45 protein-coding genes and 1 tRNA gene (2 of these 46 running past the window's edge) are annotated in these 57,671 nt (G+C 72.8%); 31 read left to right on the top strand and 15 right to left on the bottom strand.

The annotated features are described in order from the left end of the window. Positions 1-937, bottom strand: partial view of an EamA family transporter gene (locus ACIRQY_RS28225; protein WP_403930513.1) — the 5' portion only. The gene continues 83 nt to the left of window position 1, outside the view; 937 of the gene's 1,020 nt are visible here — the first part of the coding sequence; the start codon lies at positions 935-937; its stop codon lies off the left edge, out of view. 107 nt (positions 938-1,044) lie between these two features. On the opposite strand from ACIRQY_RS28225, the gene ACIRQY_RS28220 reads away from it, so the two are divergent. After that, entirely contained in the window at positions 1,045-1,974 is a 930-nt protein-coding gene (locus tag ACIRQY_RS28220) for a LysR substrate-binding domain-containing protein (RefSeq protein WP_403930511.1), read from the top strand. Positions 1,975-2,073: 99 nt separating this feature from the next. Continuing rightward, positions 2,074-3,921, top strand: a complete 1,848-nt coding sequence (locus tag ACIRQY_RS28215; protein ID WP_403930509.1) for a glycoside hydrolase family 3 protein — start codon at positions 2,074-2,076, stop codon at positions 3,919-3,921. A 294-nt stretch (positions 3,922-4,215) separates the two neighbouring features. On the opposite strand, the gene ACIRQY_RS28210 is transcribed toward ACIRQY_RS28215, so the two are convergent. From ACIRQY_RS28210 to ACIRQY_RS28200, 3 genes are all read right to left on the bottom strand, one after another. Beyond that, on the bottom strand, positions 4,216-5,661 hold the full coding sequence (locus tag ACIRQY_RS28210; RefSeq protein ID WP_403930507.1) for an aminopeptidase: 1,446 nt from the start codon (positions 5,659-5,661) through the stop codon (positions 4,216-4,218). A 99-nt stretch (positions 5,662-5,760) separates the two neighbouring features. Next, positions 5,761-6,105, bottom strand: a complete 345-nt coding sequence (locus ACIRQY_RS28205) for a hypothetical protein (RefSeq protein WP_403930558.1) — start codon at positions 6,103-6,105, stop codon at positions 5,761-5,763. A gap of 225 nt (positions 6,106-6,330) precedes the next feature. Next, a complete protein-coding gene (locus tag ACIRQY_RS28200; protein WP_403930505.1) occupies positions 6,331-10,107 on the bottom strand; it encodes an ABC transporter ATP-binding protein in 3,777 nt (1,258 codons plus the stop codon). A 271-nt stretch (positions 10,108-10,378) separates the two neighbouring features. On the opposite strand from ACIRQY_RS28200, the gene ACIRQY_RS28195 reads away from it, so the two are divergent. Next, positions 10,379-10,753, top strand: coding sequence for a hypothetical protein (locus tag ACIRQY_RS28195; protein ID WP_403930503.1), 375 nt, complete (start codon positions 10,379-10,381; stop codon positions 10,751-10,753). 199 nt (positions 10,754-10,952) lie between these two features. On the opposite strand, the gene ACIRQY_RS28190 is transcribed toward ACIRQY_RS28195, so the two are convergent. The 3 genes from ACIRQY_RS28190 to ACIRQY_RS28180 all read right to left on the bottom strand — a co-directional run bounded on the left by ACIRQY_RS28190 (position 10,953) and on the right by ACIRQY_RS28180 (position 15,297). Next, on the bottom strand, positions 10,953-12,635 hold the full coding sequence (locus tag ACIRQY_RS28190; protein WP_403930502.1) for a thiamine pyrophosphate-binding protein: 1,683 nt from the start codon (positions 12,633-12,635) through the stop codon (positions 10,953-10,955). 142 nt (positions 12,636-12,777) lie between these two features. After that, positions 12,778-13,749, bottom strand: a complete 972-nt coding sequence (gene speB, locus ACIRQY_RS28185) for an agmatinase (RefSeq protein WP_351782455.1) — start codon at positions 13,747-13,749, stop codon at positions 12,778-12,780. A 69-nt stretch (positions 13,750-13,818) separates the two neighbouring features. Then, positions 13,819-15,297: a sodium:solute symporter gene (locus ACIRQY_RS28180; protein WP_403930500.1), complete on the bottom strand. Its 1,479-nt coding sequence runs from the start codon at positions 15,295-15,297 to the stop codon at positions 13,819-13,821. 204 nt (positions 15,298-15,501) lie between these two features. On the opposite strand from ACIRQY_RS28180, the gene ACIRQY_RS28175 reads away from it, so the two are divergent. Further along, positions 15,502-17,274 carry a PucR family transcriptional regulator ligand-binding domain-containing protein gene (locus ACIRQY_RS28175; protein ID WP_403930498.1) on the top strand — a complete coding sequence of 591 codons (1,773 nt, stop codon included), beginning with the start codon at positions 15,502-15,504 and terminating at the stop codon, positions 17,272-17,274. Between the two features lie 15 nt (positions 17,275-17,289). Here ACIRQY_RS28175 and ACIRQY_RS28170 read toward each other — a convergent pair whose 3' ends face one another. Continuing rightward, positions 17,290-17,973 (bottom strand): hypothetical protein, encoded by a 684-nt coding sequence (locus ACIRQY_RS28170; protein WP_403930497.1) that lies wholly within the window; start codon positions 17,971-17,973, stop codon positions 17,290-17,292. Between the two features lie 144 nt (positions 17,974-18,117). Between ACIRQY_RS28170 and ACIRQY_RS28165 the strand changes: the two genes are divergently transcribed. From ACIRQY_RS28165 to ACIRQY_RS28150, 4 genes are all read left to right on the top strand, one after another. Next, positions 18,118-19,710: a helix-turn-helix domain-containing protein gene (locus ACIRQY_RS28165; RefSeq protein WP_403930496.1), complete on the top strand. Its 1,593-nt coding sequence runs from the start codon at positions 18,118-18,120 to the stop codon at positions 19,708-19,710. Positions 19,711-19,799: 89 nt separating this feature from the next. Then, positions 19,800-20,957 (top strand): acyl-CoA dehydrogenase family protein, encoded by a 1,158-nt coding sequence (locus ACIRQY_RS28160; RefSeq protein WP_351782470.1) that lies wholly within the window; start codon positions 19,800-19,802, stop codon positions 20,955-20,957. After that, positions 20,958-21,830, top strand: a complete 873-nt coding sequence (locus ACIRQY_RS28155) for an acyl-CoA thioesterase II (RefSeq protein WP_351782473.1) — start codon at positions 20,958-20,960, stop codon at positions 21,828-21,830. Positions 21,831-21,850: 20 nt separating this feature from the next. After that, the gene (locus ACIRQY_RS28150) at positions 21,851-22,798 is read left to right on the top strand and encodes a cation diffusion facilitator family transporter (protein WP_403930495.1); all 948 of its coding nucleotides are present in this window, start codon (positions 21,851-21,853) and stop codon (positions 22,796-22,798) included. A 91-nt stretch (positions 22,799-22,889) separates the two neighbouring features. Here the strand turns inward: ACIRQY_RS28150 and ACIRQY_RS28145 are convergent, their stop codons facing one another. Then, positions 22,890-23,663 carry a phosphatase gene (locus tag ACIRQY_RS28145; protein WP_403930494.1) on the bottom strand — a complete coding sequence of 258 codons (774 nt, stop codon included), beginning with the start codon at positions 23,661-23,663 and terminating at the stop codon, positions 22,890-22,892. Between the two features lie 268 nt (positions 23,664-23,931). On the opposite strand from ACIRQY_RS28145, the gene ACIRQY_RS28140 reads away from it, so the two are divergent. Beyond that, a complete protein-coding gene (locus tag ACIRQY_RS28140) occupies positions 23,932-24,339 on the top strand; it encodes a hypothetical protein (protein WP_403930492.1) in 408 nt (135 codons plus the stop codon). 113 nt (positions 24,340-24,452) lie between these two features. On the opposite strand, the gene ACIRQY_RS28135 is transcribed toward ACIRQY_RS28140, so the two are convergent. Beyond that, complete coding sequence (locus tag ACIRQY_RS28135; RefSeq protein WP_351782485.1) at positions 24,453-25,037, bottom strand: TetR/AcrR family transcriptional regulator; 585 nt, start codon at positions 25,035-25,037, stop codon at positions 24,453-24,455. An 87-nt stretch (positions 25,038-25,124) separates the two neighbouring features. On the opposite strand from ACIRQY_RS28135, the gene ACIRQY_RS28130 reads away from it, so the two are divergent. The 9 genes from ACIRQY_RS28130 to ACIRQY_RS28090 all read left to right on the top strand — a co-directional run bounded on the left by ACIRQY_RS28130 (position 25,125) and on the right by ACIRQY_RS28090 (position 37,206). Continuing rightward, positions 25,125-26,732 carry a carboxyl transferase domain-containing protein gene (locus ACIRQY_RS28130; RefSeq protein WP_403930490.1) on the top strand — a complete coding sequence of 536 codons (1,608 nt, stop codon included), beginning with the start codon at positions 25,125-25,127 and terminating at the stop codon, positions 26,730-26,732. Between the two features lie 14 nt (positions 26,733-26,746). Then, complete coding sequence (locus tag ACIRQY_RS28125; RefSeq protein ID WP_403930488.1) at positions 26,747-28,681, top strand: biotin carboxylase N-terminal domain-containing protein; 1,935 nt, start codon at positions 26,747-26,749, stop codon at positions 28,679-28,681. A gap of 14 nt (positions 28,682-28,695) precedes the next feature. Then, on the top strand, positions 28,696-29,613 hold the full coding sequence (locus ACIRQY_RS28120) for a hydroxymethylglutaryl-CoA lyase (protein WP_403930557.1): 918 nt from the start codon (positions 28,696-28,698) through the stop codon (positions 29,611-29,613). A gap of 8 nt (positions 29,614-29,621) precedes the next feature. Then, positions 29,622-30,782 (top strand): acyl-CoA dehydrogenase family protein, encoded by a 1,161-nt coding sequence (locus ACIRQY_RS28115; protein ID WP_351782494.1) that lies wholly within the window; start codon positions 29,622-29,624, stop codon positions 30,780-30,782. A 281-nt stretch (positions 30,783-31,063) separates the two neighbouring features. Beyond that, the gene (locus ACIRQY_RS28110) at positions 31,064-31,993 is read left to right on the top strand and encodes a siderophore-interacting protein (protein ID WP_403930487.1); all 930 of its coding nucleotides are present in this window, start codon (positions 31,064-31,066) and stop codon (positions 31,991-31,993) included. A 192-nt stretch (positions 31,994-32,185) separates the two neighbouring features. Next, positions 32,186-33,625 carry a pyridoxal phosphate-dependent decarboxylase family protein gene (locus tag ACIRQY_RS28105; protein WP_403930485.1) on the top strand — a complete coding sequence of 480 codons (1,440 nt, stop codon included), beginning with the start codon at positions 32,186-32,188 and terminating at the stop codon, positions 33,623-33,625. Further along, the gene (locus tag ACIRQY_RS28100) at positions 33,612-34,895 is read left to right on the top strand and encodes a lysine N(6)-hydroxylase/L-ornithine N(5)-oxygenase family protein (RefSeq protein WP_403930483.1); all 1,284 of its coding nucleotides are present in this window, start codon (positions 33,612-33,614) and stop codon (positions 34,893-34,895) included. The genes ACIRQY_RS28105 and ACIRQY_RS28100 overlap by 14 nt, the downstream gene beginning before the upstream one ends. Next, on the top strand, positions 34,892-35,422 hold the full coding sequence (locus ACIRQY_RS28095; RefSeq protein WP_403930481.1) for a GNAT family N-acetyltransferase: 531 nt from the start codon (positions 34,892-34,894) through the stop codon (positions 35,420-35,422). The genes ACIRQY_RS28100 and ACIRQY_RS28095 overlap by 4 nt, the downstream gene beginning before the upstream one ends. Further along, complete coding sequence (locus ACIRQY_RS28090) at positions 35,419-37,206, top strand: IucA/IucC family protein (protein ID WP_403930480.1); 1,788 nt, start codon at positions 35,419-35,421, stop codon at positions 37,204-37,206. Before ACIRQY_RS28095 ends, ACIRQY_RS28090 begins: the two co-directional genes overlap by 4 nt. 160 nt (positions 37,207-37,366) lie before the next feature. On the opposite strand, the gene ACIRQY_RS28085 is transcribed toward ACIRQY_RS28090, so the two are convergent. Further along, positions 37,367-39,007 carry a beta-N-acetylhexosaminidase gene (locus ACIRQY_RS28085; protein ID WP_351782512.1) on the bottom strand — a complete coding sequence of 547 codons (1,641 nt, stop codon included), beginning with the start codon at positions 39,005-39,007 and terminating at the stop codon, positions 37,367-37,369. Between the two features lie 193 nt (positions 39,008-39,200). Here ACIRQY_RS28085 and ACIRQY_RS28080 point away from each other — a divergent pair, with 193 nt between their 5' ends. Both ACIRQY_RS28080 and glmS read left to right on the top strand, forming a co-directional pair. Further along, a complete protein-coding gene (locus tag ACIRQY_RS28080; protein ID WP_351782515.1) occupies positions 39,201-39,476 on the top strand; it encodes a hypothetical protein in 276 nt (91 codons plus the stop codon). A 33-nt stretch (positions 39,477-39,509) separates the two neighbouring features. Beyond that, positions 39,510-41,327, top strand: coding sequence for a glutamine--fructose-6-phosphate transaminase (isomerizing) (gene glmS / locus ACIRQY_RS28075; protein WP_351782518.1), 1,818 nt, complete (start codon positions 39,510-39,512; stop codon positions 41,325-41,327). Positions 41,328-41,445: 118 nt separating this feature from the next. Here the strand turns inward: glmS and ACIRQY_RS28070 are convergent, their stop codons facing one another. Next, complete coding sequence (locus tag ACIRQY_RS28070) at positions 41,446-42,012, bottom strand: GPR1/FUN34/YaaH family transporter (protein ID WP_403930477.1); 567 nt, start codon at positions 42,010-42,012, stop codon at positions 41,446-41,448. A 178-nt stretch (positions 42,013-42,190) separates the two neighbouring features. Then, a complete protein-coding gene (locus ACIRQY_RS28065; protein ID WP_351782522.1) occupies positions 42,191-42,712 on the bottom strand; it encodes a universal stress protein in 522 nt (173 codons plus the stop codon). A 341-nt stretch (positions 42,713-43,053) separates the two neighbouring features. Between ACIRQY_RS28065 and ACIRQY_RS28060 the strand changes: the two genes are divergently transcribed. The 11 genes from ACIRQY_RS28060 (at position 43,054) to ACIRQY_RS28010 (ending at position 55,432) form a co-directional block, all read left to right on the top strand. Then, positions 43,054-43,530 carry a hypothetical protein gene (locus ACIRQY_RS28060; RefSeq protein WP_403930475.1) on the top strand — a complete coding sequence of 159 codons (477 nt, stop codon included), beginning with the start codon at positions 43,054-43,056 and terminating at the stop codon, positions 43,528-43,530. Positions 43,531-43,981: 451 nt separating this feature from the next. Continuing rightward, positions 43,982-45,145 (top strand): helix-turn-helix domain-containing protein, encoded by a 1,164-nt coding sequence (locus ACIRQY_RS28055; RefSeq protein WP_351782527.1) that lies wholly within the window; start codon positions 43,982-43,984, stop codon positions 45,143-45,145. A 116-nt stretch (positions 45,146-45,261) separates the two neighbouring features. Next, positions 45,262-45,864 (top strand): oligoribonuclease, encoded by a 603-nt coding sequence (gene orn, locus ACIRQY_RS28050; protein ID WP_403930474.1) that lies wholly within the window; start codon positions 45,262-45,264, stop codon positions 45,862-45,864. A 129-nt stretch (positions 45,865-45,993) separates the two neighbouring features. Continuing rightward, positions 45,994-46,066 (top strand) — tRNA-His (locus ACIRQY_RS28045). Positions 46,067-46,177: 111 nt separating this feature from the next. Further along, positions 46,178-46,618, top strand: a complete 441-nt coding sequence (locus ACIRQY_RS28040) for a hypothetical protein (RefSeq protein ID WP_403930472.1) — start codon at positions 46,178-46,180, stop codon at positions 46,616-46,618. Between the two features lie 102 nt (positions 46,619-46,720). Then, positions 46,721-48,058 (top strand): ABC transporter substrate-binding protein, encoded by a 1,338-nt coding sequence (locus tag ACIRQY_RS28035; protein WP_403930471.1) that lies wholly within the window; start codon positions 46,721-46,723, stop codon positions 48,056-48,058. A 236-nt stretch (positions 48,059-48,294) separates the two neighbouring features. Next, entirely contained in the window at positions 48,295-49,272 is a 978-nt protein-coding gene (locus ACIRQY_RS28030) for a carbohydrate ABC transporter permease (protein ID WP_403930556.1), read from the top strand. Continuing rightward, the gene (locus tag ACIRQY_RS28025) at positions 49,272-50,096 is read left to right on the top strand and encodes a carbohydrate ABC transporter permease (protein WP_403930469.1); all 825 of its coding nucleotides are present in this window, start codon (positions 49,272-49,274) and stop codon (positions 50,094-50,096) included. The genes ACIRQY_RS28030 and ACIRQY_RS28025 overlap by 1 nt, the downstream gene beginning before the upstream one ends. Positions 50,097-50,274: 178 nt before the next feature. After that, entirely contained in the window at positions 50,275-51,957 is a 1,683-nt protein-coding gene (gene aspT / locus ACIRQY_RS28020; RefSeq protein ID WP_403930468.1) for an aspartate-alanine antiporter, read from the top strand. A 7-nt stretch (positions 51,958-51,964) separates the two neighbouring features. Then, positions 51,965-53,668: an aspartate-alanine antiporter gene (gene aspT / locus ACIRQY_RS28015; protein WP_403930466.1), complete on the top strand. Its 1,704-nt coding sequence runs from the start codon at positions 51,965-51,967 to the stop codon at positions 53,666-53,668. 114 nt (positions 53,669-53,782) lie between these two features. After that, positions 53,783-55,432 (top strand): bifunctional aspartate transaminase/aspartate 4-decarboxylase, encoded by a 1,650-nt coding sequence (locus tag ACIRQY_RS28010; protein WP_351782548.1) that lies wholly within the window; start codon positions 53,783-53,785, stop codon positions 55,430-55,432. A 315-nt stretch (positions 55,433-55,747) separates the two neighbouring features. Here the strand turns inward: ACIRQY_RS28010 and ACIRQY_RS28005 are convergent, their stop codons facing one another. Next, positions 55,748-57,151: an ATP-binding protein gene (locus ACIRQY_RS28005; protein ID WP_403930464.1), complete on the bottom strand. Its 1,404-nt coding sequence runs from the start codon at positions 57,149-57,151 to the stop codon at positions 55,748-55,750. Continuing rightward, positions 57,148-57,671, bottom strand: the 3' portion of a protein-coding gene (locus ACIRQY_RS28000) for a response regulator transcription factor (protein WP_351782554.1). The gene runs 178 nt beyond the window's last position; only the last 524 of its 702 coding nucleotides appear in the window; its start codon lies off the right edge, out of view; the stop codon is at positions 57,148-57,150. The genes ACIRQY_RS28005 and ACIRQY_RS28000 overlap by 4 nt, the downstream gene beginning before the upstream one ends.

Below are 57,671 nucleotides of genomic sequence, written 5' to 3'. Positions count from 1 at the left end.
GCCGCCGCTTCCGGCCGGGGGCGGGGAACTTGCGGCCAGGAGCGGAGGACTTCCGGCCCGGGGCGGGCGCCTTCCGGCCGGGGGTGAAGGAGGTGAGGGCGACCCCGCCGACGAGCAGCGCCGCCGCGCACCAGCGGGCCGGGCCCACCCCCTCGCCGAGGAAGAACGCCGCCGAGGACATGCCGAAGACGGGCACGAGGAGGGAGAAGGGGGCGACGGAGGAGGCGGGGTACCGGCGCAGCAGCCAGCCCCAGGCGCCGAAGCCGAAGACGGTGGTGATCCAGGCGACGTAGACGATGACCCCGGCACCGGCCGGGTCGAGCGCGCGCAGCGCGGCGAGGTCCCGCTCGGGCCCTTCGAGGAGGAGGGAGAGGGCGAGCAGCGGCAGCACGGGCACGGTGCTGACCCAGACCATGAAGTTGAGCGCGTCGGGCGGGGCCGCCTTGCGGGTCAGGACGTTGGAGACGCCCCAGCAGGCCGCCGCCGCGATCACCAGGCCGAAGCCGAGGAACGATCCGGCGGCGCCCCCTCCGGCCTCGGAGGCGGCGGCGACGCCGATGCCCGCGAGGGCGACGCCCATGCCCGCCAGCTGGCGGGGGCGGGGCCGCTCGCCGAGGGCGGCGAAGGCGAAGAGGGCGGTGAAGACGGCCTGGACCTGGAGGACGAGGGAGGACAGTCCGGCGGGCGCGCCGAGGTCCATGCCGGTGAAGAGCAGCCCGAACTTGGCGACGCCCAGCGCGAGTCCGACGCCCACGATCCACTTCCAGGCCACGGTGGGGCGGCCCACGAAGAAGACGGCGGGGAGGGCGGCGGCGAGGAAGCGGAGGGCGGAGAAGAGCAGCGGCGGGAAGTGGTCGAGGCCGATCTCGATGACGACGAAGTTCACTCCCCAGACGGCGGCGACGAGAGCGGCGAGGGCGAGGTGGGCGGGGCGCATGGCGTCGAGCATGGCCGCCGCCGACCGTGTAGCACCAGCACGGGTTCCTTCATGGTGGGATGTAGCAGTACTACATCCATGGAGGACCGCACCCCCAGGAGGGTTCCGTGCTGGATCTCGGCCGTCTCCGCGCCCTGCACGCCGTCGCCGTCCACGGCGGTGTCGGCGCCGCCGCCGCCGCGCTCGGCTACACGCCGTCGGCGGTCTCCCAGCAGATCGGGAAGCTGGAGCGGGAGACGCGTACGACCCTGCTCGAACGCAGCGGGCGGGGCATCCGGCTCACCGACGAGGCGTACCAGCTGGCGGGCACGGCGGAGCGGTTGCTCGCGCTCGTGGAGGAGGCGGAGGTGCGGCTGGAGGAGCGGCGCGGGCTGCCTTCGGGGCGGCTCTCGATCGCCTGTTTCGCGAGTGCGGCGCGCGGTCTGATGCCCCGGGCGCTCGCGGAGCTGACCCGGCTCCACCCGGACCTGGACGCGCGCCTGTCGGAGGTGGACCCGCACCTCTCGGTCGATCTGGTGGCGCGGGGCGTGGTGGACCTGGCGGTGGCGCACGACTGGGACATCGCGCCGCTGCCCGCGCCGCCGGGGGTCGAGCAGGCGGTGATCGGGGACGACCGGTGCGACCTGCTGGTGCACCGGGAGCATCCGCTGGCGGGGCGGGCGGCGGTGCGGCGGGAGGAGCTGGCGGCGGAGCGGTGGATCTCGCAGCCGCCGGGGACGGTCTGCCACGACTGGCTGACGCGGACGCTGCGGACGACGGGGTTCGAGCCGCTGATCGTCCATCAGGCGGAGGAGAACCACACGCAGGTGGCGCTGGTGGCGGCCGGTCTGGGGATCGCCCTGGTGCCCCGGCTGGGGCGCGGGGCGCTGCCGCCGGAGGTGGTGGCGGTGCGGCTCGACCCGATGCCGACGCGTCGGCTGCACGCCATGTGGCGGACCGGGGCGGCGCGGCGCCCGGCGATCCGGGAGACGGTCCGTACGCTCCAGGAACTCTGGCCCGGGATCGCCGCCGTGGGTGATTCCCGCACGGGTCCTTGACCTGGCAGTTACTTTCGGGTTATCCGTGACTCCGTGGAAGTTTCCTTCACCGGACGCCTCCGCACGAGTCCTCCCCCCGCACGGCCGGAAGGAGCATCAGTGCACCACCGCGCCCCCGTCTCCCTCTCCACTCCCACTCCCTCCAGACGCACCCTCCTCACGGTGACCGCCGCCGCCGTCGCGGCGGCCGCCACCGGGGCGGGCACCGCCACCGCCCACACCGCGCGCGAACGGCCCGACGACCGGAGGCTCCGGCGGATCATCGACCGGATGTCCCTGGCCGAGAAGGTCGGCCAGCTCTTCGTGATGCGGGTGTACGGCCACTCCGCGACCGCCCCCGACCAGGCGGACGTGGACGCCAACCTCAAGGAGATCGGCGTACGGACCGCCGCCGAGCTGATCGAGCGCTACCACGTGGGCGGGATCATCTACTTCACGTGGGCCCACAACACCCGGGACCCGTTCCAGATCGCCGAGCTGTCCAACGGCATCCAGCAGGCGGCGCTCGGCCGGGGCTCCCGGGTCCCGGTGCTGATCTCGACCGACCAGGAGCACGGCATCGTCTGCCGGGTGGGCGAGCCCGCCACCCTGCTGCCCGGGGCGATGGCCCTGGGCGCCGGGGGCTCGCGCGCGGACGCCCGCCGGGCGGCCGGGATCGCGGGCGCCGAACTGGCCGCGATCGGCATCCGGCAGAACTACGCCCCGGTCGCGGACGTCAACGTGAACCCGGCCAACCCGGTCATCGGGGTCCGGTCCTTCGGCTCCGACCCGGCGGCGGTCGCCGGCCTTGTCACCGCACAGGTCCAGGGCTACCGGCGGGCCGGGGTGGCGGCGACCTCGAAGCACTTCCCCGGGCACGGGGACACCGCCGTGGACAGCCACTACGGGCTGCCGACGATCACCCACACCCGGGAGGAGTGGGAGGAGCTGGACGCCCCGCCGTTCCGGGCGGCCGTCGCGGCGGGCATCGACTCCATCATGACCGCGCACATCGTGGTCCCGGCGCTGGATCCGAGCGAGGACCCGGCGACCCTGTCCCGGCCGATCCTCACCGGGGTCCTGCGCGAACGGCTCGGCTACGACGGGGTGGTGGTGACCGACGCCCTCGGCATGGAGGGGGTGCGCACCAAGTACGGGGACGAGCGCGTTCCGGTGCTCGCCCTGAAGGCGGGCGTGGACCAGCTCCTCAACCCGCCGAAGCTGGACGTGGCCTGGAACGCGGTCCTGAAGGCGGTCGAGGACGGCGAGCTGACGGAACGGCGGCTCGATGAATCGATCCTGCGCGTGCTGCGCCTGAAGGCGAGGCTGGGCCTCTTCCGCAATCCGTACGTGACGCGGGCGGGGGTCGCCCGGGTGGTCGGGAACGCCACGCACCTCGCCCAGGCCGACCGGATCGCGGAGGCCACCACGACGCTCCTGGTCAACGAGGGCGGCTTTCTGCCGCTGAGCCCGGCGCGGCACGGCTCGGTCCTGGTCGTCGGCGCCGATCCGGCGTCCCCGTCCGGGACCACGGGCCCGCCGACGGCGACCCTGACGACGGCCCTGCGCGAGCTGGGGTTCACCGCGACGGCGCTCTCCACCGGGACCGCTCCGACGGCGGCGCGGATCGAGGAGGCGGTGGCGGCCGCTGCGGGCAAGGACGTCGTCCTGGTGGGGACGTACAACGTCACCGGGGCCAGTGCGCAGCGGACGCTGGTCGCGCGGCTGGTGGCGACCGGGGTGCCGGTGGTGACGCTCGCGATCCGCAATCCGTACGACGTGGCCCGGCTGTCCGGGCAGCGGGCGACGCTCGCCACGTACGCGTGGACCGATGTCGAACTCCGGGCGGCCGTACGGGTGCTGGCGGGCCGGGCCCGGCCGGTGGGACGGCTCCCGGTCCCGGTCCAGAGCGCGGACGACCCGACGAAGGTGCTCTATCCGGTCGGGTACGGGCTGTCGTACCGCTGAGGGAGCGTCTCCAGGAGCCGGTACGGGCTGTCACGGCGCTGACGGGACCTCACCCGGGCGGCCGATAGGGGCCGTCGCGGCTCCCACGGAGCGTCTCCGGGAGCCGGTACGGGCTGTCACGGCGCCGACGGTGTCCCGCCCGGGGCGGGCGGGACACCGGACACGGCACCGGCAGGGGGCGCGCCGCCGGACGCGCTCCCCGCCGGTGACCGTGGCCGGTACGCCGGTGACCGGTGTCGGCACCGCCGGTGAGCCGGGTCGGTGCCGACCCGGCTCACCGGGGTCAGCCAGGGGTCACGGCCGCAGGCCGTGCTCCTTCGTCGCGTCCTCGTCGACCAGCTTGTCGATGCGGGCGTCGAAGCGGGCGAGGGGCTGCGCCGCCGCGACCGCGGGGGCGGGGACTCCGGCCCAGGCGAGGATGCGGGCGGTGGCCTTCTCGCGCTCGGCGTCGACCAGACCGGCGACGTTCGCCCCGTGGTTGGCGCCCGGCGCCGTGTACACGTAGCTGTCGCGCGCCTTCTTGCCGAGGTGGAACTTCTCCGAGCCCCACGGGTCGTTGCCGCCGTAGACGAAGAGCATCCGGTCCGCGTTGTTGCGGACCCAGTTGTCGACGTCCCGCATGGCGTGCGGCTGGAACTTCATCGGGATCTCGCGCGGCACGAAGTTGCGGGCGGGCTGGTAGCCGTAACGGCTGAGGCCCTTGAGGTGCGGCTGCTTGATGCTGGGCGAGCCGAGCTGGGTGGCCGCCTGGTAGTAGTACGGGGTGTACGGCTCCAGGCCCTGGTCGGTGTAGGCGGACCAGCCGGAGTAGGCGTCGATCGTGTCGTAGACGGTGTCGTCGCTCGCGGTCTTCGCGTCCGGGATCTGGTCGCAGACGTCCTGGCCGTAGTACTGCCAGAAGCCCCACACGAAGTCGAGGACGACGGCCTCGTACGCCTTGTCGAGGGTGCCGACGGTGTTGAAGGTGGCACCCTGCGCCTCGGCCCACGCCTTGTACTTGGCCTGGAGCGGGGCGCGGCGGACGAGGGCCTCGCGCTGCATGCCGTTCAGGCGGTCGCGGCACTCCTTGGTGCCGACGGTCGCGAAGAAGCGGTCGTAGGCCGAGTCCTCCTTGTCGACCACGTCGTTCGGGGCGACGTAGGCGACGACGCCGTCCATGTCACGCGGGTAGAAGCGCTCGAAGTAGGTGGCGGTCATGCCGCCCTTGGAGGCGCCGGTGGAGAGCCACTTCTGGTCGTAGATCTTCTTCAGGGCGGTGAAGATCCGGTGCTGGTCGCTGGCCGCCTGCCAGATGTCGAGCTTCGACCAGTCGGCGGGCTGCGGACGCGACGGCGTGAAGAAGCGGTACTCCATGGAGACCTGGTTGCCGTCGATGATCCGGGTCGGTTCGGACCGGCTCGGGGCGGTGCTGAGCGAGTAGCCGCTGGTGCGGAAGACCGTGGGGCGGGCCGTGTCCTTGTGGAGGACGGAGATCCGCTGGTCGAACGTGCCGGCCCAGGGGCGGCGGTGGTCGACCGGCTGCTTGTAGTTGAGGACGAAGAAGCGGTAGCCGGCGACCGGCTTCTCCTCGATCAGGCTCATCCCGGGGATCGCCAGGATGCGGTCCTTGATGTCCGTGCTCTGCGAGTCCGCGACGGCCGTGCGGCTCGTGTCGGTGTCCGCGGCGGTGGCCACACCGGTCGAGCCGACGGTGCCTATGAGCAGCGAAAGAGCCGCGGCCCATCTCAGCGACTTGCGCATTCGTCCTCCCCTTGATTCACAACGGTGCCGTGAACCTAGCGGGGGTGACGTGTGGACCGCCAGACCCAGTTGGTCCTTACCCTTGGACTTTCCTTCGCATCAGCACAGGATCCAGCCCGTGGCGGTGCCCCGTCCGGCCACCGAACCAGCCGCGCGGACACAGCGGTTGAGGGCGTGGACGGTGACGGGCCCGGCCTGCCGGTCGAACCGTCCGGACCGGACGGCGGGCCTTGCGCCACGCGGCTGGAGGGAGACGGACATCGCGCGGGGGACGCCGGGCCGTTTGGCGACGGTGACGGCGCAGGCGTAGTGGCGGGTCCGGTAGAGCCGCAGCTCGCCGGTGGCGAAGGAGACGGTCTTGGCGGGCCGCCCCTGGCAGACGCTCGCGGCGTCGGCGGCGTCCGCCCCGGAGAACGGCCCGGCACCGGGCAGGACGAGCAGCATGACGGCGGCGAGCCCGGTCACGAGGACCCGGACCGCCCACCGCCCCGGCCGGACGGCCGCCGTGTCCCTGCCCATGTGACCCCTCCCCGAGAAGATCCGCGTACGGGCGTACGACGCGCCCCGAGGCGGAACGGTTGCCTCCGGGGCTTCCGGGGGGGGCCGACCGTGGACGGCACCACCACCGTCCCCCGGGTCACCGGTCCGCAGACGTCCGCCGCTCCCCGGTCACACCCGCTCCGGCTCGCCCTCGTCCACGGTCTCCTCGCCGACGAAGGTGCTCCACAGGGCCGCGTACCGGCCGCCGAGCGCCAGGAGTTCCCGGTGGGTGCCGTCCTCCACGATCCGGCCGCCGTCCATGACGACGACCCGGTCGGCGCGGGCCGCCGTGGTCAGCCGGTGGGCCACGACCAGCGTGGTCCGGCGGCCCACGAGCCGCTCGGTGGCCTGGTTGACCTGCGCCTCGGTGGCCAGGTCCAGGGCCGCCGTGGCCTCGTCGAGGAGCAGCACGTCCGGGTCGACCAGCTCGGCGCGGGCCAGGGCGACGAGCTGGCGCTGCCCGGCGGACAGGTCGCGGCCCCGTTCGGCGACCTCGTGCAGATAGCCGCCGTCGAGGGTGGCGATCATGTCGTGGGCGCCGACCGCGCGGGCCGCCGCCTCCACCTCCGCGTCGCTCGCCCCGGGACGCCCGTACGCGATGGCGTCACGGATCGTCCCCGCGAAGAGGTACGCCTCCTGCGGGACGACGCCGAGCCGGTGCCGGTACGCCGTGAGGTCCAGGTCCCGCAGGTCGGTGCCGTCGGCGGTGACCCGGCCGCCCGTCGGGTCGTAGAACCGGGCGACCAGCTTGACCAGGGTGGACTTGCCCGCCCCCGTCTCGCCGACGAACGCGACGGTCTGGCCTGCCGGTATCCGCAGGTCTATGCCGGACAGCGCGGTCTCGTCCTTCGGGGCGCCGTCCTCGCCCCCGTACGCGAAGGAGACGTCCTCGAAGGCGATCTCGCCGCGCAGCGACGGCACGTCGAGCGGGGCGGCGGGGGCGGCGGTGGACGTCGGCTCCCGGAGGATCTCCTGCATCCGCTTCAGGGAGACGGCGGCCTGCTGGTAGCCGTCGAAGACCTGGGAGAGCTGCTGCACGGGGGCGAAGAACAGGTCGATGTAGAGGAGGTAGGCGACGAGCGCGCCGGTGGTGAGCGTGCCCCCCTCGATCCGGTTCGCGCCGACGATCATGACGGCGGCCGCCGCCGCCGAGGACAGCAGGGTCACGAACGGGAAGTAGACCGATATCAGCCACTGGCCCCGGACGCGGGCCTCGCGGTACGCGTCGCTGCGCTCGGTGAACCGGGCCGCGCCGGACCGCTCGCGGCGGAACGCCTGCACGATCCGGAGCCCCGAGACCGACTCCTGGAGGTCGGCGTTGACCACGCTGATCCGGTCGCGCGCCAGCTCGTACGCCCGCACGCTGGACCGGCGGAAGTAGTACGTGGCGACGGCGAGGACCGGGAGGGTGGCGAAGACCACCAGGGCGAGCTGGAGGTCGAGGACGAGCAGCGCCACCATGATCCCGAAGAAGGTGACCACCGAGACGAAGGCGGTGACCAGGCCCGTCTGCAGGAACGAGGACATGGCGTCCACGTCGGTGGTCATCCGGGTCATGATCCGGCCGGTCAGCTCGCGCTCGTAGTAGTCGAGGCCGAGCCGCTGGAGCTGGGCGAAGATCTTCAGCCGCAGCGCGTAGAGGACCCGCTCGCCGGTGCGGCCGGTCATCCGGGTCTCGTAGGTCTGCGCGACCCACTGCACGAGGACCATCACCAGGGCCAGCGCCGAGGCCGCCCAGACGGCGCCGATCGCGAGCCGGTTCACCCCCTCGTCGATGCCGTGCCGGATCAGGACCGGCAGCATCAGGCCCGCGCCCGCGTCCATGGCGACCAGGCCCAGGCTGATGAGGAGCGGCACCCCGAAACCGCGCAGCAGCCTGCGGAGCCCGTAGGACTCCTCGGGCGAGACGGCCCGGGTCTCGTCGACGTCCGGCGTGTCGTCGGCGGGCGGCAGGGCCGCGACGGCGGCGAGCAGTTCGGGGGTGGCTCCGGGCACCGTGCTCTCCCGGCCGTCCCGGCCGCGCTCCTCCCGTGTCCACAGGGCCGGGGTGATGCCGCGCTCCGCGTCGAACTCCGCGTCCAGTTCGGCCCGCAGGGTGTGGTCCTCGGGCGGCACGGCGGCGGTGGGGTGGCCGGGCGAGACCGCGCCCAGTTCCTCGGGGTCGGTGAGGAGGCGGCGGAAGAGCGGGGAGCGGGCCTCCAGCTCGGCGTGGGTGCCGATGTCGGCGAGCCGCCCGTCCTCCAGGACGGCGATGCGGTCGGCGAGGCCGAGGGTGGAGCGGCGGTGGGCGATGAGGAGGGTGGTCCGGCCGGCCATGACCGACCTCAGGGCCTCGTGGATCTCGTGCTCGACCTTGGCGTCGACGGCGGAGGTGGCGTCGTCGAGGAGCAGCAGCCGGGGGTCGGTGAGGATCGCTCGGGCGAGGGCGACCCGCTGGCGCTGGCCGCCGGAGAGGGTGAGGCCGTGCTCGCCGACCCTGGTGTCGTAGCCCTCGGGCAGTTCGTCGATGAACCGGTCGGCGCGGGCGGCGCGGGCGGCGGCCTCGATCTGCTCCAGGGTGGCGTCGGGGCGCCCGTAGGCGATGTTCGCGCGGACGGTGTCGGAGAAGAGGAACGAGTCCTCGGGGACGAGCCCGACGGCGGCGCGCAGCGAGTCGAGGGTGAGTTCGCGGACGTCGTGGCCGCCGACGAGGACGGCGCCGCGCGAGACGTCGTAGAAGCGGGGCAGCAGCAGGGAGACGGTGGACTTGCCGGAGCCGGAGGCGCCGACCAGGGCGACGGTCTCGCCGGGCCGGATCTCCAGGGAGAAGCCGTCGAGGACCGGGGTGCCGTCCCGGTAGGAGAAGCTCACGTCGTCGAACTCGACGCTGGCGGGGGCGTCGGCCGGGAGTTCCTTCGTGCCGTCCTGGACGAGCGGCTCGGTGTCGATGAGGTCGAGGACGCGGTCGACGCCCGCGCGGGCCTGCTGGCCGACGGTGAGGACCATGGCGAGCATCCGGACCGGGCCGACGAGGGACGCCAGGTACGCGGAGAAGGCGACGAAGGTGCCGAGGGTGATCTGGCCCCGGTAGGCGAGCCAGCCGCCGAGCGCGAGGACGGCGACCTGGCCGAGGGAGGGGACGGCCTGGAGCGCCGGGGTGTAGCGGGAGTTCAGCCGGATCGTACGGAGACGGCCCGCGTAGAGCTTCCGCCCGGCCTCGCGGATCTTGCCGGTCTCCTGGTCCTCCTGGCCGAAGCCCTTGACGACCCGGACGCCGGTCACGGCGCCGTCGACGACCCCGGCGACGGTGGCGGCCTGCTGCTGCGCGTACCAGGTGGCGGGATGGAGCCGGGTGCGGCTGCGCCGGGCGATGTACCAGAGGGCGGGCGCCACGGCGAGGGCGACGAGGGTGAGCGGCAGGGACAGCCAGGCCATGACGGCCAGGGATATGAGGAAGAGCAGGACGTTCCCGAGGGTCATCGGGAGCATGAAGAGCAGGCCCTGGATCAGCTGGAGGTCGCTGGTGGCCCGGCCGATGACCTGCCCGGTGGACAGTTCGTCCTGCCGCCGCCCGTCGAGCCGGGTGATCGTCGCGTACATGTCGGTGCGCAGATCGTGCTGGACGTCGAGCGCGAGGCGTCCGCCGTAGTAGCGGCGGACGTAGGTGAGGGCGTAGACGAGGACGGCGGCGCCGATGAGGAGCCCGGTCCAGACGCCGAGGCTCCGGGTCTTCGTCCCGATGACGTCGTCGATGATCACCTTGGTGACGAGCGGCACCATCGCGAGGACGGCCATGCCGAGCAGCGAGGAGCCGAGTGCGAGCAGTGTGTTGGTCCGGTACCGCCACGCGTATCCGGCGAGCCTGCGCGCCCAGCCCCGCGTCCGTACCCCTTGTTCTTCCCCTTGCTCTTCCCTGACCGCCGCCACGAAGGTCCTCCCGTCCGTCCCGCTGTATCGCCTGCGCCAACACCCCCGACGTGCGATTTCATCCCGCTGTAACAATTCGGCGGAACGTTTCGGGCGCACTCGGGGCGCGCCGGGGGCGCTGCGGGCGCGCCCCGGGGACGCTCCCGGCGCGTTCGTGGGACCCCTGGGCCGAACGGGGAACGGTGTGGCGAGTGTCCGCCAGGTGTGCGGGTTAGGCGTTCTCGCGGGTAGGAAGGGTGGTGACGGAGAGTGACGTGACGGAGGGAGTGCTGTGGGGCGGATCGAGGACGGGAAGCCCTACCGGTGGGGGCAGGTGTACGCGGCGCTGCTCGCCGTGAAGGGGCTGGCGGAGAGCGGCCGGGTCGAGCCGGTGCCGGAGCGGCGGCTGAGGGCCGCGGCGGGCAGGCCGCTGGGCGAGTTCGAGGCGCTGCTCCCGCACCTCGGGCTCCAGATCCTGGCCGCCCGGCAGAAGGGCGGGGCGGTCGCCGGGGCCACGGCGACGGCCGCCGGGGACGTGGCCCGGTTCATGCCGCCGGAGCGGATGTCCTGGAGCGGCCTCGGCCCCTCCGAGACCGCCGGCTTCCAGCAGGGGTACGAGGAGCGGATCGCCGCCTACCGGAGGGAGTGGGAGGCGCTGGTGCGGTGAGGGGCCCCTTGCCCGGCCCGGGGCGGGCAAGGGGCCGCCCGCCGGAGGGCCGGAGCGGCCCGGGGACCGGAGTGTGCCGGGGGCCGGAGCATGCCGGGGGCCGGAGCATGCCCAGCGGTCCGGGCCCCGGCCCCCTCGCGTCCCCTCCGGCGGGCGGGCGGCCTTCCGGGTCAGAGGTGGGTCGGGGCGGACCTCCGGGTCAGAGGTGGGTCGGGGCGAACATCCTGAGGAGGGCCGGGAGGACGACGACCGAGGGGCCCGGGGTGGCGAGGGACTTGGTGAGGTCCTCCGTCAGGGTCTCCGGGCTCGTCAGGGTGGCGGGGACCCCGAAGGACTCCGCCAGGGCGACGAAGTCCGGGCGGGCCAGCTCGGTCCCGGTGGCCTCGCCGAACGCGTCGGTCATGTACTCGCGCAGGATGCCGTAGCCGCCGTCGTCGACGATCAGCCAGGTCACGTCCAGGCCGTACTGCCGTGCCGTCGCCAGCTCCGCGATCGAGTACATCGCGCCGCCGTCGCCGGAGACCGCGAGGACCGGGCGGCTCGGGTCCGCGGCGGCGGCGCCGAGGGCGGCGGGGAAGCCGTAGCCGAGGCCGCCCGCGCCCTGGGCCGAGTGCATGGTGTTCGGGTGCCGGGCGTCGAAGGCCGACCAGGCCCAGTAGGCCAGGATCGTCATGTCCCAGAAGCTCGGGGAGCGGTCCGGGAGCGCCTCCCGGACGGCCGCGACGAGCCGCTGCTCCAGGCCGAGGTCCTGGCCCTCGATCCGCTCCCGGACCTTGGTGAGGACGGCCGCGACCCGCTCGGGGGCCGTGGGGTCCCGTCGCTCGGGGACGGTCTCCAGGAGGGCCTGGAGGGCGAGGCGGGCGTCGGCGTGGATGCCGAGCGCCGGGTGGTTGGACTCCAGCTTCCCGGCGTCGGCCTCGATCTGGATCACCCGGCCGCGCGGGGCGAAGGTGTGGTAGTTCGAGGACAGCTCGCCGAGACCGGAGCCGATGACGAGGAGGACGTCGGCGTCCTCCAGGAAGTCGGTGGTGTGCCGGTCCTCCAGCCAGGACCGGAGCGAGAGGGGGTGCTCCCAGGGGAAGGCGCCCTTGCCGCCGAAGGTGGTGACGACGGGGATGTCCAGGCGCTCCGCGAGCGCGAGGAGCTTGCCGGAGGCGTCCGAGCGGACCACGCCGCCGCCCGCGATGATCGCGGGGCGCTCGGCGCCCGCGAGGAGGTGTGCGGCGAGCGCCGTCAGCTCGGGGCGCGGGACGACGTCCTCGGGGGTGGCGTCCATGGCCGTGACGACCGGCAGGGTGGTCTCCGCGAGGAGCACGTCCTGCGGGATCTCGACCCAGACCGGCCCGTGCGGGGCGGTGAGCGCCGATTCCCAGGCCGCCGCGAGGGCGGAGGGGATCTGGGACTGCGTACGGACGGTGTGGACGGACTTGACGACGTCCCGGAAGGAGGCCCGCTGGTCGCGCAGCTCGTGCAGATAGCCGTGGCGTCCGCCGCCGAGCCCGGCGGCGGGGACCTGGCTGCCGATGGCGAGGACCGGCGCGGAGGCGGCGGCGGCCTCCTGGAGCGCGGCGAGCGACATCAGGGCGCCGGGGCCGGTGGAGAGCAGCAGCGGGGCGGCCTCGCCGGTGATCCGGCCGTAGGCGTCGGCGGCGAAGCCCGCGTTGTTCTCGACGCGGAGGCCGACGTACCGGAGGGCGGAGCGGCGGAGCGCGTCGAACATGCCGAGCGCGTGCTGCCCGGGGAGGCCGAAGACGGTGGTGGCGCCGAGGCCGGTGAGGGTCTCGACGACGAGGTCGCCGCCGGTGCGCCCGGCGGGCGGGTTCAGGGCGGCGGCGGTCTGCGCGGCGGTGGGGCGCAGGACGAGGTCGTGATCGTGGGTCATGGGTCCCTCGGGGCGTGGGGTGGGTCTGTCGGTTGCGGCCCGGCGGCCGGGTCGTGCCCCCACTGTCCCGCCCGGGGGACGGGTGGGCGCGGCCCGGGGGCGGCGCGGGGCCGGGCCGTGGTGGGCCCGGCCCCGCCGCCGCCTACCGGGCGTCGCGCGCCGCGGCGATCTGCCGGGACATGATCGTCGTCAGTTCGTACGCGGTGTGCGAGGCGGCGACGGCGGTGATCTCGGCGTGGTCGTAGGCGGGGGCGACCTCGACGACGTCGGCGGAGACCAGGTTGCAGGAGGAGAGGCCGCGGAGGATCTCCAGGAGTTCGCGGGAGGTCATGCCGCCGGCCTCGGGGGTGCCGGTACCGGGCGCGTGGGCCGGGTCGAGGCAGTCGATGTCGATGGAGATGTACAGCGGGCGGTCGCCGATGCGCTGGCGGAGCTGGTCGGCGACCTCGTCGGCGCCCCGGCGGTAGATGTCGGCGGAGGTGACGATGCCGAAGCCCATCTTCTCGTCGTCGGTGAGGTCCCGCTTGCCGTAGAGGGGGCCGCGGGTGCCGACGTGGGAGAGGGCCTCGGTGTCGAGGATGCCCTCCTCGACGGCCCGGCGGAACGGGGTGCCGTGGGTGTACTCGGCGCCGAAGTAGGTGTCCCAGGTGTCGAGGTGGGCGTCGAAGTGGAGCAGGGCGACGGGGCCGTGCTTCTTGGCGACGGAGCGGAGCAGCGGCAGGGCGATGGTGTGGTCGCCGCCGAGGGTCATCAGGCGGGCGCCGGTGGCGAGCAGGTCGTCTGCGGCGGCCTCGACGGTCTCGACGGCCTCGTTGATGTTGAACGGGTTGGCGGCGATGTCGCCGGCGTCCGCGACCTGGGCGAGGGCGAACGGGGAGGCGTCCTGCGCGGGGTTGTACGGGCGGAGCAGACGGGAGGCCTCGCGGATGGCGTTGCCGCCGAAGCGGGCGCCGGGGCGGTAGGAGACGCCGCTGTCGAAGGGGACGCCGACCACGGCGATGTCGGCGGTGCCGACCTCGTCGAGCCGCGGCAGCCGGGCGAACGTCGCGGGACCGGCGTACCGCGGGACGCGGGACGAGTCGATCGGGCCGCGCGGGGTGTTCTGGTCGCTCATGGCCGGGGTCCTCCTGGGTGGGGTGGGTGAGGGGTGTCCGGACGGGTCTCGTCCGGTGCTTCGGGTGGTTCAGCCGGTGGTCACCGGGGTGGCGGGGGCTTCGGACGGGGAGTCGTCGGGCGTCTCCCGGCCCGCGAGGCGGGCGCGCCAGTGGGCGAGCACGGCGGCGTCCGTCCGAGGCGTCGCCAGGGAAACGATCACATAGGCGACAAGCGATGCCAACAAACCACAGTAAACAGGCTCATTCGCCAGGATTCCGAAAGTCCACATCAGGCCGATGACGGAGAGGCCGCCGACGGTGACGGCGGCGAGCGCGCCCTGCGCGGTGCCTCGGCGCCACAGCAGCCCGCCGAGGATGGGCACGAGCAGCCCGCCGACCAGCAGGTTGTAGGCGACGGTGAGGGCCTGGACGACGTCGTTGAGCGCGATGGCGATGCCGATGACGGCGACGCCCATGATCAGGATGAAGAGGCGGTTGCCCCGGACCTCGTCGTGGTCGTCACCGCCGCCCGTGCCGGTGGTGCCCCGCAGCCGCGACCAGATGTCGTTGTTGGCGACGGTGGCGCAGGCGATCAGCGCGCCCGAGGAGGTGGACATCACGGCGGCGAGGGCGGCGGCCAGGACCAGGCCCCGGACGCCCATCGGCAGTTCGTCCGTGACGATGGTGGCGAAGGCGTCGTCGGCGCTCGGCAGGTTCGGGTACATCACCTTGGCGGCGGTGCCGATGACGGCTCCGGCGAGGGCGTAGGCCAGACAGTAGGTGCCCGCGACGGTGCCGCCCCACTTGGCGACCTTGTCGGTGCGCGCGGTGAAGACCCGCTGCCAGATGTCCTGGCCGATGAGCATCCCGAAGGTGTAGATCAGCACATAGGTGAAGATCGTCTCGCCGCCGATGCCGAAGGGCTCGAAGTACGCGGTGGGCAGCGCCGCCTTCATCTCGGCGAAGCCGCCGGCCTTGACCACGGCGATCGGCAGCAGCAGGAGCAGCACGCCGATGGTCTTCACCACGAACTGCACCATGTCGGTGATGGTGATCGACCACATGCCGCCGAGGGTCGAGTAGGCGACGACGATCGCGCCGCCGAGGACGATCGCGACCCACCGGGGCAGGTCGAACAGGACGTCGAAGATCGTGGCGTACGCGATGGTCGAGGTGACCGCGAGCATCAGGGTGTAGGCCCACATGACGATGCCGGAGATCATGCCCGCCCGGCCGCCGTAGCGCAGGTCCAGCATCTCGGAGACGGTGTAGACCTTCAGCCGGGCGATGCGGGCGGAGAAGAAGACGCTGAGGGCGAGCAGTCCGAGGCCGATGGCGAAGACCATCCAGGCGCCGGAGAGCCCGTACTTGTAGCCGAGGCCCACGCCGCCGATGGTGGACGCGCCGCCGAGGACGATGGCGGCCATCGTCCCGGAGTACATCCAGGGCCCGAGGCGGCGGCCGGCGACCAGGAACTCGCTCTTGGACTTGGCGCGGCGCATGCCCCACCAGCCCATCGCGAGCATGCCGGCCAAATACAGGACGATCACTGTGTAGTCGACGGCCATGGGGCCCTCCTTCGCGCACCTCGGTGGCGTGTCGTGCGGGGGAAATCCCGAAGGGCGGGGCCCGGCGGGAAGGACCCAGAGACGGATCGCGGGGACATCCGCCCGTACCCGCGGCCTCTGGATGCCATGACAGTAGGTGGCCGGAAAGCGACGCAGAAGTGTACGTTTCCTCCACTGTCCGCGCGGGTGATGTACGAAGGATCCATGCCGATGACCTCTCCGGAGCCCTCCGCGCCGCCCGGTTCCGTTCCGCCCGCCCCACCCGGCGCGCCTTCCCCGGCTCCCGCCTCTTCCCGCCCCGCCTCTTCCGGCCCCGCGCCTTCCGCACCGCCCGGCCCCGTGCCGCCCGCCCCGCCCGTCTCGCTCGCCGCGCTGCTCGCCCGCCGGGACCTGGGGCTGCGGCTGCTCGCGGGGCCCGGGGACGTCCCCCTGCACTGGGTGCACACCTCGGAGATGGCCGACCCGTACCCGTACCTCCTCGGCGGTGAGCTGCTGATGACGGCGGGCGTGCAGCTCAGCGATCCGGCCCGGTACGTGGAGCGGGTGGCGGCGGCGGGGGCGGCGGCGCTCGCCTTCGGCGTCACCCCGGTGTACGACACCGTCCCGGACGGGCTGGCCGAGGCCTGCGAACGGCACCGGCTGCCGCTGGTCGAGGTGCCGCCGAGGACCCCGTTCACGGCGGTGGCGCGGGCGGTGTGGCGGCTGATGGCCGAGGCCCGGCTGCACGAACTGCGCCGGGTCACGGAGGCCCAGCAGTCCCTGGCGGCGGCGGCCGCCCGCCCGGCGCCGGTGCCCGCCGTCCTCTTCGCGCTGGCCTCGCGCCTCGCCGGGCGGGCGGTGCTCTTCGCGGCGGACGGCACCGAGTCGGCGGCGGCGGGCCGGGACGTACCGGAGGCGGCGGCGCGGGCACTGCGCGAACTGGCCGGGGTACTGGGCCCCAGGCCCGGCGGCCCCGCGTCGGCGAGCGGCGAGGGCGGCGGACTGCGGCTCGCCGCGTACGCGCTGGGCGGCGGCGACGGGCTGACCCTCGGAGTGGCGACCGAGCGGCGCGTCCCCGGGGACCGCACGGTGGCGGGCGTGGCGGTCGTCCTGCTGTCCCTGCTGACGGCCCCGCACCGGGGCGCGGACGTGACGGTACGGGACGGGGCCCTGGTCCGGCTGCTCCTCGGCGCACCCCCGGCGGAGGTGGCCGACGCGCTGGGCCCCGGCCCGTGGACGGTGGTCCACGCCTCGGGCGGCGACGGCACCCCCTTCGCGACGGCGAGCCTGGCGGCGTCCCTGGGAACCCCCCTGGTGGACGCGGGGATTCCTGCGGGGGCGGGCCCTGGCTCGCGTACGGACGCGGGGCCGGGCCCTCGCACGGACGCGGCCACGGCGGCCGACCCGCGCACGGGACAGGGACGGGAACGGCAGCAGGGGCAGGGTGGTGGGCCGGGCCCGGATGGCGGACCGGCCCCCGTCACCGGTCCGACATCCGGTCCCGCATCCGGTCCGCCATCCGGTCCGGCCTCCCGACCGGCGCCCGATCCCGCACCCGACCCGGCCCCCGTGCGTCTCCTCCTGCCCGCCTCCTCCCCCGCGACGGCCCAGCCCGGCTGGACCCTCGGGGTCTCCGCCCCGGCCGGGGCGGCGGAGCTGGCCGCCGCCGACGCGCAGGCCTCCCGGGCGCTCCGCCGGGCGAAGGCGACCCGGGCGGCGCTCGTCCGGCACCGTCCGGGCGGCCTGGCCGCGCTCGTGGACCGCGACGAAGCCGCCGCCCACGCCCACGCCCTCCTCGCCCCGCTGGGCGAACCGCTCCGGGAGACCCTGCGCGTCTGGCTCTCGCTGCACGGCAGCTGGGACCGGACGGCGGTGGCCCTCGGCGTCCACCGCAACACCGTCCGCCAGCGGATCACCCGCTGCGCGGCGCTCCTCGGCCTGGACCCGGACGACCCGGACGTCCGGATGGAGCTGTGGTTCGCGCTGGGCGTCCGGTGACCCCCGGCGGGCCCGTCACCAGAGCTTGGCCACGGCCGTGCGGGTGGTGTCGCGGAAGGCGGTCAGCGGGGCGTCCGGCAGGTCGCCGAGCTGGCCCCACTGGACGTAGGTGACGGTCCGGCCGTCGCGGCCCACCGAGAAGAGGTGGATGTCGGTGCTGCCGACCTGCCGGTCGACGGTGTCCAGGCTGTAGACGTACGCGCCCTCCTCGACCGCGACCGTGCCGTGGGCGCGGCTGACCGCCTCCACGCCCGGCTCCTGCTGCTGGATGCGCTTCCCGCAGCCCGCGAGCGCGGTGCGCACGGCGCCGACGAGCCGGACGGCCTCCGCCTCGGTCGGGGCGACCGTGGTGACCTGGAGGCCGCCGGTGTCGAGTTCCGTACGGAACTCCCGGTGGCGGGTGCCCGCCACCGGGAGGACGCCGGGCGCGCAGAGCACGCCGTACTCCGGCAGCCCCCGGACGACCTGGCCCGCCGTCCAGGGCGTGAGCGACGGCGGCATCTGGGCGGCCGACAGGAACGCGGGCTGCGCGGCCACGGCGGTACGGGCGGGCGCCGCCGGGGCGGCGGTGGACGGGACGGCGGCCAGGGCCGTGAGGCCGAGGGCCGCGGTGGTGACGGCGAGCGCGGCCCGGAGCCGGGCGGCGGCGCGGGGCTGTGCGGTGGTGCGGGACTGCGTTGTGGTGCGGAACGGAGCCATGGCCGGCTATCCCCCGTGGTTCGGTGGTCGTGTGGTTCGTTCGGACTCCCTCAGCCTCCGGGCCGCCCCGGGGCCGGGACAACGGCCCCGGGCGCCCTTCCCGTCCCGGAACCATCCCACCCCCGTTGACGTGGGAGGACGTGGGTGGGACGGGACGTCACGGGGAACGGGGAGGGGATCGCGCTCATGGCGGAGGCGGGGGACACGGCGGCCGGGGAGTTCGCGGCGCGGGTGCGGGCGGTGAAGGAGCGCGGCGGGCGCAGTTACGAGGCGCTGGGACGGCGTCTGAACGTCGCCGCGTCCACCCTGCACCGGTACTGCACCGGCGCGACCGTGCCGGAGGACTTCGCGGTCGTCGACCGGCTGGCCCGGCTGTGCGGGGCCGACGCGGAGGAGCTCCGCGCCCTGGAGGAGTCCTGGCGCCGGGCGGACGCGTCCCGCCGCCACCGGACGACGGCCCCGCGCGCGCCCGCCCGGACCGCCCGCCCCACCCGGCCCCCGACGACGGACACCCGGCCCCCGGCCGCCCCCGCCCCGGCCACCCCTGCCCCGGCGGTGACCGCTCCGGCGGGGCCGCCGTCTCCGGCCCGCCCTCCGTCTCCGATCCGCCCGGCGTCTCCGGCCCTCCCGGCCCCGCCCGCACGGACGTCTCCGGCCCTCCCCGCCCCACCCGACCCGGTACCGGCGGCGGCTGTTCCGGCACCGGCCGGTGCGGACCGTCCGGCGGCGGGCTTCCCCACACCGGCCTCCCCCACACCGGCCTCCCCCGCACCTGCGGCCCCGTCCGACCGCACGGCCCCCGGTCCGGAAGACCGGCCCACCGCCGGACCGGTCCCGGCGGACCCCCACGACGGCGGGACCGGACCCGCGCCCGGCGGACGTGCCCGTGGCGGGGCCCGGGGCACGCGGGCCCGTGCGGGCCTGGTCCTCGGAGCCGCCCTCGGGGCCGTGACCGTCGCGCTCGGAGCCGTACTCCTGCTGGAGGATCCCGGGCCCGGTGGCCGGGGCGCCGCCACCACGGCCCCCGTCATCGCCACCGCCCCCGCCGAAAAGCCCACCGAAGGTCCCGCCGAGCGCCCCGCCGAGGCCCCCGCGCCGTTCACCTGGGCCGTCGCCTCGCACGTCTGGCAGGACGGCTGCGGGCACACCTACCTCGTCGACCGCGCCCCCTCCGCCGTCGCCGCACCGCCGCCGCCGGACCGGGCGCGCGCCTGGGCGGGGGCGCACCGGGCCGTGCACGGCGGCGAGACCCTGGTCCGGATCTCGCTCCAGGGACGGTCCTCGACCGCCGTCGTCGTCCAGGCGCTGCACGTGCGGGTCACCGGCCGGGCCGCGCCCCTCCCCTGGACGGCGTACCGGATGGACAACGGCTGCGGGGGCGCCCTCACCCCCCGCTCCTTCGCCGTGGACCTCGACCGGCCGCGCCCGCTCGCGAAGCCGGTCGCGGGGTACGACGGCACGGGCGAGGGGCGCGAGATCCCCGCCATCGCCTTCCCCTACACCGTGACCGCCGCCGAGCCGGAGGAACTCCTCGTCTCCGCCCGCACGAAGGGCTGCGACTGCCGCTGGTACCTCCTCCTGGAGTGGAGCTCCGGCGGGCGCACGGGCACCCTGAGGATCACGGACGAGGGCGGGCGCCCGTTCCGTACGAGTGGAACGGTGGGACGGCCGGTGTTCGGGTACGACCCCTTCGAGAGGCGCTGGATCACAGACGGGGACTCTGGACAGAGCGGGTGACCGCTGGGTAACTTCGGAGACGACAGGCTGAGCAAGCGCTTAGACAAGTGCTGGGGCCGGACAGGACCGGAGACGAAGGAGGACGGCTCGTGCGCCGTACCGTATTCAACGAGGACCACGAGGCGTTCCGGGAGACCATCCGGGCCTTCATCGAGGCCGAGGTCGTCCCCGTCTACGACGAGTGGTTCGCCGCGGGCCAGGCCCCGCGCGACTTCTACTACAAGCTCGGCGAGCTGGGCATCTTCGGCATCAACGTGCCCGAGGAGTTCGGCGGCGCGGGTCTCGACACCCACAAGTTCGAGGCCGTCCTGTACGAGGAGACCTCCCGCGCGGGCGTCCAGTTCGGCGGCTCCGGCGTCCACGTGCTGCTCGCCCTGCCCTACATCAAGATGCTCGCCACCGGCGACCAGAAGAAGCGCTACCTGCCGAAGTTCGTCTCCGGCGAGGAGATGTGGGCCCTCGCCATGACCGAGCCGGGCACCGGCTCCGACGTCGCGGGCATGAAGACCACCGCCAAGCTCTCCGAGGACGGCACGCACTACGTCCTCAACGGCTCCAAGACCTTCATCACCGGCGGCGTCCACGCCGACCGCGTCATCGTCTGCGCCCGCACCTCCGCCCCCAGCGCCGAGGACCGCCGCTTCGGCATCTCCCTCTTCGCCGTGGACACCACGTCCGAGGGCTACTCGATCGGCCGCAAGCTCGACAAGCTGGGCCTGCGCACCTCCGACACGGCCGAGCTGGCCTTCGTCGACGTGAAGGTGCCCGTCGAGGACCTCCTCGGCGAGGAGGGCAAGGGCTTCTCCTACCTCGGCCACAACCTGGCCTCCGAGCGCTGGGGCATCGCCTTCGGCGCCTACGCCCAGGCCAAGGCCGCCATCCGCTTCGCCCAGCAGTACGTGCAGGAGCGCACCGTCTTCGGCAAGACCGTCGCCTCCTTCCAGAACACCAAGTTCGAGCTGGCCGCCTGCCAGGCCGAGACCGACGCCGCCGAGGCCGTCGCCGACCGCGCCCTGGAGGCCCTCGACGCGGGCGAGCTGACCCCGGCCGAGGCCGCCAGCGCCAAGCTCTTCTGCACCGAGGTCGCCCACCGCGTCATCGACCGCTGCCTCCAGCTGCACGGCGGCTACGGCTACATGAACGAGTACCCGATCGCCCGCCTGTACGCGGACAACCGCGTCAACCGCATCTACGGCGGCACCAGCGAGATCATGAAGTCGATCATCGCCAAGTCGATGGGTCTGTAAGTGCCCGACGAGCGCGGTCCCCTGGACGCCCTGCTCGATCTGCTCGACCTGGAGCCGATCGAGCGGGACATCTTCCGCGGGGAGTCCAGGTCCGCGCTCGTCCCCCGCGTCTTCGGCGGCCAGGTGGCCGCCCAGGCGCTGGTGGCGGCGGGCCGGACCGTGCCCGAGGGCCGGCACGCCCACTCGCTGCACGCGTACTTCCTGCGCCCCGGCGACCCCGGCGTGCCGATCGTCTACACCGTCGACCGCATCCGCGACGGCCGCTCCTTCACCACCCGCCGGGTCGTCGCCGTCCAGCACGGCCGACCGGTCTTCCACCTGTCGGCCTCCTTCCAGACGTACGAGGAAGGTCTCGAACACCAGGCGGACATGCCCGCCGCGCCGGACCCGGAGTCGCTGCCGACGGCCGCCGAGACCCTCCCCCTGCACCTGCCCGCCGAGATCGCGGACCGGCTCGTGGAGGCCCGCGCCGCGGTCGACCTGCGCTATGCCGACACCCCGCCCTGGGGATCGGTCGGCGAGCCGCGCGAGCCGCGCTCCCAGGTCTGGTTCCGTGCCGACGGCAAACTGGCCGACGACCCGCTGCTGCACGTCTGCCTGGCGACCTACGTCTCCGACATGACGCTCCTCGACTCCGTCCTGCTCGCCCACGGGCGCGGCGGCTGGGCCGTCGGGGACGTCGTCGGCGCCTCCCTCGACCACGCGATGTGGTTCCACCGGCCGTTCCGCGCCGACGAATGGCTCCTCTACGACCAGGAGTCGCCGTCCGCGTCCGGCGGGCGGGGCCTCGGCCAGGCCAGGATCTGGACCCGGGACGGGAAGCTGGCGATCTCGGTCGTCCAGGAGGGTGTCGTTCGCGTGCCGCGCGACTGACCGGACATAACGTCCCGTCCATGGCGGACAACGGCGAGAGCACCTTCACCGTGGTCGTGGCGGCGGCGGCCAACCTCGGCATCGCCGTCGCCAAGGCCTTCGCGGGTGTGATCAGCGGATCGAGCGCGATGCTGTCGGAGGCCGCCCACTCGGTCGCCGACACCGTCACCGAGGTCATGCTGCTCACCGCGCTGAAGCGGAGCGAGAAGCCCGCCGACGAGGACCACCCGCTCGGGTACGCGGGCGAGCGGTACGTGTGGGCGATGCTCGCGGCCGTCGCCACCTTCGTCGGCGGCGCGGTCTTCTCCGTCTACGACGGGATCCACACCCTCACCCACGGCGAGGAGCCGGGCGACCCGCTCGTCTCGTACGTGGTCCTCGGCCTCGCCTTCCTCCTGGAGGGCTACTCGCTGCGGACCGGCGTCCGCCAGGTGCGGGCGGAGGCGGCCCGGCACCGGACCCCCTTCGCCCGCTATCTGCGGTTCATGCCCGACACCACCGTCAAGGCGGTGGTCATGGAGGACTCCGCCGCCCTCGCCGGACTGATGCTCGCGGCGGGCGGCCTGCTCGGCGGACAGCTCACCGGCTCCGGCGTCTGGGACGGCGTCGCCTCGGTCCTCATCGGCCTGCTGCTGGTGTACGTGGCCTGGGTGCTGGGCCGGTCCAACGCCGAGCTGCTCATCGGCCGCCCGCTGCCCCGCGCGGTGCGCGGACAGATCCGCGAGGAACTGCTCTCCGTCCCGCACGTGGTGGACGTGCTCGAACTGACCACCCTCGTCCAGGGGCCCGGGGAGGCCCTGGTCGCGGCGAAGGTCGACTTCCGGGACGTCTCCTCGGCGGCCCAGGTCGAATGGGCCTGCGAGGACGCGGAACAGCAGCTCAGGGAACGCTTCCCGGAGATCCGCCGGGTGTACCTGGACCCGACGCCGGGACTGGGACAGCGGAGGGACACCGCCGGTCCGGCGTGAGGGCGGGACCGGTCCGAGGGGAGAGCGCCCGCCATCCGAAGGGAGGCCCGTCATCCGCGGAGGAGGCCCGCCATCCGAAGGGGGAGGCCCGTCAGAGCAGACCAGCCGCGTCCAGCGTGTACGCCGTCATCGGCTCGTAGAAGCGCGGGTCGATGACGTGGTCGTCGAGCGGGATCGTGACCTGCATGGTGCCTTCGGCCTCGCCGATGAAGAGTGCGGGGTCGTTGCAGTCCGCGTAGCCGACAGAGTCGATGCCGCGCTGGCCCGCGCGCCCGGCCCAGCCGTGGTCGGCGACCACCAGGTCGGGGCGGCCCTCGTCACCGAGCGCGTCGAGGATCGCGTTCATCGGCTCCGGGGAGTGGGTGTGCCAGAGGGTGGCGCCGCGCTCGAACACGGCGACGTCCGCGAACTGCACGACGTACCCCTCGTCGGCGACGAGCCCGCCGGGGATGCGGACGATGTCGCAGCCCCGGGCGCGCAGGGCGGCGGCGATCCGGCTGTGCACGTCGATGAGGGCGCCGGGGTGACCGGTCGCGAAGAGGACGCGTTCCCGTCCGGCGGCGGCCTTGTGGAGCCGGGCGGCCATGCGGTCGAGGCCGTCGACGGTCAGCTGCGGGTCGATGGTGTCCTGCCCGGCGCGGTGGGCCGGGTCGTCGACGACGCCGCACCGCTCGGCCATCACGGCGAGCACGTCCTGCTCGTCGGTCCACCGGTCACCGAGCTCCAGCCCCAGCCAGTAGTGCCGGTCGCCGTTGGCGAGCTTGCGGTAGTGGGAGAGGTTGTTGTCGCGCGGAGTGGCGACGTCTCCCGCGATCCGGGTACGGACGAGGTGCTCGACGAGGGCGTCACGGCTGAGTATCGGCATGCCCCTCATTCTGCGCGAAGGACCGGGGTGACGTCGCGGGTGTTCGGAGTGCGGTCGGCCACGGCCGCCCCGACGAGCGGGGGCCGGGCACCGGGCCCTTCAGGGTTCCACCACGGACCGGCCGGGCCGAGGACCGCACCGGGCCTCCGGGGCGGGCCGCCCTCCAGGCACGAGCGGCCCGGGGGCTATCCTGCGGCTCGCCGCGCCCCGTCCCCGGCCGCGCGGACCGGGCCCTTCGGCGCGGTGGTTCCGACGACGGCTGGTCAGCATGAAGAAGATCGCGATCACCCTCGGCGGCCTGCTCACAGCGGGTTTCGCCGTGGCACTCACCTTCGGCTGGGGGCCTTTCGCCCCCGGAACCATCACGGCGAGCGGACTCGCGGGGGCCTGGAAAGGACCCGACGGAGAGTCTCTGGTTTTCCGCAAGGACGGGACCTTCTGTGCCGAGGACTTCCCGATCGAGAGGTTCCCGGAGCAACGGGTCGACACCTGCGGCGAGTGGAACTTCAGCGATGACCGAGGGCGCGACCAGGGCATCGATCTGGACTTCGACGAACCGTCGTACGCGATGACCGGGATGCTGCGGGTCTCGGGGCCGGAAGCCCGGGGCGGGCTCTATGTCCTCTGGGACATAGACGACGAGTCCGACCGGCTGGAGCTGCAGCGGAAGTCCTGACGGACACAACGGCGGGGGGGGGGGGGGGGGGGGGGGGGGGGGGGCCCCCCCCGCCGCCGGCCCCCCCCCCCCCCCCCCCCCCCCCCCCCCCCCCGCCGTTCGCGTACGCCCGCCTACCCCAGCGCCCCGAACGCCCCGTCCGCCAGGTTCCTGAGGAGGGTCTCCAGGGGGCCGCGGTCCATCGTGGAGAGGTGGGGGGTGGAGTTCAGGAGGCCGAAGACGGCGTGGACCGCCGTGCGGGCCTCGCTCTCCGGGGCCGCCGGGTAGAGCTCGCGGACCGCCGTCACCCAGACCTCCACGTACTGCCGCTGGAGCTGGCGGACCCGTTTGCGGTCCTCGTCCTTGAGGCGGTCCAGTTCGCGGTCGTGGAGGGTGATCAGCGGGCGGTCGTCGAGGGCGAAGTCGATGTGGCCGTCGATGAGGGAGCCGAGGAGCGCCCGGGGGTCGCCGGGGTGTTCCGCCGCGCGCAGCCGACCGCCGGACAGCAGGCGGTCGCTGATGCCGACGAGGAGTTCCGCGAGCATCGCGTCCTTGCCCGCGAAGTGGCGGTAGAGCCCGGGGCCGCTGATGCCGACCGCCGCGCCGATCTCGTCGACGCCCACCCCATGGAAGCCGCGCTCGGCGAAGAGCCGGGCGGCCTCCTTGAGGATCTGTTCGCGGCGGGTCGGCGCGTCGACGCGGGTGGAGCCAGTGGTCATGCTTTCGATTGTAGACATCTCCGTTAGCGGTCGTTAACCTGAACTCCGTACGTTAACGCTCATTAACCGAGCAAGGGAGCTCGTGGGATGCAGCAGGCACCTGTGCTGTCGAGTGCGGCGGATCCCGCCTCGCCGGCCTGGCGGGCGAACGAGGCGGCGCACCACGAGCTGGCCGCGACGCTGCGCGCCAAGCTCGCCGCCGCCGCGCTGGGCGGCGGCGAGAAGTCGCGGGCCCGGCACACCGCGCGCGGGAAACTGCTGCCGCGCGACCGGGTGGACACCCTCCTCGACCCGGGTTCGCCGTTCCTGGAGCTGGCCCCGCTCGCGGCGAACGGGATGTACGGCGACCAGGCACCGGCCGCCGGGGTCATCGCGGGCATCGGCCGGGTCTCCGGCCGCGAGTGCGTGATCGTCGCCAACGACGCAACCGTCAAGGGCGGCACGTACTACCCGATGACGGTGAAGAAGCACCTGCGGGCCCAGGAGGTGGCCCTGGAGAACCGTCTCCCCTGTCTCTACCTGGTCGACTCGGGCGGCGCGTTCCTGCCGATGCAGGACGAGGTGTTCCCGGACCGGGACCACTTCGGCCGGATCTTCTACAACCAGGCCCGGATGTCCGGCGCGGGCATCCCGCAGATCGCGGCGGTCCTCGGCTCCTGCACCGCCGGTGGCGCCTACGTGCCCGCGATGAGCGACGAGGCGGTGATCGTGCGGAACCAGGGCACGATCTTCCTCGGCGGGCCGCCGCTGGTGAAGGCCGCGACGGGTGAGGTCGTCACGGCGGAGGAGCTGGGCGGCGGCGAGGTCCACTCGCGGATCTCCGGCGTCACCGACCACCTCGCCGAGGACGACGCGCACGCCCTGCGGATCGTCCGGAACATCGTCGCCACCCTCCCCGCGCGCGGCCCGCTGCCCTGGTCGGTGGAGCCCGCCGAGGAGCCGAAGGTGGACCCGGCGGGGCTGTACGGGGCGGTGCCGGTGGACTCCCGCACCCCGTACGACGTGCGCGAGGTGATCGCGCGGGTGGTGGACGCCTCCCGTTTCCAGGAGTTCAAGGCCGAGTACGGGCAGACGCTGGTGACCGGCTTCGCCCGGATCCACGGGCACCCGGTCGGGATCGTCGCCAACAACGGCATCCTGTTCGCCGAGTCCGCCCAGAAGGGCGCCCACTTCATCGAGCTGTGCGACCAGCGGGGCATCCCGCTGGTCTTCCTGCAGAACATCACCGGCTTCATGGTCGGCAAGGCGTACGAGCACGGCGGCATCGCCAAGCACGGCGCCAAGATGGTGACGGCCGTGGCCACCACCCGGGTGCCGAAGCTGACGGTCGTCGTCGGCGGTTCGTACGGCGCGGGCAACTACTCGATGTGCGGCCGGGCGTACTCCCCCCGCTTCCTGTGGATGTGGCCCAACGCCAAGATCTCGGTGATGGGCGGCGAGCAGGCCGCGTCCGTGCTCGCCACCGTCAAGCGCGACCAGCTCGGCGACGCGTGGAGCGCCGAGGAGGAAGCGGCCTTCAAGTCCCCGATCCGCGAGCAGTACGAGACCCAGGGCAGCGCCTACTACGCGACCGCCCGGCTCTGGGACGACGGGGTCATCGACCCGGCGGAGACCCGGCAGGTCCTCGGGCTCGCCCTGACCGCCTGCGCCAACGCGCCCCTGGGAGAACCCCAGTTCGGCGTCTTCCGGATGTGAGGGGCCCCCAGGAGATGAACAGCATGTTCGACACCGTCCTCGTGGCCAACCGGGGCGAGATCGCCGTCCGGGTCATCCGCACCCTGCGGGCCATGGGCGTGCGCTCGGTGGCCGTCTTCAGCGACGCCGACGCCGACGCCCGGCACGTACGGGAGGCGGACACGGCGGTACGGATCGGCCCGCCGCCCGCGGCCGAGTCCTATCTGTCCGTGCCCGCGCTGCTCGACGCCGCCGCCCGCACCGGGGCCCGGGCCGTCCACCCCGGCTACGGCTTCCTCGCCGAGAACGCGGGCTTCGCGCGGGCCTGCGCGGACGCGGGCCTGGTCTTCATCGGCCCGCCCGCCGAGGCCATCGCCCTGATGGGCGACAAGATCCGTGCGAAGGAGACCGTGAAGGCGGCGGGCGTGCCCGTCGTGCCCGGCGCCGCCGATCCGGAACTGGCCGAGGCCGCCCGCGCGCTGGGCGCGCCGGTGCTGCTGAAGCCGAGCGCGGGCGGCGGCGGCAAGGGGATGCGGCTGGTCCGTGACCTGTCGGTCCTGGAGGAGGAGATCGCGGCGGCCCGCCGGGAGGCCCGCGCCTCCTTCGGCGACGACACGCTGCTCGTGGAGCGGTGGATCGACCGGCCCCGGCACATCGAGATCCAGGTCCTCGCGGACACCCACGGGAACGTACTGCACCTCGGTGAGCGCGAGTGCTCGCTCCAGCGGCGCCACCAGAAGGTGATCGAGGAGGCGCCGAGCGTCCTGCTCACCCCGGAGCTGCGGGCGGCGATGGGCGCGGCGGCGGTCGAGGCGGCGCGGTCCTGCGGCTATGTGGGCGCGGGCACGGTCGAGTTCATCGTGCCGGGCGGTGACCCGTCCGCGTACTGCTTCATGGAGATGAACACCCGGCTCCAGGTCGAGCATCCGGTGACGGAGCTGGTGACCGGTCTGGACCTGGTGGAGTGGCAGCTGCGGGTGGCGGCGGGCGAGCCGCTGCCGCTGGCGCAGGACGAGGTCCGGCTCGACGGCTGGGCGATCGAGGCCCGGATCTGCGCGGAGGACCCGGCGCGCGGTTTCCTCCCCTCGGGCGGCACGGTCCTGGCGCTGCGCGAGCCGGCGGGCGACGGGGTGCGGACGGACTCGGGCCTGTCGGCGGGCACGGAGGTGTCGTCGCTGTACGACCCGATGCTGTCGAAGGTGATCGTGCACGCCCCGGACCGTCCGACGGCGCTGCGGCGGCTGCGCGCGGCCCTGGCGGACACGGTGACGCTGGGCGTCCCGACGAACGCGGGCTTCCTGCGCAGGCTGCTGGCCCACGAGGACGTGGTGGCGGGCGCGCTGGACACGGGTCTGGTGGAGCGGGACGCGGCGGCTCTGGTGCCGGAGTCCGTTCCGGCGGAGGTGTACGCGGCGGCGGCGGCCGTCCGGCTGGCGGGGCTGGCCCCGGTGGCGCGGGACGGCTGGACGGATCCGTTCGGCGTGCCGTCGGGCTGGCGGCTCGGCGGGACCCCGGCGCCGCTGTCCTTCCCGGTACGGGTGGCGGGCCGGGAGCCGGTGACGGTCGCGGCGCCGACGGGCGGCCGGGTGACGGACGACTCCGTGACGGTGACCGTGGACGGGGTGGCGCACCGCTTCCACCGGGCGGGGAACTGGCTGGGCCGGGACGGTGACTCCTGGCACGTCCTGGACCACGATCCGGTGGCGGCGGCCCTGTCGGGCGCCCGGCAGGGCGGCGCGGACACGCTGGCCGCGCCGATGCCCGGCACGGTGACGGTGGTGAAGGTGTCGGTCGGTGACGAGGTGGAGGCCGGGCAGAGCCTGCTGGTGGTGGAGGCGATGAAGATGGAGCACGTGATCTCCGCCCCGCACGCCGGGACGGTCACCGAGCTGGACGTCGCCCCGGGCACGACCGTCGCCATGGACCAGGTCCTGGCCGTGGTGGCGCCCCGTGAGGGGGAGGAGGCGTGAGCGCGGGACTGCCCATGACCGTGCGGGACCCGGGGCTTCCGGCGCGGGTCCGCATCCACGAGGTCGGCGCCCGGGACGGGCTGCAGAACGAGAAGGCGGCCGTCCCGACGGAGGTGAAGGCGGAGTTCGTGCGGCGGCTCGCCGCCGCCGGTCTGGACACCGTCGAGGCGACCAGTTTCGTGCACCCCAAGTGGGTGCCCCAACTGGCCGACGCGGAGGAGCTGTTCCCGCTCGTCCGCGATCTGCCCGTACGGCTCCCGGTGCTGGTGCCGAACGAGCGGGGGCTGGACCGGGCCCTGGCCCTCGGCGCCCGCGAGGTCGCCGTCTTCGCCTCCGCCACGGAGTCCTTCGCGAAGGCCAATCTGAACCGGACCGTCGACGAGTCCCTCGCGCTCTTCGCGCCGACGGTCACCCGGGCCGTGGAGGCGGGGCTGCGGGTCAGGGGCTATCTGTCGATGTGCTTCGGCGACCCCTGGGAGGGTGCCGTGCCCATCGAGCGGGTCGTCCGGGTGGCCCGCGCCCTGGCGGAGATGGGCTGCGACGAGTTGAGCCTCGGGGACACCATCGGGGTCGGCACACCGGGCCATGTCACGGCGCTGCTCTCGGAGTTGAACGAGGCCGGGGTGCCCACCTCCCGGCTCGCCGTGCACTTCCACGACACCTACGGACAGGCCCTGTCCAACACCCTGGCCGCCCTGCGTCACGGGGTGACCACGGTCGACGCCAGTGCGGGCGGCCTCGGCGGCTGCCCGTACGCGAAGAGCGCGACCGGCAATCTCGCCACCGAGGATCTCGTGTGGATGCTCGACGGCCTCGGCATCGAGACCGGGGTCGATCTGGCCGCCCTCACCGCCACGAGCGGGTGGATGGCCGGACACCTGGGCCGACCCAGCCCTTCCCGTACCGTCCGCGCCCTCTCCCACCAGGAGTGACCTCAGCCATGTCCCTCGACCACCGGCTCTCCGCCGAGCACCAGGAACTCCGCCGCACCGTCGAGGCGTTCGCGCACGACGTGGTGGCGCCGAAGATCGGCGACTACTACGAGCGGCACGAGTTCCCGTACGAGATCGTCCGCGAGATGGGCCGCATGGGCCTGTTCGGGCTGCCGTTCCCCGAGGAGTACGGCGGCATGGGCGGCGACTACCTGGCCCTGGGCATCGCCCTGGAGGAGCTGGCCCGGGTCGACTCGTCCGTGGCGATCACCCTGGAGGCGGGCGTCTCGCTCGGCGCGATGCCGCTGCACCTGTTCGGCACGGAGGAGCAGAAGCGGGAGTGGCTGCCCAGGCTCTGTTCGGGCGAGCTGCTCGGCGCCTTCGGCCTGACCGAGCCCGGCGCGGGCAGCGACGCGGGCGGCACCCGCACCACCGCCGTCCGGGACGGCGACGAGTGGGTGATCAACGGCTCGAAGTGCTTCATCACCAACTCCGGTACGGACATCACGGGCCTGGTGACGGTCACGGCGGTCACCGGCCGCAAGCCGGACGGACGGCCGCTGATCTCCTCGATCATCGTCCCCTCGGGCACGCCCGGCTTCACCGTGGCGGCGCCGTACTCCAAGGTCGGCTGGAACGCCTCGGACACCCGGGAGCTGTCCTTCTCCGACGTCCGGGTGCCCGCCGCGAACCTGCTGGGCGAGGAGGGCCGGGGGTACGCGCAGTTCCTGCGGATCCTGGACGAGGGCCGGGTGGCCATCGCGGCGCTCGCGACGGGGCTGGCGCAGGGCTGTGTGGACGAGTCGGTGAAGTACGCGAAGGAGCGGCACGCCTTCGGCCGTCCGATCGGCGACAACCAGGCCATCCAGTTCAAGATCGCGGACATGGAGACCCGGGCGCACATGGCCCGGATCGGCTGGCGGGACGCGGCCTCCCGGCTGGTGCTCGGCGAGCCGTTCAAGAAGGAGGCGGCCATCGCGAAGCTGTACTCCTCGACGGTGGCGGTGGACAACGCGCGGGAGGCGACGCAGATCCACGGCGGCTACGGCTTCATGAACGAGTACCCGGTGGCCCGGATGTGGCGCGACTCGAAGATCCTGGAGATCGGCGAGGGCACCAGCGAGGTCCAGCGGATGCTGATCGCACGGGAGTTGGGGCTCCAGGCCTGATCCCGGGACGGACCGGACCCGTCGCCCGCCGGGGCGGCGGGTTCCGTCGTGTCCGGGGGGGGTTCCGTCGTGTCCGGGGGGGGTTCCGTCGTGTCCGGGCGGCGGGTTCCGTCGTGTCCGGGGGCAATCGCGTGTCGGGTGCGTCAGGCCCTCAGGTCCCGGCCCGGCGCCGGGCCGTCAGCCCCTCAGGCTCCGACCTCACGTTCAGTCATGAGGTTAGGCTAACCTATCTTCGCCTCCCTTCGGGGGCCCCCGCCCGTACCGCAAAGGTGTCCCGCCCCATGACGCACGCCGCGACCGCGCCCTTCCAGTTCTTCCGCCTCCAGGTGGACCGGACCCGGCGGCTCGGCCCCTCGCTGGTCCGGGTCACCTTCACCGGGGAGGAGCTGAAGGGCTTCGCCGCCGGGGGCCGCGACCAGTCGCTCTCGCTCTTCCTTCCGCACCCCGGCCAGGACGCCCCCGTCATGCCCCCGCTGGACGACCCGGACATGTACGCGGTGCTCGGCGCCTGGCGCGCGATGCCCGCCGACGAGCGGGCCGTGATGCGCTCGTACACCGTCCGCGAGCAGCGCGTGGCGCCGGACGGCTCCAGCGAGGTGGACATCGACTTCGCGCTCCACGAGGACGGCGGTCCCGCCTGCCGCTGGGCCGGACGGGCGGCGCCCGGCGACCGGGTGGTGGTGCTCGGGCCCGCCGTGGCCGACAACACCGCCGTCCGCTTCCGGCTGCCGGAGGACGCCGACTCCGTACTGATCTGGGCGGACGAGACGGCCCTGCCCGCCGCCTCGGCGATCCTGGAGTGGCTGCCCGCCGACACCCGCGCCCAGGTGTTCCTGGAGGTCCCCTACTCGGGCGACCGCACGGACCTGGCGACCCGCGCCGACGCCACCGTCACCTGGCTGGTCCGGGAGGAGGGCGCGCCGTCCGGAGTGGAGGCGGTGCCCGGGGCGGAGCTGCCCGGGGCGGCGCCGTACGTCTGGCTCGCGGGCGAGTCGGGTTCGGTGAAGGCGCTGCGCCGCCACTTCGTGCGGGACCGGGGCCTGGACCGGCGCCGGGTGACGTTCGTGGGGTACTGGCGCAAGGGGCTGTCCGAGGACGCGCTGCGTGAGGTCCCGGACGAGACCCAGGAGGACGCCCTGCGCGAGGTCCCGGACGAGACCCAGGAGGACGCCCTGCGCGAGGTCCCGGACGAGGCGCGGGAAGGCGCGTAACCCCTCGGACGGGACCGAGGAGCATTCAGGGGCACTTCGGACACCTTGCACGTCAAGTGGGGTGCCCCAGGGGGCGCGAGGGGCTGACGGGTGAAAAGTTAGGTTAGGCTAACCTTGTTTTCACCGTGTCGCCCCTCGCCCCCCTTTCCTGTCCGGAGGGCGCGACCGAGCCCCGTACCGGGAGGCCCCCACATGCGCTCTCACCTGCTCAACGACGCCACGGCGGAGAGCTACCGACGCTCCGTCACCGAAGGGGTCGAGCGGGTGGCGGACAAAATCGCCACGACGCGCGGTCCGTTCACCGGCGTGACCCCCGCCGAGCTGGCGCCCGTCATCGACGCCGTCGACCTCGACCGGCCGCTCGGCGACACCACCGCCGCCCTCGACGAGCTGGAGAGCGTCTACCTCCGCGACGCCGTCTACTTCCACCACCCGCGCTACCTGGGCCACCTCAACTGCCCGGTCGTCATCCCCGCCGTCCTCGGCGAGGCCGTCCTCTCGGCGGTCAACTCCTCCCTGGACACCTGGGACCAGAGCGCGGGCGGCACCCTCATCGAGCGCAAGCTCGTCGACTGGACCACCGGCCGCATCGGCCTCGGACCGGCCGCCGACGGCGTGTTCACCAGCGGCGGCACCCAGTCCAACCTCCAGGCGCTGCTGCTGGCCCGCGAGGAGGCCAAGACCTCCGACCTGGCGAAACTGCGGATCTTCTCCTCCGAGTGCAGCCACTTCAGCGTCCAGAAGTCGGCCACCCTGCTCGGCCTGGGCGCGGACGCCGTCATCTCCATCCCGGTCGACGGGAACAAGCGGATGCAGTCCGTCGTGCTCGCCGCCGAGCTGGCCGCCTGCCGCGCCGAGGGCCTGGTGCCGATGGCGATCGTCGCCACGGCGGGCACCACCGACTTCGGCTCCATCGACCCGCTGGCCGAGGTCGCGGCCCTCGCCGACGAGTACGGCGCCTGGATGCACGTGGACGCCGCCTACGGCTGCGGTCTGCTCGCCTCCCCGACCCGCCGCCACCTCCTGGACGGCATCGAGCGGGCCGACTCGGTCACGGTCGACTTCCACAAGTCCTTCTTCCAGCCGGTGAGTTCCTCCGCGCTGCTGGTCCGCGACGGGGTCACCCTGCGGCACGCGACCTACCACGCGGACTACCTCAACCCGGCCCGCACGGTCGCCGAGCGGATACCCAACCAGGTCGACAAGTCCCTCCAGACGACCCGCCGCTTCGACGCGCTCAAGCTCTGGATGACCCTGCGCGTGATGGGCGCCGACGGTGTCGGCGGGCTCTTCGACGAGGTCTGCGACCTGGCCGCCGAGGGCCACGCGATGCTCGCCGCCGACCCGCGCTACGACGTCGTGGTCGCCCCGCAGCTCTCCACCCTCGTCTACCGGTACGTCCCGGCGGGCGACGCCTCCCCCGAGGACGTGGACCGGGCCAATCTGCACGCCCGCAAGGCCCTGTTCGCCTCGGGCGAGGCCGTCGTCGCCGGGACCAAGGTCGACGGCCGCCAGTACCTCAAGTTCACCCTGCTCAACCCCGAGACCACCACGGCCGACATCGCGGCCGTCCTCGATCTGATCGCCGGCCACGCCGAGCAGTACCTGGGAGAGAACCTTGTCCACGCCTGAGACGGCTCAGACCCATGACTTCATCGGCATCGGGCTCGGTCCGTTCAACCTCGGGCTCGCCTGCCTGACCGAGCCGATCGACGAGCTGAACGGCGTCTTCCTGGAGTCGAAGCCCGACTTCGAGTGGCACTCGGGGATGTTCCTCGAAGGCGCCCACCTCCAGACCCCGTTCATGTCGGACCTGGTCACGATGGCCGACCCGACCTCTCCCTACTCCTTCCTGAACTACCTGAAGGACAAGGGGCGGCTGTACTCGTTCTACATCCGCGAGAACTTCTACCCGCTGCGGACCGAGTACAACGACTACTGCCGCTGGGCCGCCGCCCGGGTCTCCTCGATCCGCTTCTCGACCACCGTCGCCTCGGTGACCTTCGACGAGACGGCCGAGCTGTACGAGGTCACCACCGAGGCCGGGGAGACGTTCCGCTCCGCCCGTCTGGTGCTGGGCACCGGCACCCCCGCGTACGTCCCCGAGAGCTGCCGCGAACTCGGCGGCGACCTCATCCACAACTCGCGCTACCTGCAGAACAAGGAAGCGCTCCAGAAGAAGAAGTCGATCACCCTGATCGGCAGCGGCCAGAGCGCCGCCGAGATCTACTACGACCTGCTCTCCGAGATCGACGTCCACGGCTACCGGCTGAACTGGGTCACCCGCTCCCCGCGCTTCTTCCCGCTGGAGTACACCAAGCTCACCCTGGAGATGACCTCCCCCGAGTACGTGGACTACTTCCACGCGCTCCCCGAGGACACCCGCTACCGCCTGGAGACCGGCCAGAAGGGCCTCTTCAAGGGCATCGACGGCGAACTGATCGACGCCATCTTCGACCTGCTCTACCAGAAGAACCTCGGCGGCCCCGCCCCCACCCGCCTCCTCACCAACTCCGCCCTGCGCGGCGCGGAGTACCACGAGGCCTCGGGCACGTACCGCCTGGACTTCCGCCAGGAGGAGCAGGGCAAGGACTTCACCCTGGACACCGACGGCCTGATCCTGGCCACCGGCTACAAGTACGAGGTCCCCGCCTTCCTGGAGCCGGTCCGCGACCGCCTCAAGTGGGACTCCCGGGGCCGCTTCGACGTGGCCCGCAACTACGCTGTCGACACCACCGGACGCGGGGTGTTCCTCCAGAACGCCGGGGTGCACACGCACTCGATCACCTCGCCGGACCTCGGCATGGGCCCGTACCGCAACGCCTACATCATCGGGGCGATGCTGGGACGCGAGTACTACCCCGTCGAGAAGACCATCGCCTTCCAGGAGTTCGCGGTATGACCGTATCCATACGTCCCTTCGACCCGTCGAAGGACTCCGGGCTGATCCACCCTTGGGTCACCCACCCCAAGGCGTCCTACTGGATGATGCAGGGCGCGAGCCTCCAGGAAGTCGAGCGCGAGTACACCGCGATCACCGCCCACCCGCACCACCATGCCTTCATCGGGCTGGTCGACGGCGTGCCCTCGTTCCTGATGGAGAGCTACGACCCGACCGAGCTGGAACTGGTCGGACTGTACGACCCGCTCCCCGGTGACGTCGGCATGCACTTCCTCGTCGCGCCCACCGACACCCCCGTGCACGGCTTCACCCGGACCGTGATCACCGCCGTCATGGCCGAGCTGTTCGCCGACCCGGCGACCGCCCGGGTGGTCGTCGAGCCCGACGTGGCCAACAAGGCCGTCCACGCCCTCAACGAGGCCGTCGGCTTCGTGGCCGAGCGCGAGATCCAGAAGCCCGAGAAGAAGGCCCTGCTCAGCTTCTGCACCCGCGCGGACTTCGAGGCCGCCGTGGCGGTGGCCGCATGAGCACCGCGCACGGCGCCGAGGCCGTCGCCCACCTCACCCCCGAGCGCTGGGCCGACGCCGACCGCGCCCTGATCCGCAAGGGCCTCGCCGAGTTCGCCCACGAGCGGCTGCTGCACCCCAGGGAACTGGGCGAGAGCCGCTACGAGGTCCTCAGCGACGACGGCACCACCGGCTACCGCTTCACCGCCGACCGCTTCGCCCTCGACCACTGGCAGGTCTACCCCGAGTCGATCAGCCGACACCGGGGCGAGGAGCGGCTGCCGCTGGACGCGCTCCAGTTCATCACCGAACTGCGCGGCTCCCTCGGCCTGAGCGACGAGGTCCTCCCGGTCTACCTGGAGGAGATCTCCTCCACCCTCGCCGGTACGGCCTTCAAGTCGGCCAAGCCGCCCGTCACCTCCGCCGAGCTGGCCCGCGCGGGCTTCCAGGCGATCGAGACCGGGATGACCGAGGGCCACCCCTGCTTCGTCGCCAACAACGGGCGCCTCGGCTTCGGCGTCGACGAGTTCCACGCCTACGCCCCCGAGGCCGCGAGCGAGATCCACCTGATCTGGCTGGCCGCCCGCCGCGACCGCGCCACCTTCACGGCCGGCGCGGACATCGAGTACGAGGCCTTCGTCCGCGCCGAACTGGGCGACACCGCCGTGGACGGCTTCGCGGCGGTCCTCACCGCGAAGGGCCTCGACCCGGCCGACTACCTGCTGCTGCCCGCCCACCCCTGGCAGTGGTGGAACAAGCTGTCCGTCACCTTCGCCGCCGAGATCGCCCGGCAGCGCCTGGTGTACCTGGGCGAGGGCGACGACGCCTATCTGGCGCAGCAGTCCATCCGGACCTTCTTCAACACCTCGGACCCGTCGAAGCACTATGTGAAGACGGCCATGTCCGTCCTCAACATGGGCTTCATGCGGGGCCTGTCGGCCGCGTACATGGAAGCCACCCCGGCCATCAACGACTGGCTGCACCAGCTGATCGAGTCGGACTCCGTCTTCGCGGCGGCGCGCTTCTCGATCATCCGCGAGCGGGCCGCGATCGGCTACCGGCACCTGGAGTACGAGGCCGCCACCGACCGCTACTCGCCCTACCGGAAGATGCTGGCCGCGCTCTGGCGCGAGTCCCCGGTGGCGGGCATCGCCGAGGGCGAGCGGCTGGCCACGATGGCCTCGCTGCTGCACGTCGACCACACGGGCGCGTCCTTCACCGGCGCGCTGATCGAGGAGTCGGGCCTCGCGCCGACGGTGTGGCTGCGCCGCTACCTGGACGCCTACCTGCTGCCGGTGCTGCACAGCTTCTACGCGTACGACCTGGCGTTCATGCCGCACGGCGAGAACGTGATCCTGGTCCTCGACGAGCGGGGCGCGGTCGTGCGGGCGGTGTTCAAGGACATCGCCGAGGAGATCGTCGTCATGGATCCGGCGGCAGTCCTGCCGCCCGCGGTGGAGCGGGTCCGGGCGGACATCCCGGAGGACATGAAGCTGCTGTCCGTGTTCACGGACGTCTTCGACTGCTTCTTCCGCTTCCTGGCGGCGACCCTCGCGGCGGAGGGCGTCCTCGACGAGGACGCGTTCTGGCGGACGGTCGCGGAGTGCGTGCGCGGCTACGAGGAGTCGAAGCCGGAGCTGGCGGACCGGTTCGCGCAGTACGACATGTTCGCGGAGACCTTCGCGCTGTCGGCCCTCAACCGCCTCCAGCTCCGCGACAACCGGCAGATGGTCGACCTGTCGGACCCGTCGGCGGCCCTCCAGCTGGTCGGCGACCTGGTGAACCCGATCGCGCGGTTCGCCTGACGGACCCGGCGCGAGCCCCGGCGGAGTACGGTCCTCCGCCGGGGTCCGCGCCGTCGTGCGCGCGTTTCCGTTCCCCGTTGCGCCGTCGTGGGCGCGTTTCCTTCTCCGCGCTCGGTCGTCGTGCGCGCGCCCGTGGCGTCCTTCCGGGCGCGCGGTCCGGCTACGGCGCGGGCCAGGGGACCTCGGGGGAGCGGTACCAGTCGATGCCGAGGGCCTCGAAGCGCGGGGCCTGCTCCGCGAGCCTGACCTTGTACGTCTCCCAGTCGTGGCTCGCGGCCGGTGACCAGCCCAGTTCCGCCACGCCCGGCAGGCGCGGGAAGGCCATCACGTCGAGGTCGTCCGTGGTGGCCAGGGTCTCCGTCCACAGCGGCGACTCGACGCCCCGGACGGCGGACGCGGGCGCGCCCGGCAGATAGGTGTCGGGGTTCCAGTCGTAGGAGCGCCTGACCTCGACGTACCCGGCCCAGGCGAGGCCGAGCGGGGTGTCCTTGGTGTACTTCATGTCGAGGTAGCTGCGGTCGGCGGGCGAGAGGATCAGACCGCTGCCGGCGCGGGCGGCCGCGGCGACCCGTTCCTTCTCGGCGGCGGGGGTGCGGTCGAGGCCCCAGTACTGGACGAGGGCGCCCTCGGCGGGGGTGGTGGCGGTGAGCTGGTGCCAGCCGACGACCTTCTTGCCGTACTTCGCGACGACCGGCTGCACCTTGTCCATGAAGGTCTTGTAGTCGGCCTGGCTGGTGGAGTGCGCCTCGTCGCCGCCGATGTGGATGTACCGGCCGGGGGTGAGCGCGGCGATCTCCCGGATCACGTCGTCGACGAAGTCGTACGTGACGGCCTTGGGGACGCACAGGGAGCTGAAGCCGACCTTGATGCCGGTGTAGAGGGGCGGGGCGACGCCGTCGCAGTTGAGGTCGGCGTAGGAGGCGAGGGCCGCGTTGGTGTGGCCCGGCAGGTCGATCTCGGGGATGACCTCCTGGTAGCGGGAGGCGGCGTACCGGACGATCTCGCGGTACTCGTCCTTGGTGTAGAAGCCGCCGGGGCCGCCGCCGACCTCGGTGGAGCCGCCGTAGGTGGTGAGGCGGGGCCAGGAGTCGACCGCGATGCGCCAGCCCTGGTCGTCGGAGAGGTGCAGGTGGAGGGTGTTCACCTTGTAGAGGGCGAGCTGGTCGATGTACCGCTTGACCTCGTCGACGGTGAAGAAGTGCCGGGCCACGTCGAGCATGGCGCCCCGGTAGCCGTAGCGGGGGGTGTCGGTGACGGTGCCGCCCGCGACCTTCCAGGGGCCGGGCTGGACGCTGTCGCGTTCGACGGCGGCGGGCAGCTGCTGGCGGAGGGTCTGCAGGCCGCGGAAGAGTCCGGCGGGGGCGCGGGCGGTGAGGACGAGGCCGCCGGGCGCGGAGCGCAGCCGGTAGCCCTCGTCGCCGAGGGCGGTCTCGTCGGGGCGCAGGCGCAGCCGGATGCCGCCGTCGGCGGCCCGGTCGTCGACGACGGGCAGCGGGAAGCCGGTGGCGGGGCGCAGGAGTCCGGCGAGGTACTGGCCGAGGGCCTTGGACTCGGCGGAGCCGGTGTCGACGCCGATGCGGGTGGTGCGGGTCAGGGTGTACGGCTCGCCCTTGGGGGAGACGGACGCGGGTACGGGCACGATCCGGCCGAGCGGCCGGACCTCGGGCTCGACGGCCGACCGGCCGCCGCGCTTGCCGTCGGTGGTGCGGCCGTCGGCGGCGGCCTCGCCGCAGCCGACTCCGGCTGCGGCGACCAGGAGGAGGGATCCGATCAGGCGTGGAATCCTTCGGCGCTGTTTCACGGGCTGGGTCCCCTTCAGGCGTTGGACACGTCTGTGGAGTTCTATATCCGAACCTTCACCATGCGTACCGCCGGGGGTCCGAACGGTCAAGGTCTGGACCAAGCCACGTTTTCTCGACCTGGATCATGAAGCTCCTGCCCGATATCGGGCAGGATTCTTGCAAAGGGCCTCGCTCACCCCTCAGTATTCACGGGTGCTCGAACGCCGCCCGTCACACGACGACCTCATCGACCACCTGGTGCGCAGCACCGCGCTCCAGCGCGGCGAAGCGGCCCGGGTGATCCTCGACGTGCTGGCGTACTTCGACGAGACGACCGAGGAGTTCGTCCGCCGCCGCCACCGTGAACTGCAGTCCGGCGGCTCCGTGAACGCGGAGATCTTCGAACGGATCGCGGCGGAGCTCCCGCACCGGGCCGTGGCGCCCCAGGAGCTCTCGCTCCGGCAGCTGCGCCGCATCGTCTACGGCTGAGCACACTCGTCAACCTGGAGGGGTTTCACCTTTATGTGCGGAATTGTCGGTTACATCGGTAAGCGTGACGTCGCCCCGCTGCTCCTGGAGGGCCTGCAGCGCCTGGAGTACCGGGGATACGACTCGGCGGGCATCGTCATCACCAGCCCGAAGGCCTCCGGCCTGAAGATGGTGAAGGCCAAGGGCCGGGTCCGTGACCTGGAGGCCAAGGTCCCCAAGCGCTTCACCGGCACCACCGGCATCGCCCACACCCGCTGGGCCACCCACGGCGCGCCGAGCGACGTCAACTCGCACCCGCACCTGGACCCGGAGAACAAGGTCGCCGTCGTCCACAACGGCATCGTCGACAACGCCCAGGAGCTCCGCGCCAAGCTGGAGGCCGAGGGCGTCGTCTTCGCCTCCGAGACGGACACCGAGGTCATCACCCACCTCATCGCCCGCTCGCGGGCCGACTCCCTGGAGGAGAAGGTCCGCGAGGCGCTCAAGGTCATCGAGGGCACCTACGGCATCGCCGTGATGCACGCCGACTTCAACGACCGCATCGTCGTCGCCCGCAACGGCTCCCCGGTCATCCTCGGCATCGGCGAGAAGGAGATGCTGGTCGCCTCCGACGTCGCCGCGCTGATCGCCCACACCCGCCAGGTCGTCACCCTCGACGACGGCGAGATGGCCACCCTCAAGGCCGACGACTTCCGCACCTACACGGTCTCCGGCACCACCACCACCGCCACCCCCGAGACCGTCGAGTGGGAGGCCGCCTCGTACGACATGGGCGGCCACGACACGTACATGCACAAGGAGATCTCCGAGCAGCCCGACGCGGTCGACCGCGTGCTGCGCGGCCGGATCGACGACCGCTTCTCCACCGTGCACCTCGGCGGTCTGAACCTGGACGCCCGCGAGGCCCGCACCATCCGCCGGATCAAGATCCTCGGCTGCGGCACCTCGTACCACGCCGGTCTCATCGGCGCCGGGCTCATCGAGTCCATGGCCCGCATCCCCGCCGACGCCGAGCCCGCCTCGGAGTTCCGCTACCGCAACCCGGTCGTGGACCCCGACACCCTCTACATCGCCGTCTCCCAGTCCGGCGAGACCTACGACGTGCTCGCCGCCGTCCAGGAGCTGAAGCGCAAGGGCGCCCGCGTCCTCGGCGTGGTCAACGTGGTCGGCTCCGCCATCGCCCGGGAGGCCGACGGCGGCGTGTACGTCCACGCCGGCCCCGAGGTCTGCGTCGTCTCCACCAAGTGCTTCACCAACACGGTCACCGCCTTCGCGCTGCTCGCCCTGCACCTGGGCCGCATCCGGGACCTGTCCGTCACCGACGGCAAGCGGATCATCGAGGGGCTGCGCAGGCTCCCCGCGCAGATCAGCGAGATCCTGGAGACCGAGGACGAGATCAAGAAGATCGCCGCGGAGTACGCGGGCGCCCAGTCGATGATGTTCATCGGCCGCGTCCGGGGCTACCCGGTCGCCCTGGAGGCCTCCCTCAAGCTGAAGGAGATCTCCTACATCCACGCCGAGGCCTACCCCGCATCCGAGCTGAAGCACGGCCCGCTCGCCCTCATCGAGCCCGCCCTGCCGACGGTCGCGATCGTCCCCGACGACGACCTCCTGGAGAAGAACCGCGCCGCCCTGGAGGAGATCAAGGCCCGCAGCGGCCGCATCCTCGCGGTGGCGCACCAGCCGCAGGCGAAGGCCGACCACACCATCGTCGTACCGAAGAACGAGGACGAGCTGGACCCCATCCTGATGGGCATCCCGCTCCAGCTCCTCGCCTACCACACGGCGCTCGCCATGGGCCGCGACATCGACAAGCCGCGCAACCTGGCCAAGTCCGTCACGGTCGAGTAGCGGCCGTCCGGGCCTGTCCCCCGGACCCGCGCCCGCCGGGCCTGTCCCCCGGCGGCTCGCCTGACACCAGAGCGGCCCCCGGTGCCTTCGCACCGGGGGCCGCTCCCCTTCTCGCCCGTCAGGCCGCCGGGACCGCGCTCCGGTTCGCCCGGCCGAGGGCCGTCGGCCAGCCCGCGACGGCCGCCGTGGCGCCGTACCAGGCGGCGAGACCGGCGACGGCGGCGACCCAGGCGCCCGCCTTGCCCAGCGCGCCGTTGTCCGCGAGCGCGCCCGTGCCCAGCAGCACCAGCGCGACGAACAGCAGTCCGTACACGCCCTGTCCGAACAGTCCGCTGCCCGAGGAGGCCAGCGTCAGGGTGAGCACCAGGAGCGCCCACAGGAGCAGGAAGACCCCGGCGGCGTCGGCGGAGGCGTCACCGCCGCCGGCCCCGATCCCCCAGGTGAACCAGAAGGCGCCGAGCGCCGTGTGTGCCGTGCCCTCGGCCTTGTCGCCCGCGCGCAGCGCGAGCAGCCCGACGAGGAAGAGCGTCACCCCGCCGACCCAGGTGGCGAGGCCCGCGGCATCCGCTGCCGCGACGTGGTCGATGACGCCCGTGCCACCCAGGCCGAAGGCCAGCAGGGTGAGTCCGAGGGCGAGGTGTCCGAGGGTGGAGGTGGTGTTTCCCGCGGCGATTTCGTTGCTCACGGCGGGCTCCCTTCAGGTGCGCAGTCATGCTGCGTGAGCTGCTGTGATCCGGTGACCCTTATGTACCCTTCACAAGCGCGCAATTCACCTGAGGAAGGCCGAAATTATGGCCGGGGAACGGCAGTTGACCGAGTGATCCGACGGGCCGTGAGTGACGACGCCAAGTGCCGGGCGGGGCTTACGGGATGACGATCACGGGCCGCTGCGCGCGGCGCGCGAGCCGCCCGGCGACGGAGCCGAAGATGCGGCCGACGATGCCGTGCGTGGAGCCGACCACGATGGCGTCGGCCGAGTACTCCCGCCCGACCTCCTCCAGTTCGTGGCAGATGTCCCCGCCGCGCTCGACGAGGATCCACGGCACCTCCGAGAGGTGCTCGGCGCACGCCAGCTCAAGGCCGAGGACCTCGGTGCGGTGGTCGGGCACGTCGACGAAGACGGGCGGCTCGCACCCGGCCCAGACCGTGGTGGGGAGCCGGTTGGCCACGTGCACGATGATCAGGCCCGAGCCGGAACGCCTGGCCATGCCGATGGCGTAGGCGAGGGCGCGCTCGCTGGACGTGGAGCCGTCGAAGCCGACGACGACCCCGTGCCGGAAGGCCGGATCGCAGGCGTGACGTGGCTGTTCCACCGCAAGGGGGTCGACCGTGGAGTCGGCGACGCGCTCGCGGTCCGCGGGTTCGGAGAATTCGTGACCGGCCATCGGTGTCTCGGCGAAGAAGGTCCTCGTGGGAAGGGACGGGGAACGGAGGGGACGAACGACGGGTGACGGCGGAGCTGTGTCCGGGAATCATCTTCCCAAGCCCATACCCCCAAGGGTACGGCGACACTCCTCTCCTGCCCAGAGCCCGCCGCGCCACACCCCGGTGTGCCGCCACTCGCTCACGGCGTTCCAGGGAGCATGCACGAGCGGTTCGCGATCTGGCAATGCCGGATGTGCCCTACAGGTGTCCGTACGGGGGCCAAACGGACGTCGCCGAGAGTGACCGGACCGTTCCGTTCCTCGTTGCCAGAGGTCCAGCCACCGTCGCAGGGAGAACGCCCGTGACCGCACCATCGACCGCCACCGGCCAGACCCCCGCCGCGCCCGCCCCCCTCCTCGCCGCGCCGCGCCGTCGCCGCCGGACCCCCGCGCCCCCGCCCGCCCGGGAGCCGGGCCCGGGCGCGGGCCCGGACACGAGGCCCGGCCCGGGGACTCCGGGCGACGGACCGGATGCCGGGACGGGTCCCGGAGCGGGGACGGATCCAGGAGCGGGGGCGGGTCCGGGACCCGGCGCGGGGGCGGGTCCGGGACCCGGCGCGGGGGCGGGTCCGGCGGACCAGGCGGGGGACGTCGTCCGGTGGGCGGTCTTCTGCTGCGCGCTCGTGCCGGTGGTCCTCCTCGTCTACGGCTCCTCCCTCGCGGGGGCGGCCGGAACCGCGTGCGGACTGGTCTCGGTGACGACCGCCTGCCGGCTGCTGCTGCGCCGCGCGGAGCGCGGACTGCGCGGCGAGGGCGCCCACGGCTCCCGGCGGGGCTGAACCGGCCGGGGGCGAACCGGGACGGAACGGGACGGAAATCGGGCCCCGCTCCCGTCCGCTCCTCTTCGAGTTGACAGGTTCGTACAACCGAACCCATATGTTTTCAGCCAACTTCCAGCCATCGGCGAGTCCTTGGCGAAACGGTTGGCCAACCCCGGTGCCGACACCCGGGAATGCCCCGCCCCAGGGGCCCGCACCCCCCGCGTACGGGGGTGTTTCCCGCACCGGCCCTCCCCGGGCGCCCTCACCCGGGAAGTCTCCGCGATCGATCGCTTCACGCCAAGTGGCCTTGTCGACAATCCATCGGATGGAGAACTTGTCACGCCGGTGCCACCGGACGCAGTAGATTCGATCATGGGTACCGAAGACTGGGGTCTCGTGCAGAACCGAGGGGAAACGTGCAGGTGCGACACGACCAGGGAGACGCGAACACCGAGGGGGGCTTAGCGTCATGAGCCAGGACTCCGCCGTACCGGAGGCCGCACGGAAGCTGACCGGACGCCGTCGTCGTGAAGTCGTCGCGGTGCTGCTGTTCAGTGGCGGCCCCATCTTCGAGAGCTCCATTCCGCTCTCGGTGTTCGGGATCGACCGGCAGGACGCCGGAGTGCCTCGTTACCGGCTGCTCGTCTGCGCCGGCGAGGACGGCCCGCTGAGGACCACCGGTGGACTCGAACTGACCGCGCCCTACGGCCTGGAGGCCATCAGCCGCGCGGGCACCGTAGTCGTCCCGGCCTGGCGGTCGATCACCTCGCCGCCACCGCCGGAGGCACTCGAAGCGCTGCGCAGGGCGCACGAGGAGGGCGCCAGGATCGTCGGGCTGTGCACGGGGGCGTTCGTCCTCGCCGCGGCCGGGCTCCTGGACGGCCGCCCGGCGACCACGCATTGGATGTACGCGCCGACGCTCGCCAAGCGCTACCCGTCGGTCCATGTGGACCCCCGGGAGCTCTTCGTCGACGACGGGGACGTCCTGACGTCCGCCGGAACGGCGGCCGGAATCGATCTGTGTCTGCACATCGTGCGGACCGACCACGGCACGGAGGCCGCGGGCGCCCTGGCGCGCCGGCTGGTCGTCCCGCCGCGGCGCAGCGGCGGTCAGGAGCGCTACCTCGACAGGTCTTTACCTGAGGAGATCGGCGCCGACCCGCTGGCCGAGGTCGTCGCCTGGGCGCTGGAGCACCTCCACGAGCAGTTCGACGTGGAGACCCTCGCCGCCCGCGCCTACATGTCACGGCGGACCTTCGACCGCCGGTTCCGCTCGCTGACCGGATCCGCCCCGCTCCAGTGGCTGATCACCCAGCGGGTGCTCCAGGCCCAGCGGCTGCTCGAAACCTCCGACTACTCGGTCGACGAGGTGGCGGGCAGGTGCGGCTTCCGCTCCCCGGTGGCACTGCGCGGCCACTTCCGGCGGCAGCTCGGCTCCTCGCCGGCCGCCTACCGGGCGGCGTACCGCGCCAGGCGACCGCAGAGCGACACCAGCACGGTGGTGCTCGACCCGATGGTGCCCGCCCAGGTGGCGGCCGGTGGCCGACGGCCCGGGCTCGAACCGGGCAAGCCGCACTCCGACGCCTACGCACCCGGGCGCCCCGCGCTCCCGGGCCAGCGCAGCGCGCCGTAACGAAGGACCGGCGCGGCCACCGGCCGCGCCCCGCGGGACCCACGGGCGTCCGGGAGATCTCTCCCGGGCGCCCGTCGGCCTGCTCGGAGACCCTGAAGCCCCCTAAGGTAGGACGCATGAACGATCGCATGGTGTGGATCGACTGCGAGATGACCGGGCTCTCGCTGACGGACGACGCACTCATCGAGGTGGCCGCACTGGTCACCGACTCGGAACTGAACGTACTCGGCGACGGGGTGGACATCGTGATCCGCCCGCCGGACGCGGCCCTGGAGACCATGCCGGAGATCGTGCGCCGGATGCACACGTCCTCGGGCCTGCTCGACGCGCTCGCCGACGGCACCACGCTCGCCGACGCGGAGGCCCAGGTCCTCGCGTACATCCGCGAGCACGTCAAGGAGCCGGGCAAGGCTCCCCTGTGCGGGAACTCGGTCTCCACGGACCGGGGCTTCCTCGCCCGGGACATGCCCGCCCTGGAGGGCCACCTGCACTACCGGATCGTCGATGTCTCCTCGGTCAAGGAACTGGCCCGGCGCTGGTACCCGAGGGCGTACTTCAACAGCCCGGAGAAGAACGGCAACCACCGCGCGCTCGCCGACATCCGCGACTCCATCGCGGAACTGCGCTACTACCGCGAGGCGGTCTTCGTCCCGCAGCCCGGCCCCGACTCGGAGACCGCGAAGCGGATCGCCGCGCGGTACGTCGTCCCGTCCGAATGACCCCCTTCTCGCAGGGCCGCTCGCGCCCCCGGAACCCGCCGCGGAAAAGGCGGGCGCGAGCACCCTCCGGGACCCTGTAGACTTCTTCTCGGCCGGTCAGGGAAACCTTCGGGAAGACCGCTGGTCATGGTGGGTATAGCTCAGCTGGCAGAGCACCTGGTTGTGGTCCAGGATGTCGCGGGTTCAAGTCCCGTTACTCACCCTGAAGACTGAGGCCCCGGTTCATCGAACCGGGGCCTCGGTCGTTCCACGGCGCGGGGGCGGCCCACGACCCCGTGCGGCCGTCCCACCCCTTCTCCGTCGAGGAGCGCCTGTGACCTCCCTCTCCCTCCGGCGCGCCGGGGCGTCCGTCCTCGCCCTGGAGGCCGCGTACGTGCTGTTCATATACGTGGCCTTCGCCGTCGCGGCCTCGGAGGATCCCGAGCCCGCCCCTGCGGGCTCGGGATCCCTGCCCGTGGTGGAGGCGGCGGCCGTCGTCCTGGTGATCTGCGCCGCCGCCCTCCTCGGACTGCCCGCCCTCGCGAAGAGGGTCCCCGGCTGGATCCGGGCCGTGGTGCTCCTCTGCACGGCCGCCGTCCAGCTGTACGTCGTCCGGGCCGCGACGGCCAATGCCCTGGAGCAGGGACTCGAACCGGACGCGGTGCTCAACGCGCTCATGGTGCTGGGTGCCCTGGTCGCCACCGCCGCCTGCGTCCTGGGGCTGCGCGCCCCGGCCGGCCGGACAGCGGCCGGAAGCCCGGCCGCCGGGGTCTGACGGACCGGGGAGGCGGCCGGTGCGGGCCGTGCGGGTGAGTTCCGGGGCGCCCCGCGAGCTGCCGCCGGGCCGCCGGACGGGGCCGCACTACGGTCGGGGCCCATGGGGAGCGGGCGGAGGAGCACAGGCGCGTACGGGACCGCTCTGACCCTGCTCCTCCTGTCCGCCCTCCTCTCCGCGGGCTGTGCCACCGACCCCGGGGGGCCCTCCCCGGCACGGGCGTACCGCGCCGGGGACGGCGGGTCCCGGCCCGTCACCCTCACCGTCGGGGTGTTCGGCACCTTCGGCCTCCAGGAGGCCGGGCTCTACGACACGTACATGCGGCTCCGGCCCGACGTGGCCGTCCGGCAGACCTCCCTCACCCGCAACGACGTCTACTACCCGCAGCTGCTGACCCATCTCACCGCCGGGTCGGGGCTCGCCGACGTCCAGGCCGTCGAGGTCGGCAACATCGCCGAGGTGATCACCACCCAGGCCGGCCGGCTCGTCGAGCTCGGCACCGCCCCCGGGGTGGACCGGCGGGCCTTCCTGCCGTGGAAGTGGGCGCAGGGCACGGGGCCCGACGGGCGCGTCCTCGCCCTCGGCACCGACATCGGCCCGCAGGCCGTCTGCTACCGCAAGGACCTCTTCGCGAAGGCCGGACTGCCCACCGGGCGGGACGCGGTCGGGCGGCTGTGGGCCGGGGACTGGCGCCGGTACCTGGCCGTGGGGCTCCGCTACCGCGAACGCGCGCCGAGGGGCACGGCGTTCACGGACTCCGCGTCCGGGGTGCTGTCGGCGGTCCTGGCGAGCGCGCCCGTACGCCACTACGACGGGCGGGGCGCCCTCGTGGTGGCCGACAACCCGGCCGTACGGGAGGCCTGGGACCTCGCCGCCTCGTTCGCCCGGCGGGGGCTGACCGCCCGGCTCCAGCAGTTCACCCCCGGCTGGGACCAGGCCTTCGCCAACGGCACCTTCGCCAGCATCGCCTGCCCCGCCTGGATGCTCGGCTACATCCAGGACAAGACGGGCCCCTCGGGCCACGGGCGCTGGGACGTGGCGGCGGCCCCCCGGCCCGGCAACTGGGGCGGTTCCTTCCTCGTCGTGCCCGCCGCCGGACGGCACCCCGCCGAAGCGGCCCGGCTGGCGGCCTGGCTGACCGCCCCGGCCCAGCAGGCACGGCTCTTCGCCCGGCGCGGGAGCTTCCCGAGCGCCTCGGCCGCGTACCCGCTCCCGGCGGTGTCGGGGGCCCGCGCCGCGTACTTCGGCGGCGCGCCGGTCGGCGCCCTCTTCGCCGAGGCGGCCCGGGGCGTCCCCCGCGCCCCGGTGGGCCCCAAGGACGGGCTGATCGCCCAGACCCTGGCCGACACCGGGATGCTCCAGATCGACCAGACGGGCCGGGACCCGGACGACGCCTGGCGGGCCACGATGAAGGCCCTCGACAACGCGCTGGACCGGTGACACCGGTGCCGGACCTGACGGACCCCCGGGAGCCGGGCGGCGGAGACCCGCCGGGAACCACGGGCGCGGGAGCGGCGGCGGCCCCGCAGCCACCCGTACCGGACCTCACCCCCGGCGCCCTACCGGACCTCACCCCCGGCCCGGTGAGGGACCTCACGCCCGGCCCCGTACCGGACCTCGCCCCCGAGCAGGTACCGGCTCCCCCTCCGGCCGGACCCGTCCCGGCGCCCCTCCCCGTGCTCCCCGCCGCTCCGGCGGCGGTGTCCGGTCCCCCGCCCCGCCCGGGGCGCGGGCCCTCGCGCGGCCGGGTCGGGCGGCGGCGGGCCTGTGCTCCGTACGTCCTCCTCTCCCCCTTCTTCGTGTTCTTCGGGGCCTTCGGCGTCTTTCCCCTGGCCGCCACCGCCTGGGCCTCCCTGCACCGGGTCGAGCTGACCGCGCCCGAGCGGGCCGAGTGGGTGGGGCTGCGGAACTACACCCGGCTCGCCGGTGACGAGTTCTTCTGGAACGCCCTCGGCAACACCGTCACCATCGGCGTCCTCGCCACCGTCCCCCAGCTGCTGCTGGCGCTCGGCGTGGCCCATCTGCTGGACGTGCGGCTGCGCGGCCGGGGCTTCTTCCGGGTCGTCGCCCTCGCCCCGTACGCCACCTCCGTGGCCGCCGCGACCCTGGTCTTCGCCCTGTTCTTCGGGCGGGACCACGGGATGGCCAACTGGGTCCTGACCGGCCTCGGGGCGGGCCCGGTGGACTGGCAGAACGGGCCCTGGGCCGCGAAGGCCGCCGTGGCGTCGATCGTGATCTGGCGCTGGACCGGCTACAACGCGCTGATCTACCTCGCGGCCATGCAGACCGTCCCCCGCGAGCTGTACGAGGCGGCGGCGCTCGACGGGGCCTCCCGGTGGCGCCAGTTCCTGCACGTGACACTGCCGGGGCTGCGGCCCGCGCTCGCCTTCACCGGGCTCGTGTCGGCGATCGGCGCGACCCAGCTGTTCGGGGAGCCGCTGCTGTTCGGCAGCGGGGCGGGCGCCTCGGGCGGGGCGGACCGCCAGTTCCAGACGCTGGGCCTCTACCTGTACGAGCAGGGCTGGGTGAACCTGCACCTGGGGCGGGCCGCCGCCCTCGCCTGGACCATGCTCCTGATCCTGGTCGCGGTCTGCGGGGCGGCCCGGCTGCTCCCCGTCGTCCTGCGCGGGCGCACGGCGCGGAGGGCGGGCTGATGCGGACCGAGCGCGCCGGGGCGGGCACGTACGCGCTGCTCGCGCTGTTCACCCTGGTCTCCCTCTTCCCGCTCCTCTGGACGGCGGTCGCCGCCTCCCGGACCGGTACGCGGCTCGCGGCCACCCCGCCCCCGTTCCGCTTCGGCCGGAACCTGGCGCGGAACCTGGAGATCGCCTGGACCGACGCCCGGCTCGGCGAGGCGCTCCTCAACACCTCCCTGGTGGCCGGGACGGTCGCCACGGGGACGGTGGCGTGCGCGACCCTCGCCGGTTTCGCCTTCGCCAAGCTGCGGTTCCGGTTCCGGGGCGTCCTGCTCCTGCTCGTGGCGGGGACGATGCTCATCCCGCCGCAGCTGGGGGTGGTCCCGCTCTATCTGCTGATCGCCCGGCTGCGCTGGACGGACGAACTCCAGGCGGTGGTGCTGCCCTCGCTGGTGTCGGCCTTCGGGGTGTTCTTCATGCGCCAGCACCTCGTGCGGGCGCTCCCCTCCGAGCTGCTCGAAGCGGCCCGGATGGACGGGGCGGGGACGGTACGGACCCTGTGGCACGTGGTGCTCCCGGCGGCGCGGCCCGCGATGGCGGTGCTCGCGATGCTGTCCTTCGTGGCCGCCTGGAACGACTTCTTCTGGCCGGTCCTGGCGCTGACCCAGACGGGGAACCCGACGGTCCAGGTGGCGCTCACCGGCCTGGGACGGGGGTACGTGCCGGACCCGTCGGTGGTGATGGCGGGGGCGCTGCTCGGGACGCTGCCGCTGCTGGTGGTGCTCGCGCTGTTCGGGCGGCACATCGTGGGCGGGGTGATGCGGGGCGCGGTGAAGGGCTGAACGGGCGCGGGCCTCCCCGGGGCCCCGGCCCGATGGCCTCCCGCCCCGGGTGATTCGTCCTTCCGGGTCGCGCCACTCGTTCGGCCGCGACGGGTGATCCTCTTCGGCTCCCCCCTGCTAGCTTCCCCATATGTCCAATACGCTCACATTTCAGCGGTTTCGGGCGAGGTGAGGCCGCATGGGAGTCCTGCGTGACCATCCCGAACTCGCCCTCTTCCTCTGCCTCGCGGCCGGATACCTGGTCGGCAAGCTCCGGGTCGGACCCATCACCCTCGGAGGCATCTGCGGCACCCTGATCGTCTCGCTGCTGCTCGGCGCCTGGACCAAGGTCACCATCTCGGACGACGTGAAGACGATCTTCTTCGCGCTCTTCATCTTCTCGCTCGGCTACATGGCGGGACCGCAGTTCTTCGCCAACCTCAACCGCAAGAGCCTGCGCTTCTTCGCGCTCTGCTTCATCGAGGTCGTCTGCGTCGTCGGCATCGCCTTCGGTCTCGCCAAGGGCTTCGACCTGGACGTCGGCACCGCCGCCGGCATCCTCGCGGGCGCCGCAACCGAGTCGGCGGTCGTCGGTACGGCCACCGAGGCCATCGCCAAGCTCTCCGACCTGACCCAGGCGCAGATCGCCGAGTACCAGGGGCACGTGGCCACCGCGTACACGGTCTGCTACCTCTTCGGGCTCGTCACCATCGTCATCTATACCAGCCAGATCATGCCGATGATGCTGCGCATCAACCTCCGTGACGCCTCCCGCGCGCTCTGGGAGAAGATGCGCGGCAGCGGCGGCGGGCTGGAGTCCGACGAGCGCGAGGCGCTCCCCGGCATGGTCGGCCGGACCTTCCTCGTCACCCACGCCGACGGCAGCAAGGTCGTCGACCTGGAGCGGTCACTGGACCGCCGGGTCACCATCGAGGCGGTGAAGCGGGGCAGCAAGGTCCTCACCCCTCCCCCGCCCGACTTCGAACTGACCCTCTCCGACCTGGTCCTCACGGTCGGACGGCGGGCCAACATCATCGAGGCGGGCCGGGTCATCGGCCCCGAGACCCCGGCGATCCCCGGGCTCGACACCCCGCTGGCCACCACCCAGGTCTCGCTGACCGCCCAGAACACGGTGGGCAAGTCCCTGGACACCCTGGCGAGGGAACACCCGGAGTTCACCTCCGGCGGGGTGTACGTGACGGACGTGCTGCGCAACGACCAGCACCTGCCCGCGACCCCGGAGACCGTCGTCGCCCGGGGTGACGTGCTCACCCTGGTCGGCGCCCGCTCGGGGCTCGGCAAGCTGGCGTCGAAGATCGGTTCGGTCGTGAAGAACGACGCCACCGACTTCATCTACCTGGGCCTCGGCATCGTCTGCGGTTCGCTGCTCGGCCAGATCGTGGTCCGCTTCGGTGACGTCCCGATGTCACTGGGCACCGGCGGCGGCTGTCTGATCTCCGGTCTGCTCTTCGGCTGGTTCCGCTCCCGGACGCAGACCTTCGGCGCCTTCCCGCCCCAGGCGGCCTCGACCCTGAAGGACATGGGCCTGGCGATCTTCATCGCCTGCACCGGTCTGGTCTCCGGTCCGCAGGCCTGGCCGCTGCTCAAGGAGTACGGCCTGCTGCTGCCGTTCGCGGGGATCGCGATGGTCCTGGTGCCCGCGACGCTCTCGCTGATCATCGGACGGAAGCTGCTGAAGATCGAGAAACCGCTGCTCATCGGCGCCATCGCGGGCCAGCAGTGCTCGACCCCGGCGATCACCTCGATCACCCAGGTGGCGAAGAGCTCGGTGCCGATGCTCGGCTACACGATCACGTACACGCTCTCGAACTTCCTGCTGCCGCTGACGGGCCCCCTGCTCGTCGGTGTCCTCGGGGCGTGAGGGTGCCATGATCGACTTCCTCAACCGGAACATCTTCCAGCCCCACCCCGAGCTGCTGATCTTCATCACCGTCGCGTTCGGCTTCCTCTTCGGCAGGCTCCGCTACAAGGCCATCGCGCTGGGCGCGGTGACGGGGTGCCTGGTGGCAGGACTGCTGCTGGGCGCGCAGTTCAAGGTGACGATCGACGGCACGGTGAAGAACCTCTTCTTCACCATGTTCCTCTTCGCCCTCGGCTACAAGGTCGGCCCGCAGTTCTTCCGGGGACTGCGGAAGGACGGCCTTCCGCAGGTCCTCAACGCGGTCCTGGTCTGTGTGACGGGTCTGCTCGTCTCCTGGGGCTTCGCCGTGATGCTGGGGTACGGCCCCGGGCTCTCCGCCGGTCTGCTCGGCGGGGCGCTCACCCAGTCGGCGGTCATCGGTGTCGCCCAGGACGCCATCGGCAACCTGCCGGGGCTCTCCGCCGACCAGATGAAGACCGAGGAGAACCTGGTCGCGATCGGCTACGCCGTCACGTACCCGCTCGGCACGATCCTGTGCGCGATGCTCCTCGCCAACGTCCTGCCCAGGCTCTACAAGCGGGACCTGGCCGCCGAGTCCGCGCAGCTCGCCAAGGAGCTGGACGCCCCGGGCGACGACCCGGACCTGGCGGAGGGCTACTACGAGGTCGTGCTGCGCGCCTACCGGATCGAACACTCCCCGCTGGTCGGCCGGACCGTCGACGACTTCGAGAACCAGCAGAAGGAACTGGGGCACCGCATCTACGTCACCCGGGTGCGGCGCGACGGGCAGCTCCTCCCGCACGACCAGGACCTGGTGCTGCGCACCGGGGACGTGGTCGCCGTCAGCGCGCTGCGCGGCTCGCTCGTCGACTTCGACGCCCGGACGAACATCGGCCCCGAGACCGACGACGTGGAACTGCTCGGCTACGAGACCGAGACCCTGCACGTGGTCGCCTCGAACAAGGAGCAGCTGGGCAGGTCCGTCGCGGACCTGCGCCGGGAGCCCTTCATGGTCGGCGTGTACATCGACAAGATCTACCGGGCGGGCGCGGAGTACCCGTACCGCCTCTCCACCGAGCTGGAGCGCGGCGACACGGTGATCCTGACCGGTCCGAAGCGGCTGGTGGGTCCGGCGGGCAAGGCGATCGGCAAGCCGGTGCCGACCTCGTTCGCCACCGACATGCTCTGGGTGGGCCTCGGGATCTTCCTCGGCGGCTGCGTCGGCATCCCCGCGCTGACCGTGTCGGGCGTGCCGATCTCGCTCTCCACCTCCGGCGGCGCGCTGATCATGGGTCTGGTCTTCGGCTGGATCCGGGGCAAGTACCCGACGTACGGCAACGTGCCGCCCGGCGCCCAGTGGTTCATGGACACCCTCGGGCTCTGCCTCTTCGTCGCGGTCGTCGGCATCAACGCCGGGCCGAGCTTCACCAGCGGTCTGTCCACGGCCGGCTGGGGGCTGCTGATCTGGGGCGCGGTGGCGACGCTGGTCCCCCTGATCGTGGGCTTCCTGGTCGGCCACTACGTACAGAAGATCCGCTTCCCGATCCTGATGGGCGTGCTGGCCGGCGGCCAGACGACGACCGCGGCGATCGGCGCGATCAACGAGCAGTCCAAGTCCCAGATCCCCACCCTCGGCTACACGATCCCCTACGCGGTGGGCAACGTCCTGCTGACCATCTGGGGCGCCGTGATCGTCATCCTCAACCACTGAACCGGGACCGCCGGACCCAGACCTCTGGACCCAGACCTCTGGACCCAGACCGCCGGACCCGGACCACCGCCCCGGAACCACCGCCCCGACCGCTGACGGAAGTGAGTGCCCGCCGTGCCCAAGACCACCTTCACCCGTGCGGAGATCCAGTCCTTCGCACAGCTCTCGCCGTTCGAACTGAAGGACAAGTTCATCCGGATCGCGCAGGAGGCGCAGGCCGACAAGCCCGGCCAGAAGGAGAAGTCGCAGACACAGATGCTCAACGCGGGCCGGGGCAACCCGAACTGGGTCGCCACCGGCCCCCGCGAGGCGTACTTCGCGCTCGGCTACTTCTCGCTCTCCGAGTCGCGCCGCGTCTGGACCGCCGACGACCTCGGCGGGATGCCCGAGGTCGCGGGCTCCGGCGCCCGCTTCGACACCTTCGTCCGGCAGCACCCCGACCTGCCCGGCATCGAACTCCTCCAGAGCTGTGTGGAGTACGCCGTCGAACGCTTCGGCTTCGACAAGGACGCGTTCGTGCACGAGCTGACCGACAGCACGATCGGCGACAACTACCCGGTGCCGGGCCGCATCCTGCCGCACACCGAGCAGATCGTGCGGGGCTACCTGAACGACGAGATGTTCGACAAGCGGCCGCCCGCCGGGAACATGTCGCTGTTCACGACCGAGGGCGGCACCGCCGCCATGTGCTACATCTTCGACTCCCTGATGAAGAACGGGATCCTGAAGAAGGGCGACCGGATCGCCCTGATGGTGCCGGTCTTCACCCCGTACATCGAGATCCCCGAACTCGACACGTACGGCTTCGACGTCGTCAACGTCAACGCGAGCCTCTTCACGGAGACCGGGGTGCGCCAGTGGCGCTACCCGACCGAGGAGGTCGCCAAGCTGGCCGACCCGTCGGTGAAGATGGTCTGTGTCGTCAACCCGTCGAACCCGCCGTCGCTGGCGCTGAGCGAGCGGGTCACGAACCAGATCAAGGACATCGTCGCCACGGCCAACCCGAACCTGCTGATCGTCACGGACGACGTGTACGGCACGTTCGTCGAGGGCTTCCGCTCGCTCGCGGCGGACCTGCCCCGCAACACCCTCCTCGTGTACTCGTACTCCAAGCACTACGGCTGCACGGGCCACCGGCTCGGCGTGATCGGCCTCTACGACGACAACGTCATCGACGAGATGATCACGAAGCTGCCCCGGGAGGAGACGGACCGGCTGAACAAGCGGTACGGCACGCTCACCCTGGATCCGGAGAAGATCCGGTTCATCGACCGGCTGGTCGCCGACTCCCGTCAGGTCGCGCTCAACCACACGGCCGGGCTCTCGCTGCCCCAGCAGGTCATGATGTCGCTGTTCTCGCTCTTCGACCTGCTGCCCGAGGGACAGGCGTACAAGGAGCGGATCCGGGGCATCGTGCGCCAGCGTCTGGAACTGCTCCTCGAAGGCGCCCAGATGAAGATCGCCGAGGATCCGAAGCGGGCCGGGTACTACATCGAGCTGGATCTGCTCGCGGAGGCCGAGCGGGTGCACGGGAAGGACTTCGCGGACTTCCTGGAGAAGAACTACGAGCCGGTGGACCCGCTGTTCCGGCTCGCCGAGCAGACCAGCGTCGTCCTCCTCAACGGCGGCGGCTTCGACGGTCCCGAGTGGTCGGTCCGGGTCTCCCTGGCCAACCTCGACGACCTGGACTACCTGAAGATCGGCCACCATCTGCGGGCGATCTTCAACGACTACGCCGAGGAGTGGAAGGCCTCCACGGCCTGAGAGGGGGTGCGCGCCCCGGCCGGGGTAGGGGGTCTGCGGGCCGGGGCGCGCCTTGTGGGGGGAGGGGGTAGCAGGACAGACGCTAGCGCCCGGCGAACGGACAAAGGGGAGCACCGCGACATCGTGGAGCTTCCTTAAGGCGTGCTTAAGGAAGGCATCGGAACCAGCAAAGGTTGCCGAACGGACCCGGCCGAGGGGGCTTGAACCGGGCGGGGCGGGTGCGGGTGTGGGGCGGGGCGGGTGCGGGGCAAGGGCGGGCCGCCCGGCCGAGGCCGAGGCTCTCGTGGGTTCCGTCCGGCGCGAGGGCGCCCGGCTTCAGCCGACGCCCGCTCTGCGGGTGCCCGTGCCGCCCCGGCGGCGGCGGGGCGGGCGGGGGGCCCGGGACGCCGAGCGGGTGCCGCGTCCGTCGAGACCGATCCACACCCGGACCTCCGTGCCGCCGAGGACCGACCGTCCGATGCGCACGTCACCGCCGGTGGCCTCCGCCATCCGCCGCGCGATGTCGAGGCCGAGGCCCGTGGAGCCGTCCCGGGCCCCGCTGTTGCCCCGGGCGAGCGCGGCGGCGGGGTCCTCGATGCCGGGGCCCGCGTCGGAGACCAGGACGATGACGGCGTCGTCGCCGTTGTGGACGTCGATCGAGAAGGCCGTGCCCTCGGGGGTGTGCCGGAAGACGTTGCCGAGCAACGCGTCGAGCGCGGCGACGAGTTCGGGCCGGGCCACCGGGATGCGGACCGGTCGTTCGACGCCCGCGACCCGGACCGGGCGGCCCTCGTCCTCGGCGAGCGCGGACCAGAAGTCCATCCGCTGGCGCACCACTTCGGCCGCGTCGCAGCCCGCGCCGGGCCCGGCGGCCTGGGTCTGCGGCTTCGCCTCCCGGGCCGTGCGGATGATGATGTCGACCTCGCGCTCCAGTTGCTCGACGGCCGCCCGGGTCTGCTCGGCGACCGGCCCCGAGCCGAGCGAGGCCGCGTTGAGGCGGAGCACGGTGAGCGGGGTGCGGAGCCGGTGGGAGAGGTCGGCGGCCAGCTCCCGCTCGTTGGCGAGGAGCTGCACGACCTGGTCGGCCATCGAGTTGAACGCGACGGCGGCCGACTTGAGTTCGGCCGGTCCCTCCTCGGGGACCCGGACACCGAGCCTGCCCTCGCCGAGTTCCTGGGCGGCGCCCGCGAGCCGCTGGGCGGGCTGGACCATCCGGACCCCGAGCCGGTCCGCGACGGCGACCGAACCGACGACCAGGGCGAGGCCGACCCCGGCGAGCACCAGCCAGGCGGTGGTGACGCCCTTGGACACGTCCCCCTCGGGGACGAAGATCTCGACGTAGGCGACCTGGGCGCTGCTGATGGCGGTGGGCTGGAGGAGGACGAAGCCGCCGGGGACGTCGGCGATGGACACCCGGCCGACCCTGCGGGTGACCGCGAGGTCCTTCTCGCTGACCCGGCGCGTACCGATCTCCAGCGGTTCGCCGCCCAGCTCTTCGGCGGGGACGTGGATGGCGAGCCGCCCGGCGGGCCCCTCCTCGGTACTGGCGAGGGCCTTGTCGAGTTCCTCGCGCTCGGTGGTGATGGCGAGGACGGGGGCGAGCCCGGCGGCCCGCCGCTCGGCGTTGGAGAACGCCCGGTCGCGGGCCATCTCCTTGACGACGAGCGCGAGGGGTACGGCGAAGGCGAAGACGACCATGGCGGTGACCGCGAGGGACACCTTGACGAGGGCCCATCTCACGGCGTCGGCTCCCGGGGCGGCTCCAGTTTCACGCCGACCCCGCGCAGGGTGTGCAGATAGCGGGGCCGGGCCGCCGTCTCCCCCAATTTCCGCCGCAGCCATGACAAATGGACGTCAATGGTCTGGTCGTCCCCGTACGACTGCTGCCAGACCTCGGCGAGCAGTTCCTTGCGGGGGACGACGACCCCGGGCCGCCCGGCGAGGAAGGCGAGCAGGTCGAACTCGCGCCGGGTGAGGTCCAGCGGCGCCCCGTCCAGCTCCGCCTGACGGCGCAACGGGTCGACGACGAGCCCGCCGACCCGGATCACCCGGGACGGCGGCGCCTCCCCCGCCGCCGACCGCGCCCGCCGCAGGACCGCGGCCATCCGGGCCGACAGGTGGTCGACCGAGAAGGGCTTCACGAGGTAGTCGTCGGCCCCCGCGTGGAGCAGCCGGACGATCTCCGCCTCGTCGTCCCGGGCGGTCGCGATGATCACCGGTACGTCGGTGATCCCGCGCAGCATCTTGAGCGCTTCGGACC

Origin of the sequence: Streptomyces sp. NPDC101490, from assembly GCF_044767145.1 — a bacterium.
GTDB lineage: Bacteria > Actinomycetota > Actinomycetes > Streptomycetales > Streptomycetaceae > Streptomyces.
The sequence above is the reverse complement of the archived record's forward strand: the minus strand, read 5'-3'. Positions and strand labels throughout refer to the sequence as shown.

Coding starts and splice junctions, on each gene's coding strand:
- ACIRQY_RS28210 (WP_403930507.1), bottom strand. CDS start 5,661: ATGCGCAAGTCGCTGAGATGGGCCGCGGCTCTTTCGCTGCTCATAGGC.
- ACIRQY_RS28055 (WP_351782527.1), top strand. CDS start 43,982: ATGAGCCAGGACTCCGCCGTACCGGAGGCCGCACGGAAGCTGACCGGA.
- ACIRQY_RS28170 (WP_403930497.1), bottom strand. CDS start 17,973: ATGGCTCCGTTCCGCACCACAACGCAGTCCCGCACCACCGCACAGCCC.
- ACIRQY_RS28090 (WP_403930480.1), top strand. CDS start 35,419: ATGAGCACCGCGCACGGCGCCGAGGCCGTCGCCCACCTCACCCCCGAG.
- ACIRQY_RS28120 (WP_403930557.1), top strand. CDS start 28,696: ATGACCGTGCGGGACCCGGGGCTTCCGGCGCGGGTCCGCATCCACGAG.
- ACIRQY_RS28130 (WP_403930490.1), top strand. CDS start 25,125: ATGCAGCAGGCACCTGTGCTGTCGAGTGCGGCGGATCCCGCCTCGCCG.
- ACIRQY_RS28145 (WP_403930494.1), bottom strand. CDS start 23,663: ATGCCGATACTCAGCCGTGACGCCCTCGTCGAGCACCTCGTCCGTACC.
- ACIRQY_RS28065 (WP_351782522.1), bottom strand. CDS start 42,712: ATGGCCGGTCACGAATTCTCCGAACCCGCGGACCGCGAGCGCGTCGCC.
- ACIRQY_RS28095 (WP_403930481.1), top strand. CDS start 34,892: ATGACCGTATCCATACGTCCCTTCGACCCGTCGAAGGACTCCGGGCTG.
- orn (WP_403930474.1), top strand. CDS start 45,262: ATGAACGATCGCATGGTGTGGATCGACTGCGAGATGACCGGGCTCTCG.
- ACIRQY_RS28175 (WP_403930498.1), top strand. CDS start 15,502: ATGCCGATGACCTCTCCGGAGCCCTCCGCGCCGCCCGGTTCCGTTCCG.
- ACIRQY_RS28035 (WP_403930471.1), top strand. CDS start 46,721: ATGGGGAGCGGGCGGAGGAGCACAGGCGCGTACGGGACCGCTCTGACC.
- ACIRQY_RS28150 (WP_403930495.1), top strand. CDS start 21,851: ATGGCGGACAACGGCGAGAGCACCTTCACCGTGGTCGTGGCGGCGGCG.
- ACIRQY_RS28140 (WP_403930492.1), top strand. CDS start 23,932: ATGAAGAAGATCGCGATCACCCTCGGCGGCCTGCTCACAGCGGGTTTC.
- glmS (WP_351782518.1), top strand. CDS start 39,510: ATGTGCGGAATTGTCGGTTACATCGGTAAGCGTGACGTCGCCCCGCTG.
- aspT (WP_403930466.1), top strand. CDS start 51,965: ATGATCGACTTCCTCAACCGGAACATCTTCCAGCCCCACCCCGAGCTG.
- ACIRQY_RS28105 (WP_403930485.1), top strand. CDS start 32,186: ATGCGCTCTCACCTGCTCAACGACGCCACGGCGGAGAGCTACCGACGC.
- aspT (WP_403930468.1), top strand. CDS start 50,275: ATGGGAGTCCTGCGTGACCATCCCGAACTCGCCCTCTTCCTCTGCCTC.
- speB (WP_351782455.1), bottom strand. CDS start 13,749: ATGAGCGACCAGAACACCCCGCGCGGCCCGATCGACTCGTCCCGCGTC.
- ACIRQY_RS28180 (WP_403930500.1), bottom strand. CDS start 15,297: ATGGCCGTCGACTACACAGTGATCGTCCTGTATTTGGCCGGCATGCTC.
- ACIRQY_RS28125 (WP_403930488.1), top strand. CDS start 26,747: ATGAACAGCATGTTCGACACCGTCCTCGTGGCCAACCGGGGCGAGATC.
- ACIRQY_RS28115 (WP_351782494.1), top strand. CDS start 29,622: ATGTCCCTCGACCACCGGCTCTCCGCCGAGCACCAGGAACTCCGCCGC.
- ACIRQY_RS28135 (WP_351782485.1), bottom strand. CDS start 25,037: ATGACCACTGGCTCCACCCGCGTCGACGCGCCGACCCGCCGCGAACAG.
- ACIRQY_RS28110 (WP_403930487.1), top strand. CDS start 31,064: ATGACGCACGCCGCGACCGCGCCCTTCCAGTTCTTCCGCCTCCAGGTG.
- ACIRQY_RS28025 (WP_403930469.1), top strand. CDS start 49,272: ATGCGGACCGAGCGCGCCGGGGCGGGCACGTACGCGCTGCTCGCGCTG.
- ACIRQY_RS28205 (WP_403930558.1), bottom strand. CDS start 6,105: ATGCTGCTCGTCCTGCCCGGTGCCGGGCCGTTCTCCGGGGCGGACGCC.
- ACIRQY_RS28190 (WP_403930502.1), bottom strand. CDS start 12,635: ATGACCCACGATCACGACCTCGTCCTGCGCCCCACCGCCGCGCAGACC.